At 36.1% G+C, this 57,671-nt stretch carries 58 protein-coding genes and 2 pseudogenes (2 of these 60 cut by a window edge); 17 read left to right on the forward strand and 43 right to left on the reverse strand.

Annotation, left to right across the window (positions count from 1 at the left end):
• From ACIQLB_RS13820 to ACIQLB_RS13855, 8 genes are all read left to right on the forward strand, one after another.
• Positions 1-373 carry the 3' end of a M14 family metallopeptidase gene (locus ACIQLB_RS13820; RefSeq protein ID WP_400726564.1) on the forward strand. The gene continues 818 nt to the left of window position 1, outside the view, so the window shows 373 of its 1,191 coding nt (coding positions 819-1,191); its start codon lies off the left edge, out of view; the stop codon is at positions 371-373.
• A gap of 220 nt (positions 374-593) precedes the next feature.
• Positions 594-923, forward strand: a complete 330-nt coding sequence (locus tag ACIQLB_RS13825) for a PadR family transcriptional regulator (protein WP_049662700.1) — start codon at positions 594-596, stop codon at positions 921-923.
• Positions 920-1,327 carry a permease prefix domain 1-containing protein gene (locus ACIQLB_RS13830; RefSeq protein WP_400726567.1) on the forward strand — a complete coding sequence of 136 codons (408 nt, stop codon included), beginning with the start codon at positions 920-922 and terminating at the stop codon, positions 1,325-1,327. Before ACIQLB_RS13825 ends, ACIQLB_RS13830 begins: the two co-directional genes overlap by 4 nt.
• Before the next feature lie 2 nt (positions 1,328-1,329).
• Entirely contained in the window at positions 1,330-1,989 is a 660-nt protein-coding gene (locus ACIQLB_RS13835; protein ID WP_400726570.1) for a hypothetical protein, read from the forward strand.
• A 38-nt stretch (positions 1,990-2,027) separates the two neighbouring features.
• Positions 2,028-3,059 carry an alpha/beta hydrolase gene (locus ACIQLB_RS13840; RefSeq protein ID WP_400726572.1) on the forward strand — a complete coding sequence of 344 codons (1,032 nt, stop codon included), beginning with the start codon at positions 2,028-2,030 and terminating at the stop codon, positions 3,057-3,059.
• A 186-nt stretch (positions 3,060-3,245) separates the two neighbouring features.
• The gene (locus ACIQLB_RS13845; protein ID WP_400726575.1) at positions 3,246-3,659 is read left to right on the forward strand and encodes a MarR family transcriptional regulator; all 414 of its coding nucleotides are present in this window, start codon (positions 3,246-3,248) and stop codon (positions 3,657-3,659) included.
• Between the two features lie 226 nt (positions 3,660-3,885).
• Positions 3,886-4,554: a hypothetical protein gene (locus ACIQLB_RS13850; protein WP_400726578.1), complete on the forward strand. Its 669-nt coding sequence runs from the start codon at positions 3,886-3,888 to the stop codon at positions 4,552-4,554.
• 436 nt (positions 4,555-4,990) lie between these two features.
• Complete coding sequence (locus tag ACIQLB_RS13855) at positions 4,991-5,704, forward strand: DUF4386 domain-containing protein (RefSeq protein WP_400726580.1); 714 nt, start codon at positions 4,991-4,993, stop codon at positions 5,702-5,704.
• Positions 5,705-5,721: 17 nt separating this feature from the next.
• On the opposite strand, the gene ACIQLB_RS13860 is transcribed toward ACIQLB_RS13855, so the two are convergent.
• The 5 genes from ACIQLB_RS13860 to ACIQLB_RS13880 all read right to left on the reverse strand — a co-directional run bounded on the left by ACIQLB_RS13860 (position 5,722) and on the right by ACIQLB_RS13880 (position 10,488).
• Positions 5,722-6,297 carry a Crp/Fnr family transcriptional regulator gene (locus tag ACIQLB_RS13860; protein WP_400726583.1) on the reverse strand — a complete coding sequence of 192 codons (576 nt, stop codon included), beginning with the start codon at positions 6,295-6,297 and terminating at the stop codon, positions 5,722-5,724.
• A 509-nt stretch (positions 6,298-6,806) separates the two neighbouring features.
• The gene (locus ACIQLB_RS13865) at positions 6,807-8,288 is read right to left on the reverse strand and encodes a malate:quinone oxidoreductase (RefSeq protein WP_400726586.1); all 1,482 of its coding nucleotides are present in this window, start codon (positions 8,286-8,288) and stop codon (positions 6,807-6,809) included.
• Between the two features lie 466 nt (positions 8,289-8,754).
• The gene (locus tag ACIQLB_RS13870) at positions 8,755-9,522 is read right to left on the reverse strand and encodes a nucleotidyltransferase domain-containing protein (RefSeq protein ID WP_400726589.1); all 768 of its coding nucleotides are present in this window, start codon (positions 9,520-9,522) and stop codon (positions 8,755-8,757) included.
• A gap of 246 nt (positions 9,523-9,768) precedes the next feature.
• Positions 9,769-10,164: a MerR family transcriptional regulator gene (locus tag ACIQLB_RS13875; protein WP_400726592.1), complete on the reverse strand. Its 396-nt coding sequence runs from the start codon at positions 10,162-10,164 to the stop codon at positions 9,769-9,771.
• A 6-nt stretch (positions 10,165-10,170) separates the two neighbouring features.
• A complete protein-coding gene (locus tag ACIQLB_RS13880) occupies positions 10,171-10,488 on the reverse strand; it encodes a hypothetical protein (RefSeq protein WP_400726595.1) in 318 nt (105 codons plus the stop codon).
• Between the two features lie 53 nt (positions 10,489-10,541).
• On the opposite strand from ACIQLB_RS13880, the gene ACIQLB_RS13885 reads away from it, so the two are divergent.
• Complete coding sequence (locus ACIQLB_RS13885) at positions 10,542-10,676, forward strand: hypothetical protein (RefSeq protein WP_400726597.1); 135 nt, start codon at positions 10,542-10,544, stop codon at positions 10,674-10,676.
• A gap of 33 nt (positions 10,677-10,709) precedes the next feature.
• Here ACIQLB_RS13885 and ACIQLB_RS13890 read toward each other — a convergent pair whose 3' ends face one another.
• Positions 10,710-10,862 carry a hypothetical protein gene (locus tag ACIQLB_RS13890; RefSeq protein WP_400726600.1) on the reverse strand — a complete coding sequence of 51 codons (153 nt, stop codon included), beginning with the start codon at positions 10,860-10,862 and terminating at the stop codon, positions 10,710-10,712.
• Positions 10,863-11,132: 270 nt separating this feature from the next.
• Between ACIQLB_RS13890 and ACIQLB_RS13895 the strand changes: the two genes are divergently transcribed.
• A complete protein-coding gene (locus tag ACIQLB_RS13895) occupies positions 11,133-11,624 on the forward strand; it encodes a hypothetical protein (RefSeq protein ID WP_400726603.1) in 492 nt (163 codons plus the stop codon).
• A 259-nt stretch (positions 11,625-11,883) separates the two neighbouring features.
• Here the strand turns inward: ACIQLB_RS13895 and ACIQLB_RS13900 are convergent, their stop codons facing one another.
• A complete protein-coding gene (locus ACIQLB_RS13900; protein ID WP_142510053.1) occupies positions 11,884-12,153 on the reverse strand; it encodes a hypothetical protein in 270 nt (89 codons plus the stop codon).
• Positions 12,154-12,536: 383 nt separating this feature from the next.
• Positions 12,537-13,334, reverse strand: coding sequence for an MBL fold metallo-hydrolase (locus ACIQLB_RS13905; protein WP_400726607.1), 798 nt, complete (start codon positions 13,332-13,334; stop codon positions 12,537-12,539).
• Positions 13,335-13,665: 331 nt separating this feature from the next.
• On the opposite strand from ACIQLB_RS13905, the gene ACIQLB_RS13910 reads away from it, so the two are divergent.
• On the forward strand, positions 13,666-14,007 hold the full coding sequence (locus ACIQLB_RS13910; RefSeq protein ID WP_400726610.1) for a BRCT domain-containing protein: 342 nt from the start codon (positions 13,666-13,668) through the stop codon (positions 14,005-14,007).
• A gap of 253 nt (positions 14,008-14,260) precedes the next feature.
• Positions 14,261-14,683, forward strand: coding sequence for an exosporium protein C (locus tag ACIQLB_RS13915; RefSeq protein WP_400726613.1), 423 nt, complete (start codon positions 14,261-14,263; stop codon positions 14,681-14,683).
• Positions 14,684-14,885: 202 nt separating this feature from the next.
• Here ACIQLB_RS13915 and ACIQLB_RS13920 read toward each other — a convergent pair.
• From ACIQLB_RS13920 to ACIQLB_RS13975, 12 genes and pseudogenes are all read right to left on the reverse strand, one after another.
• A pseudogene (locus ACIQLB_RS13920) lies at positions 14,886-15,026 on the reverse strand (LysR family transcriptional regulator); the annotation flags it as partial.
• Between the two features lie 704 nt (positions 15,027-15,730).
• Positions 15,731-16,123, reverse strand: a pseudogene (locus tag ACIQLB_RS13925) (LURP-one-related/scramblase family protein); the annotation flags it as partial.
• A gap of 63 nt (positions 16,124-16,186) precedes the next feature.
• Positions 16,187-18,238 carry a GAF domain-containing sensor histidine kinase gene (locus tag ACIQLB_RS13930; RefSeq protein ID WP_400726616.1) on the reverse strand — a complete coding sequence of 684 codons (2,052 nt, stop codon included), beginning with the start codon at positions 18,236-18,238 and terminating at the stop codon, positions 16,187-16,189.
• A gap of 791 nt (positions 18,239-19,029) precedes the next feature.
• A complete protein-coding gene (rlmH, locus tag ACIQLB_RS13935; protein WP_400726619.1) occupies positions 19,030-19,509 on the reverse strand; it encodes a 23S rRNA (pseudouridine(1915)-N(3))-methyltransferase RlmH in 480 nt (159 codons plus the stop codon).
• 90 nt (positions 19,510-19,599) lie between these two features.
• Positions 19,600-19,764: a CxxH/CxxC protein gene (locus ACIQLB_RS13940; protein ID WP_049662644.1), complete on the reverse strand. Its 165-nt coding sequence runs from the start codon at positions 19,762-19,764 to the stop codon at positions 19,600-19,602.
• Between the two features lie 491 nt (positions 19,765-20,255).
• Positions 20,256-21,551, reverse strand: a complete 1,296-nt coding sequence (locus tag ACIQLB_RS13945; RefSeq protein WP_400726624.1) for a S1C family serine protease — start codon at positions 21,549-21,551, stop codon at positions 20,256-20,258.
• Positions 21,552-21,730: 179 nt separating this feature from the next.
• Positions 21,731-22,519, reverse strand: a complete 789-nt coding sequence (locus ACIQLB_RS13950; RefSeq protein ID WP_400726627.1) for an MBL fold metallo-hydrolase — start codon at positions 22,517-22,519, stop codon at positions 21,731-21,733.
• Complete coding sequence (locus ACIQLB_RS13955; RefSeq protein WP_400726630.1) at positions 22,519-23,337, reverse strand: two-component system regulatory protein YycI; 819 nt, start codon at positions 23,335-23,337, stop codon at positions 22,519-22,521. The genes ACIQLB_RS13950 and ACIQLB_RS13955 overlap by 1 nt, the downstream gene beginning before the upstream one ends.
• The gene (locus ACIQLB_RS13960; RefSeq protein ID WP_400726632.1) at positions 23,324-24,649 is read right to left on the reverse strand and encodes a YycH family regulatory protein; all 1,326 of its coding nucleotides are present in this window, start codon (positions 24,647-24,649) and stop codon (positions 23,324-23,326) included. The genes ACIQLB_RS13955 and ACIQLB_RS13960 overlap by 14 nt, the downstream gene beginning before the upstream one ends.
• On the reverse strand, positions 24,646-26,511 hold the full coding sequence (gene walK / locus ACIQLB_RS13965) for a cell wall metabolism sensor histidine kinase WalK (RefSeq protein ID WP_400726636.1): 1,866 nt from the start codon (positions 26,509-26,511) through the stop codon (positions 24,646-24,648). The genes ACIQLB_RS13960 and walK overlap by 4 nt, the downstream gene beginning before the upstream one ends.
• Positions 26,512-26,517: 6 nt before the next feature.
• A complete protein-coding gene (yycF, locus tag ACIQLB_RS13970) occupies positions 26,518-27,231 on the reverse strand; it encodes a response regulator YycF (protein ID WP_053482923.1) in 714 nt (237 codons plus the stop codon).
• Between the two features lie 220 nt (positions 27,232-27,451).
• Entirely contained in the window at positions 27,452-28,912 is a 1,461-nt protein-coding gene (locus ACIQLB_RS13975; RefSeq protein WP_400726639.1) for a peptidoglycan DD-metalloendopeptidase family protein, read from the reverse strand.
• A 350-nt stretch (positions 28,913-29,262) separates the two neighbouring features.
• Between ACIQLB_RS13975 and ACIQLB_RS13980 the strand changes: the two genes are divergently transcribed.
• Positions 29,263-30,075: a YitT family protein gene (locus ACIQLB_RS13980; protein WP_400726732.1), complete on the forward strand. Its 813-nt coding sequence runs from the start codon at positions 29,263-29,265 to the stop codon at positions 30,073-30,075.
• A 48-nt stretch (positions 30,076-30,123) separates the two neighbouring features.
• Here ACIQLB_RS13980 and ACIQLB_RS13985 read toward each other — a convergent pair whose 3' ends face one another.
• From ACIQLB_RS13985 to rpsF, 8 genes are all read right to left on the reverse strand, one after another.
• Positions 30,124-31,416, reverse strand: a complete 1,293-nt coding sequence (locus ACIQLB_RS13985; protein WP_400726642.1) for an adenylosuccinate synthase — start codon at positions 31,414-31,416, stop codon at positions 30,124-30,126.
• A 257-nt stretch (positions 31,417-31,673) separates the two neighbouring features.
• Complete coding sequence (gene dnaB, locus ACIQLB_RS13990; RefSeq protein ID WP_370077916.1) at positions 31,674-33,035, reverse strand: replicative DNA helicase; 1,362 nt, start codon at positions 33,033-33,035, stop codon at positions 31,674-31,676.
• A gap of 13 nt (positions 33,036-33,048) precedes the next feature.
• Positions 33,049-33,495 (reverse strand): 50S ribosomal protein L9, encoded by a 447-nt coding sequence (gene rplI, locus ACIQLB_RS13995; protein WP_400726646.1) that lies wholly within the window; start codon positions 33,493-33,495, stop codon positions 33,049-33,051.
• Positions 33,492-35,465 (reverse strand): DHH family phosphoesterase, encoded by a 1,974-nt coding sequence (locus tag ACIQLB_RS14000; protein WP_400726648.1) that lies wholly within the window; start codon positions 35,463-35,465, stop codon positions 33,492-33,494. The genes rplI and ACIQLB_RS14000 overlap by 4 nt, the downstream gene beginning before the upstream one ends.
• 12 nt (positions 35,466-35,477) lie before the next feature.
• Positions 35,478-36,419 carry a YybS family protein gene (locus ACIQLB_RS14005; RefSeq protein ID WP_400726651.1) on the reverse strand — a complete coding sequence of 314 codons (942 nt, stop codon included), beginning with the start codon at positions 36,417-36,419 and terminating at the stop codon, positions 35,478-35,480.
• A 616-nt stretch (positions 36,420-37,035) separates the two neighbouring features.
• Complete coding sequence (gene rpsR, locus ACIQLB_RS14010; protein ID WP_049662616.1) at positions 37,036-37,272, reverse strand: 30S ribosomal protein S18; 237 nt, start codon at positions 37,270-37,272, stop codon at positions 37,036-37,038.
• 38 nt (positions 37,273-37,310) lie between these two features.
• Positions 37,311-37,880 (reverse strand): single-stranded DNA-binding protein, encoded by a 570-nt coding sequence (ssb, locus tag ACIQLB_RS14015; RefSeq protein WP_400726655.1) that lies wholly within the window; start codon positions 37,878-37,880, stop codon positions 37,311-37,313.
• 44 nt (positions 37,881-37,924) lie between these two features.
• Positions 37,925-38,212 carry a 30S ribosomal protein S6 gene (gene rpsF / locus ACIQLB_RS14020; protein WP_068985806.1) on the reverse strand — a complete coding sequence of 96 codons (288 nt, stop codon included), beginning with the start codon at positions 38,210-38,212 and terminating at the stop codon, positions 37,925-37,927.
• Between the two features lie 173 nt (positions 38,213-38,385).
• On the opposite strand from rpsF, the gene ACIQLB_RS14025 reads away from it, so the two are divergent.
• Positions 38,386-38,946, forward strand: coding sequence for a DUF3267 domain-containing protein (locus tag ACIQLB_RS14025; protein WP_400726657.1), 561 nt, complete (start codon positions 38,386-38,388; stop codon positions 38,944-38,946).
• 68 nt (positions 38,947-39,014) lie between these two features.
• Here the strand turns inward: ACIQLB_RS14025 and ACIQLB_RS14030 are convergent, their stop codons facing one another.
• The 4 genes from ACIQLB_RS14030 to ACIQLB_RS14045 form a co-directional block, all read right to left on the reverse strand.
• Positions 39,015-40,055: an acyl-CoA dehydrogenase family protein gene (locus ACIQLB_RS14030; protein ID WP_400726659.1), complete on the reverse strand. Its 1,041-nt coding sequence runs from the start codon at positions 40,053-40,055 to the stop codon at positions 39,015-39,017.
• Between the two features lie 84 nt (positions 40,056-40,139).
• Positions 40,140-41,240 carry a redox-regulated ATPase YchF gene (gene ychF / locus ACIQLB_RS14035; RefSeq protein ID WP_400726661.1) on the reverse strand — a complete coding sequence of 367 codons (1,101 nt, stop codon included), beginning with the start codon at positions 41,238-41,240 and terminating at the stop codon, positions 40,140-40,142.
• Positions 41,241-41,473: 233 nt separating this feature from the next.
• Complete coding sequence (locus ACIQLB_RS14040) at positions 41,474-41,674, reverse strand: DUF951 domain-containing protein (protein WP_400726735.1); 201 nt, start codon at positions 41,672-41,674, stop codon at positions 41,474-41,476.
• 1 nt (position 41,675) lies between these two features.
• Positions 41,676-42,560 carry a mechanosensitive ion channel family protein gene (locus ACIQLB_RS14045; protein ID WP_400726664.1) on the reverse strand — a complete coding sequence of 295 codons (885 nt, stop codon included), beginning with the start codon at positions 42,558-42,560 and terminating at the stop codon, positions 41,676-41,678.
• 93 nt (positions 42,561-42,653) lie between these two features.
• Here ACIQLB_RS14045 and yyaC point away from each other — a divergent pair, with 93 nt between their 5' ends.
• Positions 42,654-43,286 (forward strand): spore protease YyaC, encoded by a 633-nt coding sequence (gene yyaC / locus ACIQLB_RS14050; RefSeq protein WP_400726666.1) that lies wholly within the window; start codon positions 42,654-42,656, stop codon positions 43,284-43,286.
• On the opposite strand, the gene ACIQLB_RS14055 is transcribed toward yyaC, so the two are convergent.
• From ACIQLB_RS14055 to rpmH, 11 genes are all read right to left on the reverse strand, one after another.
• Positions 43,203-43,919, reverse strand: a complete 717-nt coding sequence (locus ACIQLB_RS14055) for a DUF554 domain-containing protein (protein WP_400726669.1) — start codon at positions 43,917-43,919, stop codon at positions 43,203-43,205. The two genes, yyaC and ACIQLB_RS14055, sit on opposite strands and share 84 nt — an antisense overlap.
• Before the next feature lie 79 nt (positions 43,920-43,998).
• Positions 43,999-44,847: a ParB/RepB/Spo0J family partition protein gene (locus ACIQLB_RS14060; protein WP_400726671.1), complete on the reverse strand. Its 849-nt coding sequence runs from the start codon at positions 44,845-44,847 to the stop codon at positions 43,999-44,001.
• Positions 44,840-45,601, reverse strand: coding sequence for a ParA family protein (locus ACIQLB_RS14065; protein WP_053595902.1), 762 nt, complete (start codon positions 45,599-45,601; stop codon positions 44,840-44,842). Before ACIQLB_RS14065 ends, ACIQLB_RS14060 begins: the two co-directional genes overlap by 8 nt.
• Positions 45,602-46,243: 642 nt before the next feature.
• Positions 46,244-47,143, reverse strand: a complete 900-nt coding sequence (gene noc, locus ACIQLB_RS14070) for a nucleoid occlusion protein (protein WP_400726674.1) — start codon at positions 47,141-47,143, stop codon at positions 46,244-46,246.
• Positions 47,144-47,322: 179 nt separating this feature from the next.
• Positions 47,323-48,039, reverse strand: a complete 717-nt coding sequence (rsmG, locus tag ACIQLB_RS14075) for a 16S rRNA (guanine(527)-N(7))-methyltransferase RsmG (protein WP_400726677.1) — start codon at positions 48,037-48,039, stop codon at positions 47,323-47,325.
• A gap of 145 nt (positions 48,040-48,184) precedes the next feature.
• Positions 48,185-50,080 carry a tRNA uridine-5-carboxymethylaminomethyl(34) synthesis enzyme MnmG gene (gene mnmG, locus ACIQLB_RS14080; protein WP_400726680.1) on the reverse strand — a complete coding sequence of 632 codons (1,896 nt, stop codon included), beginning with the start codon at positions 50,078-50,080 and terminating at the stop codon, positions 48,185-48,187.
• A 28-nt stretch (positions 50,081-50,108) separates the two neighbouring features.
• A complete protein-coding gene (gene mnmE / locus ACIQLB_RS14085) occupies positions 50,109-51,494 on the reverse strand; it encodes a tRNA uridine-5-carboxymethylaminomethyl(34) synthesis GTPase MnmE (protein ID WP_400726682.1) in 1,386 nt (461 codons plus the stop codon).
• Positions 51,495-52,481: 987 nt separating this feature from the next.
• Entirely contained in the window at positions 52,482-53,291 is an 810-nt protein-coding gene (jag, locus tag ACIQLB_RS14090; RefSeq protein ID WP_400726685.1) for an RNA-binding cell elongation regulator Jag/EloR, read from the reverse strand.
• Positions 53,288-54,058 (reverse strand): membrane protein insertase YidC, encoded by a 771-nt coding sequence (gene yidC, locus ACIQLB_RS14095; RefSeq protein ID WP_400726690.1) that lies wholly within the window; start codon positions 54,056-54,058, stop codon positions 53,288-53,290. The genes jag and yidC overlap by 4 nt, the downstream gene beginning before the upstream one ends.
• A 289-nt stretch (positions 54,059-54,347) precedes the next feature.
• On the reverse strand, positions 54,348-54,692 hold the full coding sequence (gene rnpA / locus ACIQLB_RS14100) for a ribonuclease P protein component (protein WP_400726693.1): 345 nt from the start codon (positions 54,690-54,692) through the stop codon (positions 54,348-54,350).
• Between the two features lie 100 nt (positions 54,693-54,792).
• Positions 54,793-54,927, reverse strand: a complete 135-nt coding sequence (rpmH, locus tag ACIQLB_RS14105; RefSeq protein ID WP_004233310.1) for a 50S ribosomal protein L34 — start codon at positions 54,925-54,927, stop codon at positions 54,793-54,795.
• 564 nt (positions 54,928-55,491) lie between these two features.
• Between rpmH and dnaA the strand changes: the two genes are divergently transcribed.
• Both dnaA and dnaN read left to right on the forward strand, forming a co-directional pair.
• Complete coding sequence (gene dnaA, locus ACIQLB_RS14110) at positions 55,492-56,841, forward strand: chromosomal replication initiator protein DnaA (RefSeq protein WP_400726698.1); 1,350 nt, start codon at positions 55,492-55,494, stop codon at positions 56,839-56,841.
• Between the two features lie 169 nt (positions 56,842-57,010).
• On the forward strand, positions 57,011-57,671 hold the 5' portion of the coding sequence (dnaN, locus tag ACIQLB_RS14115) for a DNA polymerase III subunit beta (protein ID WP_400726701.1). Its footprint extends 476 nt past the window's final position; the window shows 661 of its 1,137 coding nt (coding positions 1-661); its start codon is at positions 57,011-57,013; its stop codon lies off the right edge, out of view.

The raw sequence follows: 57,671 nt of genomic DNA on the forward strand, positions 1-57,671 counted from the left end.
ACCAAGAGATTTTGGAGGACAACGACCTTTGTCCGAGCCAGAGGCTATTGCTATGGCTGACTTGACAAAGAAGCGCGATTTTGCCAGAGTTCTTGCGTTTCATACACAAGGTAAAGTTATTTATTGGGGTTTTGAGAATCTCGAACCACCAGAGTCAGAAATCCTAGTTAATGAGTTTAGCCGGGTTAGTGGCTACGAGCCTATCAATTCAGCAGGCAGTTATGCAGGTTATAAGGATTGGTTTATCCAGGATTGGCGTAGACCTGGCTTTACCGTTGAGTTGGGTAGTGGTACAAATCCTCTTCCACTTAGCCAATTCGAGGACATCTACGAAGAGACATTAGGTATATTCCTTGCAGCATTGTATATGTAATAGAGTAGTTCAACCAAAGTAAATATCACAATTCAATTCTAAATAAATATCTTCAATCCCCTTTTACTTCTGATGTGAAGTGAATGGGGATTTTTTAACCCTACTAATTACACCTCGGCGAAAATCTGGACGTATTTGGAAAAATTACTTTGACAGGCAGAGTAATGTTTGCTAATATTACTCTAACAGATAGAGCAATAAAAAAGTAAGTAGGTGACTTATGGTTCGAAGTGACATCATCCGCGGACACTTGGACTCCATTATTCTAAGGTTAATTTTAGAGAAAGATCGTTATGGTTATGAAATTTCTCAGGAAATAAGTATCCGCACAAATAATCGTTTTCAAATTAAAGAAGCAACTTTATACGCAGTTTTTCAACGTCTTGAGAAAAAGGAAATTATTGAAGCCTATTTTGGTGATGTTTCACACGGAGGCAAAAGAAAGTATTACCGTATTACCCCATTAGGTAAAGCATATTTAAATGAGCTAGTAAAAGAGTGGTCGGAAGTAAAAGAAATTATCGACTTATTTATGGAGGGCTTAGAATGAAAAAAATAAAAAATCATATTGATGAGCTTTTTAAAGACATTCCTCGTAATAAAGAAACAGAGATGGTTAAACAAGAAATCATTCAAAATCTTGAGGAAAAAGTATTTTATTTGATGGATCAAGGGAAAGAACAAGAGGATGCCATCAACAAAGCCATCGTGGAATTTGGAGATATTGAGGATTTAAAAAAGGAATTAGGTGTGAAGGAGCCCGGAAAGAAAAGCATGTCTAAATTAAATTTAGAATTCTCTATATGGGGTAGTGGCTTAATCATTGCATTTTTTATTTTTATTAATCTTTACTATACACCAGATACAATTTGGGCAATCTATCCGATCTTCGCAATATTATGGTGGCCATTATCTATGTACTTCGTTTGGTCACGTAAGAAATGGAGTGAATGAACATGAAAAACTTGATTAACTTTTCGATTGTAGGTTGTTTGATGACAATGATTTTTTTAGGGATCGTCAATTATACGACGTCACCTCAGGAGCTTTGGTTTATTTATCCGTGCTTACTTGTTTTGCTATGGCCAATAACGTTATTCTTTATGTCTAAAAGAATGTATAAACAATATTCTCTTGTTTGTAGCACACTGATTATTGCTTTTCTTATCATTGAGAATTATTTATACTCGCCCGATTATATATGGTTCATTTATGCGATTTATCCAATCATCTGGTGGCCAATTCTTATGTATTTAGAGGAAAAAGCAAAATCATTAAAAATTGCACTGATAGGCTGTGCAAGTACCATTATTTATTACTCCTTATTAAATATTATTTTATCCCATCCATACCCTTGGGCGATCTATCCATCTTTTTTAGTAATTTGGTGGCCCTTAGCTTTATACCACGCACAAAAAAAAACGTTTGTAGCATTCTCTGTTACCGCTACAGTTCTTATTAGCATCTTTTTTATTACAGTAAATATTGTCTCTTCACCAGGAGTAATATGGGCGTTTTATCCAATCTTTGTAGTTCTCTGGTGGCCCCTTAGCATGTATTTTTATGTTTATAAAAGAAAAATGTACAGATCAACAACTCTTCCTAAAAAAGTCTAAAAATTGCGATTATAATTCACATTCACAGAGGTGATTAGATGAAGCAGATAATGAAATTTATAAAATATACTGGAATAATTACCTTCGTATTACTCATAACAGCGCTTTTATTCCCTACATGGACTTCCCATATAAAAGGTAATAACAGTGTTAGTGCATTAGAGCAAGTAAAGATAAATGGAAGTAATCATGAAGTTATGATACGTGGCAAAGATAAGGATAATCCCGTTATTATTTTTGTCCATGGAGGGCCTGGCTGTTCGGAAATACCGTATGCTAGTAAGTATCAAGACTTATTGGAAAACAATTTTACAGTTGTGAATTACGACCAAAGAGCAAGCGGAAAATCATATCATTTTTTTGAGGATTATTCTAATCTTTCATCAGACTTACTCGTAGATGACTTATTGGCCTTGACGGATTATATATCAGATCGTCTTGGCAAAGAAAAAGTAATATTAATTGGCCATTCTTATGGTACGTATATTGCAACTCAAGCCGCCTCTAAAGCTCCTGAAAAATATACAGCATATGTTGGAATTGGACAGATGAGTGATCAAGTAGGTAGCGAGATTGACGCTTTGAATTACGTTATTCAGCAAGCCGAAAATGCTGGCAATAAAGATGATGTTTTATATTTACAAGGGTTAACTGAACAAGTTGAAAATGACGAGATGTTTATTCCACGGAGCTATATTGCAAAATATGGTGGAGCTTCAAGACTTATTGATAACCCTGATGGGAATAGCATAGGTATGTTATTCAGTCGTGAGTATAACTTATTAGATGTGATTCGTTACAACTATGGGCTATCCTATTCTCTAAAAACTCTATTAGAGGAAGTAATGAAAAAACCATTACCTACTAAAGTAAAAAAACTTGAATTACCATGCTATTTTGTTATGGGTAAATATGATTATCAAACTTCATCTAACCAAGCGAGAAAATACTTTGATATGATTGAAGCCGATAAAAAAGAATTTATTGCCTTTGAACAATCAGCTCATTATCCACAATTTGAAGAGAAGGAAAAATTTTATGAATGGATGTGCGATACGTTTGTGAAATAATTGGCTCTTCACCAAAACATGGGGTTGATTTCCTTCCAATTGAGTGCTTTCATGGGGGCGTCCGATGAGTCGCTTCTGTGTTTTACAATGACAAGAAATCAATTCCCTTAAGGATATCGATAGTAGCTCACATTATTTATTTACTATATAATTTAGTTATTAAATATTTTAATGGGCTGTGATACTATGTCAAAAAATGATCAATTGCACAATGTGGAAATCATTATGAAAGAGATGCTTGAAATACAGCATACATCGAAAATGTTTGTAAATCTTTTATCTGAGGGAGAATCATTATCTCAAAACCAACTAATCCTCCTACTTCAGCTAAAGATTAATGGTGGTATGAAAGCAACAGAAATTGCTGAGTCCTTTAGTGTAACACCTGGAGCCGTTACATCAATGTGCGATAAACTAGAAAAGTTGGAATTAGTAGAGCGGATTAGAGAGCAAGAAGACCGTCGTGTTGTAAAAATGATTTTAACAAATAACGGTGAATTGAAGGTTCAAGATTTATTTTTAAAGTTTCCACAGGAAAAACTGATAGACATGGCAAAAATATTGCGTGAGGTTAATCAGTTAATGAAAAAAATTTTTTAGGATTTCATAAAATTGAAGTCCTTTTTTTATTGCCCAGAAAATATGCGAGAACTCTTTTGACGCATTCTTGAGCAAATCATCCCGCTGCGAAAGTAAAGAAGTTATGCAGGAGATGAACTGCACGTGAAAGCCTTCACTTTATTAGTTCTTGACAAAATGAAGCTGCATATACTTTAATTAATATATGTTTTAATAATTAAAATATATATTAATTAAAGTATATGAGGTGATTATTTTGATTCAAAAACTACGCACGGTAACTCTTACAAATGGCAATATTAAAGATTTAGCATCAGATTGTGATCAATTAAATATCCGTGGATTCGTTACTTTACATCAAGAGGTACGCGTAAAAAAAATCTCTACTCATGGGCATAGTTCTTTTCATTCCCGCGTTGAAGCACAGATTTTAAATAGTACAGGATCATGTACTATAAAAGGTTTTTGTGAAATTAATGAGATTAAAAGTGGCGGGAGCTTAAATATGCGTAATGGGCAAGTAACTCAATTGAATAGTTCTGGGAAGTTGACCATTGAACAAAATTTAGAGGTTGAAACCGTAGATGCAACCGGTATTGTGAAAGCAACAGAAATACTAGCCAAGCATTTTCATTTAAAAATGTCTGGTGAAAGTAAAATTGGGGAGCTTATAGCAGATGAAATATGCATAGAAAAAGATAAGATTTCTGTTCTTCCTTTATTAAAGAAAAAATTAATTTGTCATTGTATAAAAGGGAGAAATGTACGTCTTTCCTATACAAATGCGGAAATTGTTGAAGGAGATGTTGTCGTTGTGGGAAGTAATTGTAGCGTAAAAGCACTTTATTATACGGATAGCTATTCAATTGCCCCCAATGCTAAAGTGCAACAAGTTGTAAGGAGAGAGAAGGAATGATATTAAAAAAAATCGTTCAGATCTTTTTTTGCTCGCTGGCACTCCTTGTGTTATCTGTCCTCTATATTGGTTTGATCTTAAGTGCATTATTGTCAATACTAGCAGGTATTTTACGAACATTAGGTCTTGAGCAATTGAAGATGGGCATTTGGTATGGCGTTGAGCTTCCAGTCATCTTCAGCATTCCCCTAGCCCTCCTTGTATCCCTACTCCTTTTCTTTTGCTCAATATATGTTAAACGTCCTATCCTATTTTGCCTTTCGAAACTTAAGTATTAACGTGGAAAAGCACATCTTTTAGTTAATCAAAAGATGTGCCCCACTCTCGAGGATGTCGTCGTAATTAGAAGAATCGTTATTTTTTTCCTTGATTTAAGTCAATGCTCCATCATGATCCTCCCTTTACAATAAGAACAACTTTAAAAGGAGGATATGATATGGATACAATACAACACGAGCATTCAAAGCGACGTAAATCAGCTTTAATTGGAGGAACGGCTCTCATCATCATGGCACTTGCCGCATTTTTTTCCTATGGATTTGTCCATGAAAACCTTGTACTGCAAGGAGATGCTACTGCTACTTTTAATAACTTAAAGTCTTCAAATACACTTTTCAAAGCTGGAATTTTCGGCTGGATTATCATCCTAATTACTGACATTGTAGTTACCTGGGCGTTTTATATTTTTTTAGAGCCCATTAATAGAAGCCTTGCATTGCTAGCAGCATGGCTCCGTCTTACCTATACGACTATTTTAGGCGTTGCCATTCTAAATTTAGTCTTTGTATTACTTCTTTCTAATAGTACAGATAATTTTTCATTTAATATTAATCAACTTCAGGCACATGTCATGTTCTTTCTTAAAGCATTTGAAACAGTTTGGGCTATTGATTTGATTATTTTTGGAGGGCATCTTATGGTTATAGGCTATATTGCTTTCAAATCATCCGAAATCCCTAAAGTCATTAGCATCTTATTGTTGCTTGCCGCAACAGGCTATATCATTATTAATGTATTTATCTCGTTTTTTTCACAATATGATGAAGTTATTTCAATTCTTAAATTTATATTTAATGTACCTATGATTTTAGGAGAGTTAGGCTTTGGTATATGGTTGCTAATTAAAGGAGGAAAAGTCTCTAAAGCTTGATAACACCTTCCTAACATTTATTTATTAATTCGCTTCTTAATTCTACTTAAGGATTCTGGCGTAATACCAAGGTAACTTGCCAATTGATGTTGGGGTACACGATCAATTAAATAAGGTCGTTTCTGTAATAATGATTTATAGCGTTCCTCTGGTGTAGATGCAATAAATGAAGCTAATTCATCTTGCATCTCACCAAAGCTATGCTCAATCATCATGCGAGTCATTGCTTCCAATTGTGTATATTTATGATACATATCTTTTTCAGTAACAAGATCACCTACTACCAATATACAGTCCTCTAAACAAGAAAAAGTGTACGAGGATGACTTATCCTGTTTATGATGATTCATATTCGAAATGGCTTGTTCTTCTGTATAGAAATTGGATGTGACTTCCTTTCCTGCTTCATCTACAGCATACTGCCTAATACATCCCTTTAATACAAAATAACATCTAGTTGGAATATCTCCTTGTCTAAGGAGGATTGTTCCTTTTTTAAATTCCTCAATTTGTATCTCTTCAACAATCGCTTGTTGTTGTTCTTCATTAAGAGCCGAATACTTGGTCATGTACTTCATCAGTATTTTTCTCATCTTGCTCTCCATTCAACTTTTTTCAATCAATGATGCCTCGGCATAATTGCGTCCGGAATCGGCTTTATGCTTAGGCCTGCACGAGGGCCGACACGATGTCGGTCATTTCGGTAATGCCACAGGACGTGGCGTTTTTAGACTGAGTTCCTCTATTTCAGCAGGTGTTTGGACACCCGTTGAAAAGTATCTTAAACCCCCATTCATCTCAACGCCTATAGAAATAGGAGACTTCTGTAGCTGACGCTTCACTTTCGCTACAAAAGGCATTTGCTGAAAGAAATTAAATCATTGTGATTTTGTCATTAATTAATGCCTATTTAAATATATTAGTTAATATGTTCGAAAATTCCTACTACAATTTATTTTGACTAATCACCAAATTTTTTTGCAAAACTCTTCCTTAACGATTTATGAAATAAAAAAATAGAACCTCCAATCCAAAATTAGAATGAAGGTTCTATATTATATTTTGTAGAAACAAACGCTTAAATTTGTTTCTACATCAGATTTTATTTTAAACGCAGCGCTTCGTCTGTTGATGCATTAATTTCCTTAAGAAGCTCTGGATTTTCTGCTAATGACTTGCCATAAGATGGGATCATTTCATTAATTTTCGCTTCCCATTCGTTAACATGTTGAGGGAAGCATTTATTGATTACCTCAAGCATAACGTGTACAGCAGTAGAAGCACCCGGAGAAGCTCCAAGTAATGCAGCGATTGAGCCATCAGAAGCACTTACAACTTCCGTACCAAATTGAAGTGTTCCTTTACCACCAGCTTCAGTATCTTTAATAACTTGTACACGTTGACCAGCTACGATAATATCCCAATCATCGCTCTTAGCATTCGGGATGAAGTCACGTAGCTCTTCCATACGTTGTTCTTTAGATAGCATAAGTTGTTGGATTAAATATTTTGTTAAGCCCATTTCTTTAACCCCTGCCGCTAATAACGTTGTAATATTATGCGGTTTTACAGAAGCAATTAAATCCATATTTGAACCTGTTTTTAAGAACTTAGGTGAGAAACCTGCGAACGGTCCAAATAGTAATGATTTTTTGTTATCAATATAGCGTGTATCAAGATGCGGAACAGACATTGGTGGAGCACCAACTTTAGCTTTTCCGTATACTTTTGCATGATGTTGTTCAGCAACTTCTTGGTTTTTACATACTAAGAATAATCCACTGATTGGGAATCCACCAATATGTTTTCCTTCAGGAATACCTGATTTCTGTAGTAACTCTAGGCTTCCTCCACCAGCTCCAAGGAAGACAAATTTTGCTGTATGGTATTCCATTTTACAGCCATTTTTGTCGTGCACTCGTACTTCCCATGAACCATCGCTTGTACGTTTCATGCTTTCAACACTATGATTGTAGTTGATGTCAACGTCTTTATTTTTTAAGTGGTCGAATAACATACGTGTTAATGAACCAAAGTTAACGTCTGTACCAGTGTCAATTTTTGTCGCAGCGATAGCTTCATCTGCTGGACGATCCTGCATAATAAGAGGAATCCATTCCTTTAGTTTTTCTGGGTTATCAGAAAATTCCATACCTTGGAATAAAGGATTTTTTGTCATTGTTTCATGACGTTTTTTTAGAAACTCTACATTGTCTTTCCCTTGTACCAAACTCATATGAGGTAAAGGCATAATGAAGTCTTGTGGATTACTGATCAGTTCGTTGTTCACAAGATAAGACCAAAATTGTCTTGAAAGGTGGAACTGCTCATTAACTTTAATCGCTTTGCTGATATCGATTGTTCCGTCTTTTTTCTCTGAAGTGTAGTTAAGCTCACAAAGTGCCGCATGCCCAGTTCCCGCATTATTTAATTCGTGAGAACTTTCTTCACCAGCTTTATCGAGCTGCTCAAACACTGTAATTTTCCAATCTGGCGCTAATTCTTTGAGCATTGTCCCCAAAGTCGCACTCATGATTCCGGCACCAATTAAGATAACATCTGATTTAATTTGTCTGTTACTCATTTTTACCTTCCTTATATATTAAGATTTGCAGAAAGGATGTAAGCTCTCCTGCTTAGATGTCACCGTAAGCCATGGAGTAACCTAGGAGTACACCTTTTCTGTATCAATTATTACCTTATTGCAGTGTATCATAATTACATAAAGATTAAAATATCAACTATCTATATGAGAGTTATGTGCATTTTTCGAGCCTTTCCCTTAATAAATCAAGAGAAAAACCTCCTATTTCACCACTAATAAACCCAACCTTTATTTAAGTTTTATGGAATAATTGACCTAAAATTGGCTAGCATTTTCATATAATAATGAGGATTTTTTAAATATTATATCTATATAATAACATAAAAATATGGAACCAGTCTTGTTTTTGCACCAGCTCCACTACATATAAAAATATATCGAATTTTCTTAATATTTTCTAGTGTTAAAATTATTTCTTTTTTATTTTAACCAATCAAATCTCATCCTATTCTTCGACAGGACTTTTTAATTTCCAACCATCTATCTTAAAACCACCTATCTGATTAAATACATGGTTTACTAACTCTTCATATGCCTCCATCATCTTTTGTTTGTCCACTTCTAGTAATGCTTTTAGAAACATTTCTTTAAATATCGAATCAGGAAAAACACTTTTTAGATATTTTTTAATATATGCTGGATCTACAAGATAAGAATGTACTTGATCGTACGGAATGCTTTCTAACTTTAAAAACTGACAGTACTCAGAAAATAAAATAGCTAATGCGTTAAAATACACAAAAGGAAAATCCACTCTTTTTTGTTCAAAACAATCCTTTAAATTGTCTAATGAATCCCATAGTGAATATTTTTTTATTTCTAATACTGTGTTATTTAATTCATCATATTCATTGTTTAGCCAATGTTCAGCTTCGATTTTTAATTCATTAAGTATTCCCGTGTTATTAAATAGAATCTTTCCTGTAATAATTTGAACCATGGACATTGTTCTTTGGGTTTGATAATCTCCTTGAAAGTATTTACGAATTTGTTTTGGTGGATTAGCGAAATATTCTATAAGAAAACCATTTATAATGCTATTCCCTCTCTCTCGCCAACCAACATCATCAGATAAAATAATATGTACATCTATATCAGAGCGCCTAGAAGGATTTCCTGTAATATAGCTCCCACATACAAGCGCTCCAACGACATCATTTCGGTTCTTCCAATCTTTTAAAAACTCTTCAAGTGCTTTCTCCCATTCTTCCATAAAATTATTATCACCTTTCATAAAAATTGAATTTTGGAATACCACAATATATTCAATATTTATTAAAAAAAACCTTTAACTTTGTAAATAAAAAAACACAGCTTTATCAGCTGCGTTAAATTATAAAATATTATCTTTTTTATTGATATTCCCTTTGGTTATAAGGAAATATATTTGTCGTTTTCAGGATTTTTTGTTCAATTAGATGATTATCACAATTGTCTTTAAAATGATGCAGTAACCCATCTAGCCTCTATTTTTTTCTAGTAGCTGCTCCATTTTATAATCAGCACGTAGCAATACTTGCTTTATTTGTTTAATCTCATTTTCTCTTTGAAGCATCTGCTTATACTTATTTTGAAATAATATTTTCAGCTGTTGAACGTTTTGAATTTCCGCTTCTGTCAATTCATCATTTTCATCAGTATTTTGCGACCATTCAAACAGCATTTTAATCTCTTGAAGTGAAAAACCACATTGTTTTAGTTTAATAATTGTACTAATGATTTCAATATGACCCTTATTATACTCACGATGTTTGTTTTGAATTTCCGGATGTAATAGACCCATTTTTTCGTAATAACGGATGGTATCTTTACTAAGATCAGTACATGCTGCAAATTCACCGATTTTTATGATCATCACCTACTAATTTATAAATTTATAAACGATTAATAGCAGTATACAATGGAATATAAAGCGAACGATATGGTGACTGTATCTAAGCTGTTTATTTGTTACTAGCCCTTCCGCAATTGCTAAAACATGTAATAGAACAAATTCAAGGATTAATAACATTAGTACCAGAGTTTTGTTTGGTAAAAATATCGTTATAAGCATACTGATAGATAAGACCACAAATAAGAATGTTCGTAATTGATATCCATTCTCTTTCCATTGATGCAAACCGGCAATCCCTGTTAATAATGCGTATACCACTATCAATACATATGCAATAGTATCCATTTACATCACCCCATTCTTTTAATACATTTACTTTAAAAGATGGAGTTAACTCCATGTCAACAGATTTTAATCAAAAGAGCCAAAATCAGTCTTCTGGAACTACTACCTATCGTCAGTACAAGAAATATACTGTTGTTGCTAATGAAGTTATAAAGCCAATTCCAACTATAAATAAAAGTGTTTTATAGCCAGCCTCTGTGTCCTAGAAAATACAATTTTGCTTATTTGAAAAAATCAGCTAAACGGTTTTGAATAGACTCTGGCAATAGTTGAAAGAACAATCCTTCATATTTGATATCGAGTATCCCAGCAATGACAATAATAATAATGATGAATAGTAAAAGGGGTTTCTTATTTTTAGAAATCCACTTCAATAGGCTCCCCTCCTCTGAAAAATGAACATTTATAGTTTGCAAGTTAAGTATATATTGATTCATGTCATATAGAAACCTAACCTTTGATAATAAAATCATTCTCTGTCACCCAAATTGGAGATGTTACATAAATTAAAATAACGCTGTATTATATTATAAAATTGGTTTTCTTTTAGTAATTGAATTCAAATCAGTTCCTTTGGGTAAACAATAATCCAAGCTTTTGTCTCACCAATGATCGATTTAGATTTTATAAAGAAAGGAATGGCTATGGTAAATTTTAAATCATTTCGAGGGGTCGTTACTCAGATTGATGATTTTCCAATCGTGCACAATGGAGAAAAAGAAGGTTGTTATAAACTTATGACGGTAGAAGATAGTTCTCGTGGTATCGTCAATTTTGTCGTCTCACCTTCTACTTATTTTGTCAACCAAGAAATTGTAACAATCGGTGATCAGATTACTGGATATTATGATGGGGATGCACCTGTACCTTTGATATATCCGCCTCAATATCGAGCACTCGTCGTCGTAAAGGAAAATAACTATCAAAATGTCAAAGTCGACTTTTTTAATAACCAATTAGTGAGTAGTGATGGCCAATTACAACTAAATCTTTCTGCTTATACACTTATCTTGCTTAAAAATGGGCAACCTTTTTCAAAAAGCCCAACAAATCGAAACCTAATTGTTATCTATGGCCCTACTACAAGGAGTATTCCTGCACAAACTACACCGTATACAATAATTGTTTGGTGTTGACTAAAAACAATAGAAAATATTTCCCAGGAAAGGGTTCAATCTTCCGCGTTACGCTCTTTACTAACTATACTTTTTCAAATCAACGGATTACATTCTGTTATTCAAAACATTATGTTTCCTCATCTGTACAACATTTCACATAAAAAATTGACCAACAGTGCATTATATGCAAGCAAACAAATGGAATAAAATTAAGCGGCTTAAGTCCTTTAGATTATAGGGCTTAAACCGCTTAAAGCATTATTTTTATTTCTTCTATCTACTGTTTGCCTTGCATTTCGTGTAATTGCTGCTTGATCTGCTCTAAGTATTCTTTATTTTGTTGAACTGTATCCAAATGCTCACCAAATTGCTTTGCATTCATGAATGCATTTTCCGCATGTTCGATTTGATTGAAAGCATGCTCAATCGCTATCTCCTCCGGATGTGACTTTGCATGCTTCAACAAACGCTCTGCCTTTTGGACAGAGTTCCCAAACAAAGTGCTTGGATGATCCTGTTTCCAGCTCATATCTGAGTGCTTAGCCAATTTGCCTCTTCCCTTCTTGCCAATTTGATAAATGATCTAGATATAGTATTGGAAAATGAGCAGAAAATATGTACGGATGAAGTAACGAATATCTAATGGAAATGTATTTTGTATATAACTTTGACCATAAATACATAATCAAAAGAATTATGAAATCTACTTATTAGCAAAAATGGGGCAAACAGAAACATGTATATTATTTTTTAAAGATACAGAAGATAATACTCATGCATTAATGAGTGAAGAACAAGTTTAAGAAAAAAGGAGACCGTCTAAAATGATCGGTCTCCTTTATATCGGCCTCTTTATACTTCACTTTCTAGAGTTAATTGCACTATTTACGTTACAGTTTCCTCAAGTACATTTCCTCTAAAGCTTATCAACTACAAATTTTCTTTAGCCATTTTCTTATTGTCAGTATGGATGCTTTTCATCCCTTCAAAAAATGGATACTCTAGACTTAAATATCTTTCTAACTCTCCATTATCATGAAGAAGCTGCTCTAAGTAATACTTCGAATCGTTTATTCTTTTTTGAATTTCCTGTTGATTTTGTGTTGTCGAACCGTGTCCAGGTATATGGGCCGTTATTTGATGATTCAGCAAAATATTTTCAGCTTTATTGATCGTAGTTACATAATCTTTATAGTTGCTAAAAATGAACGGGAACTCAATATCTGACAAATAATCGCCAGAAAGAAACAGACCATACGGCTCAATAACTGTAAATAAACCATCATTCGTATGACCAGGTGCTTGATAAAATGTCATGGTTAGGGAATCTAATTCTAATTTATGTCCATCCTCTGATACAACAATATCTACAGTTGGATATACAGGTGAATAGCTTCTATTCAAATAATAGCCTTGGTCAAATTGTTTAATTTTTTGAATGCTGTCTTCTTTGTTAGGATTTTCATCAAATTGTTTAGATGCAATTACCTTAGCTTCTGGGAATGCCCCAGATCCAATAATATGATCAAAATCGCTATGTGTGTAAATAATATATAGTTGTTTATCATCTTTAATCTTGTCTATATAGCTCTTAATTTCTTCAATTTCAGTAGGTAACCAATTAGGGTCTGTCATAATTACTGCTTCATTAGTTTGAATGATTGCCGAGGTAGTCATATATAATGCACTTTGAAAAACTGTAATATTATTTTTTTGGAATTGAATCACTTATGAACCATCCTTTTCCCCTTATTTTTCGTTTGCTAATGAACTAGTTTGTTGAACAAGAAATTCATCCTTTTGTCCTCTCTATTCCATAGTTCGGGCAACATTAATAAAATCCTCCTTTTTGGAAAAAAGTATGCGAAATCAATTTATATCTCACATACTCTTTTTATCTATTGGTACAAGTATTCATGAAGAACGGATCTATATGATACTATTCTCCATGAATAGTTTAAATATAGAGAGACATTCCTTTGTTACCTACATCCTCGAATCAATCAATCTCACCTATAATTTAGGTAGAAATCTTTCATTTCAATCAAGGAGAGTCAACATGAATAACAATAAGGACAACACAGAAATTATCATACTTTCTGACCCATCCGAGTGCTTGATGCATCCGTTTTATAATAAACAAATCGTCTTTACAGGGGCTCTTTCCGCTATGACACGTTCAGAAGCTGCGAAGAGAGTACGAGCTTGTGGAGGGATTATGCAAGGGACTGTGACACAAGATACAGATTTCGTTATTCTTGGGGACAAACGTCGCGGTATAAGTACGAAACAATTAAAAGCGGAGAAATTGATTAGCCTCGGCCAAAACATTCAAATTATTATTGAGGATGATTTTATTTGGCTCATTTCAATGCAAAAAGAAGAGCTGCCTCCAATTTAAACACCATTCTTTAATCTATCTCATCTAAAAAGGTATGCAAAACAACTATGTTCACATACCTTTTCACCTATTTTATTACTTCAAACTTATGATAATAAATTCTAAATGATTTTAATTAGAAAGCTCATAATTCCATAAGAACTAGAACAGTTAACTAGACGAAGTTTAAAAAATAACACGGCTTAGTTTACTACACAATCAATCTCTAATATAGAACATATCTTATAGTATCCTAGCAAAAGGAGGTGATAAAATGGCGCAAGTTCTTGATTACCAAGCAACTGAACCTCTAAGTACGTTTAACCCAGAAACTGCTTTTCCAATTCCACAGGCTCCATTTAGAGTTCTTTTAGCTTCGATTCAAATAAACATCCCAGGCACCGCTTCAAGAAATAATAACGTTGAGCTACTTGCAAGCGTCGGTGTGATGGGGGTTACAAATATTGCCCAACTTGTATTTAGAATCTTCCGTAACGGGAAAGAAATTTATAATACTCAAAATGGAGCAGAATCAGCTGGATCAGAACAAAACTATGTCTTTACATTCCAAGCCATTGATTCCAACTTAACAGCTGGCGCTAACTTCTATCAGGTTTTTGTTGAGAACATTACACCTAACACACAAGCAAACATTGTTGGACCAATTAATTTTAGTGGCCTAGCAATAAAAAGTTAACGATAATAGCTCTTACTATGCATCTTGATTATGTTTTGCCCAGTACAAGTTTGTGGCATATATGATCGTTTTTTTAGAGTGTTGATCGATGAACTGAAATGCATGTTTTATATAAAGATTTTAAAAATAAGCTGTATAGAAGTTATTAAAAATCAAACTTTCTATATAGCTTATTTTTTCTTTTATATTTGAGGTCATTTAATCAATTTTGAGAAATTGTTAAAAAGTATTCTAAAACAAATTGGCGAAACTGCTTAGCAATTGGTGTAAAGTAGCGCCTTTCGGACCAGGATAACCCAATAGTTCGTTGACAAGCTGGTTCGACTATTCGAAGTTTATGATTAACTCTACTGTATATAAAATCCCCTTTTCAGGATTCTCTATTGTGTAAAACTCATCCGCAGTTACTTGATATCTAATCTCTGCTATTTGCTCCTTATCAACCGTTCTTCAAAGAAAAAAGCAAAATGATGGAATTCTCATGTTCCTAAAACCGCACTTACTTATGATACGGTTCACCGTAATAGGCTTAAGTGCGATTTTTATACAACGCTTAAATATAAATCGAATGTGTCCTCAGTTTTACGTATTCTGTGTAACGTATACACAGAATACATAATTAATTAATATATCACAGGTTGCTATGCTATATTATATTAAGTAGTAAACAACAATTATTGACACCGAATAATGGTAATTTTAGATTGAACAAATTAGCGTTATTGGGTGCCAAACCCATTAGAGTTCTTCAGGAACAAAGAATTCTACCGCAGCATCTCCTTGTGAGATGTTGCCTTTTTTGTTTCCATGAAATTTTTTGGGGCTATCAATTAAAATCATAAACAAAAGCGCTTTGCCATAAACGTAAATAATAGCATTTTCAATGTTACCTTCTGCGGAAATTTATATTTTCTTACTCAATAAATTAAAACCACCTAAGACGTTGCAATTTCAACGTCCTAAATGGTCTTTTTTAAAACCGCACCTACTTATGATACGGTTCACCGTTGCACCTTTAATGGAGGTTATTTTCAAAATGTTAATTTTCTAAGTCGCTGCTGAGGAAGCGGCTGCATGGTCATCCTTCACACAATCAATTGCGACAACGAACGCAATAATGATGGCCTCCATCTCCTCATCCAATATTTGAACCTTATAGCTATCTCCCCAAGTGAACCACTCCTTGTTCACTTTACCGATGACTACACCATGCTGTAGGATCTGAAAATCCATATCCCACCAGTTACCATGTATCTCAATGTCTGCTGCATCAATCGTATAGCGTGCTTTAAAGAAAGAAAGCTCCTTCTTAATCGTTAACACCTCTCGACCATTTACCTCAACAAAAAACTTCGGTAAAAAGCTGAACACCTTTTTCGTAATAAGCGCGACTTCATCTCTTGTTGTATTCATAATGGAGAAAGTCTTTGGAATTTGCATATCTTGCTAATCTTTTCAACACTACGGTTCTTCTTAACAACACTAAAGCAGAGTTTCACTTTTTCATATATAAGTAAATTTCACAAAAAAAGTAGTTCCTTCAGATCCTGTTTGAAATTCAACTTTTGCGTTATGACGGGCAGCAATTGCATAACATATGCCTAGTCCTAAGCCAGTGCCATTATCTTTGGTCGTGTAAAATGGAGTACCCAATTTCTCTACTATCGCAGGACTGATACCTTCTCCTTGATCCCGTACTGCAAGAATTACACAATTTTCATCTCCTTTGTAGGTACTGATGGATAGAACCTTACCTGTGCTCATTGATTCTAAGCCATTACGGTATAGATTTATTATCAATTGTCGTATTTCGTTACGATTTAAAAGTAAATCTGGAATGTCTTTCAGATTAAATTGAATAATTTTATTTTGATTAAATGCATCTATCTTTATTAAAGGAGTAATATCTCGAATAATAGAATTTAAATCTAACATCTGTAAATCGGATGTCTTTGTATTACCTATAGAAAGGAATTCAGTAATAATAGAATTTGCACGGTCAAGCTCTTCAATCATTACATTAAAGTAATCATTATGTTTTTCGAATTCGCTCTCTTTTTTTAATAGCTGCAAAAATCCTCGTACTGTTGTCATAGGATTTCTAATCTCATGGCTAATACCTGCTGCCATCTGACCTATTAAGTCTAGGTTTGATAATCTTTTCAATTCCTTCTCATATTTCTTTTTTTCGGTTATGTTTTTTAAAAGGCAGCAGATTCCCTCATCATATGGATAAGCAACTGCTTCGTACCAATAATCACCATATGCTGAGGTCATTTCGAAATGTACTGCTATTCGCTCTGACATCGCACGATGAAATTCCTTATACATGACCGTATCTACACTTTTCGGGAAAATTCCCCATATATTCTGGCCTAATACATCTTTTGCCGTTTTCCTTTGCGGCAAATATTGATGTTTATTCATGTAAAGAAATTCCCACTCTTTGTTCAATGCAAAGAATCCATCCGTTATACTTTCAATAACACTTGTAACCTTTTCATTAGCAGCAGCTAGTTCCCTTGTTCGCTCTTCTACCATATTTTCAAGTTGGTCCATATATAACAAGTTTGAAATTGTAGGGGCTGTGGCATCGACTATCGATTTTGCTAATTGAATTTGAGATTTATGGTAATTACATGTTTCCCCTCCTAAATTGACAACTGTTATAACCCCTAATACTTCCCCCATTGAAACCAGTGGCATCATAAGTAAACTCGTACTATCTATATTTGGAGTGAGAATTATACTTTTTGTTTCAATAATCTGTTGAATCATAGCTTCGTAGCTTTGGTTCATTCTTATGCTTTTAAGATTCTCCATCCAATTGGCTTCTGTCCAATCACAGTCTTTATTTAACTTCATGAATGTGATTGTGTTTTTTCCCAACGGATCCAGGATGTGGGCTGCACTTTTTTTGCTACCTAAAACCTTTCCTAAGTAGTAAAAACATTTATCAAGACTTTTCTGCACGGAGGAACACATCGACAAATCACGTGTAACATTGAGTAACAACTGCTTTTCTGCAATAAGGTTTTCCTTTTGCTTTAAATTATTTGCGTTTTGAATTGCAACTGCAGCCATATTCACATATGCTTCAACACTCTGAATTTCTGATTCTGTTAAATTCATCGGCGTTCCATAATCAAATAAAAAAACTAAACCAAATATCTCTTGCTCATATGAGATAGGCAGTACTAATAAGGATTTAATTTTGAAGGCTTCTACCGATCTCGGGTCCGGCCGATTATCCTTTGAGGTATCAGAGATATAGATGGTTTTTTTAGTTTCAATAACCTCTTTGACCAGTAAGTCTGTTTCAATATCAATTACCTGTGTATCGAGCGTTATGCCATTCATATCTTCTGGTTTCCCTACAAATCCTCTAAATGCGCCATCTTTTTCAGGTAAATAAATACCAACCGAGTTACATTGCACGATTTCCTCGGATATTGCCTGCGTTACACGCTGTAAAACTTCACGTAGTTCTAACTTTGCATTAATTACTTTGGTTATACTCGCGAGCCTAGAATATCTCGTCTGTTCACTTAACATTCACAATGTCTCCAATCAAAACCTACTAAAAGTAAAAGTATAATTTCTAGCTAACAGTCTAGTTCTAGATCAGTTTACTATTTTTAATTTTATATCTGTATCCTATTATACATGGAAAACCTCTATTACTTATGATACGGTTTACCGTGATAGAGCTAGCCTGTTTCGACCCGATGATAGGAACGACCATAAGGACTTCTAATAACTTCATTTCGCTTTTGTTAGTTCCTGATATCCTTCCATTGCCAGTCACCTTCAATGGCTCTATCCACTTAACAGACCATTCATATGATATCAATGAATAAGAACTGATTGTTGATTCTGTTTGCAGGAGCTACATTTTCCGCACGATTTTTGTTGTCATTTGTTCTCTTTCAGCGGTAATATTTAACACTTACACCAATACGCGTTCACTCTGCAAAAATCTCATCTGTCGATAATGATTTCATATATAAATACACATTTAAAAATGAAAGTAACATTTGATTCATAAATCCACTCTATTCCCATTTTATGCTTATATTCAGTTTGGAGAAAAAGGACTATCCAACAAATTCTTAAATGGAAACAGGTATAGAAAAAGTTCTCTTTTTCTATACCTGTTTTTTGTATACTTTTTAGTAAATCACTATTTTTAGTTGGTGATGGATTGTAGTGGAAGGCGGCGACTCCAGCGGGAATAGCATGAGCTGAAGGCACCACAGGAGCGAAGCGACGAGGGACTGAAGCCATGCCCGCGTAACGCATCCATCACTAAATGACTTAGGAGAAATCCCCTTCTAAAACCGCACTTACTTATGATACGGTTCACCCTTCATAATCCTAAAACTTCTATAAACCTGCTCTACTAAAACAAGCTTCATTAGCTGATGCGGTAATGTCATCTTTCCAAAGGATTGTTGCTCATCAGCTCGTTTCAATACATCATCGTGTAAACCAAGAGAGCCGCCGATGACGAACGCGATTTTACTTTTGCCGTAGGTCATGAGGGATTCAATATCTGCCGCCATTTGTTCAGAGGTTTTCATTTTGCCGTTAATGGCTAGGGCGATAACGTATGTATCTGGGCTGATTTTAGATAGAATACGTTCACCCTCTTTTTTCTTTACGATTTCCATTTCTGCTTCGCTTAGCTGCTCGGGTGCTTTTTCATCTGGTACTTCGATTAGATCCATTTTTGCATAGCCGCCGAGACGTTTTACGTATTCATCTATTCCCAATTTTAAATACTTTTCTTTTAGTTTTCCGACTGATACAATCGTTATATTCACACGTTATCCACCTTTACAATTCATTTACAAACAAATTATCCACAAAAGTTATCAACATATCCACAAGTGATTCCTATATCTTGTGTAAAGTTATTTACTTGATACAAGATATTCCGCAGGTCGTTCACAGTAGCTACATTTTGTGGATAACTTTTTATCCTCTTCGATTTTATCCATAATTGGGAACTCTTTTTGCTCAGCCACAAACATGTCTAAAGCGTGTTCTATATGGTTTTCACAGCTGTATTTTTCCATTTTTACACCTCTTCTTATTTTCCGAAATTTCCACAAACTTATTCACAATTCGGTCTATGTTATCCACAATCTATTGTAACAAAGGTCAGGCGAGTATGGAAGAATAGGCTTTCTACCGCCACTAGCCGTGTATATGTTATTATTCACAATTTTCTAGTTATCCACAATATTTTCTAAATCATTCTTAATAATTCAGTCGATGTCTCCGAATATTTTTAGACTCATCACTATAATGTCCGACTGGAGGCGTCCGATGAGCCGCTTGGGCCAACACGATGTTGATCACGAAGGCGTTATCACAGGATGTGATAGTTTTAGCCTTCGTTCCTCTATTGCTGATCCTCAAGGAGTCACCCAGCCTCCACTACAATCAACTTATAAAAATGGCATACATTCTAACAAATATTAGCTCTAACTTTTGATGATAAATAATATTATTTGATTCCACAAAAAAATCAGTGGAGATCTTATAATCCCCACTGATTTCTAATTTACAACGAATCGCTATTTGTTAATGTTAGTGATAGATCCACTAATTTACCTTGGCGGTATACTTTCATCGTTAATTTATCACCAATTTTTTTGTCGTTATATAAATGTTTGCGTAAATCGATTGCAGTTTCGATTTTTTTGCCATCCATTTCAACAATTACATCGTATTGTTGAACGCCTGCTTTTGAAGCCGGAGAGTTCGCCACAACATCTGTAACAACAACACCTGTTGTTAAGTCTTTTGGCATTTTTAAAGTTTGTTGTTGGTAGAATGCCGGAACATCCGTTAAGTCCATTAATGAAATACCCATTGTTGGACGTTTCATTTCACCATTTTTCTCTAATTCCTCGATAATAGGAATTGCTGAGTTAATCGGAATTGAAAAGCCTAGACCCTCAACAGAGGATTCCGCAATTTTCATAGAGTTAATGCCGACTAATTCACCAGCAATATTTACAAGAGCACCACCGCTATTACCAGGGTTGATGGCTGCGTCTGTTTGTAATACTTCTTGCTGCCAATCTATTGTGCCATCATTATTTATGTCAACTGGTACAGAACGATCCTTACCAGAAACAACACCTGTAGTAACAGAGCCATAGAATTCTAAGCCCAGTGGATTACCGATTGCGATGACTGTTTCACCTTGTTTTAATACATCTGAGTTACCAAATGTCGCTACTGTCTTAACATCTTTAGAGCTGATTGAAATAACAGCTAGGTCTGTCCAAACATCGTGGCCAACTAATTTTGCTACTTCTTTCGAACCATCTGGCATTGTTACTTCTAACTGTTTTGCACCTTCAATAACATGGTTATTTGTCACGATAAAGGCTTTATCACCTTGAACTTTGTAAATAACACCTGAGCCGCTACCAGCAGGCTTGTCTGATGTAGATGGTGCATTCCAGAATCCGCCGCTTGTCACTTCTTGAATATTCGTAATCCCTACAACAGCCCCTGAAGCCTTATCTACAGCTTTCGTAACATCCGTCGTCACTTCTGTTGCAACTTGATTTATGGTTGTTTCATTTTTACCTGTGCTACCCGTTGAGCCTGGCATTTGATTGACAAGTCCAGGCATCATGAGCCAAACGAGTAAAGCGCCTATGATGACACCGATAAGACCCGTGAAAAAATAACCACCCTTACCTCCGCCACCGCCTTTCTTTTTATAACGCTTCTCCTGCATTTCTCGCTCCTCTTGTTCGAGTCGCTCCTGAAGAGGTGACTTCTGTATTTCATCATTTTTTAATAAATCATTATTCTTATCATCATCTTGAAAATAGCTCATTCTCCTCATCCTTTCCTTTATTAGTATTGGTTAGTTGTTACCCTAATATTACGACTCAAACATTAAAATCAGATGAAAAATAAATAAAATGGATATAAAAATAGCTGTTCAAAGCATTTTTTATAAAATGTCATTGAACAGCCTTATTAAAGCTTTATTTTTTTATTGTTTACTAATCATTAAACGGTAACTAATTTCGTCGGCTCTTCTGCATCTGTATCAAATAAATTTAAATACTCTCCAACAATAATGTCGCAGGATTGCAAAGTTTGTGTGACACTCATGCGCGCAAGCTCTTTCATGTTATTATCCATACTTAAATGTGATAAATAAATATTTGTTGGTTTTTCAAATACTACATCACTCATTGCTATAGCTGCATCCTCATTGGAAACGTGCCCTACATCACTTAAAATACGACGTTTTATAGACCATGGGTAACGCCCCATTTGTAGCATATTCACATCGTGGTTACTTTCAAATACAAAGGAATCAGCGCCTCGAATGATACCCTTCATACGGTCGCTAACATAGCCTGTATCCGTAATAACAACAAGCTTGCGTCCATTTTCATGGAAGCTATAGAACATTGGATCGGCTGCATCATGTGATACGGCAAAGGATTCAACAGCTAATGAACCAAAATGCTTTACAGTATCCATTTCAAATTCAAAACGTTGCTCTAAAGGTATTTCACCGACTAGCCCGTCCATCGCCTGCCACGTTTTGGCGTTGGCATAAATAGGTACACTATATTTTCGTGCCAATACACCAATTCCTTTAATATGATCACTATGCTCATGTGTAACGAAAATGCCACTTAGCTGTTTCATATTGCGGTCGATTTTTGTAAATAGTTGCTCCATCTTTTTGCCACTGAGACCCGCATCGACAATAAATGCGTGATCTTCATTCTCTACATAAATCGAATTTCCTGTACTGCCACTTGCTAAAACACTAAATCGCATTATTCAACTCCCCAGTCTTCCTCATCAGCCTTTTGCTTGTCTCCTTGGATTTCAATTACATTTCCTTCACTAGCATTGACAAAATATTCTTCTGTTTCTCCATCTAATTTCACTTGTACTTCCCATGTTGGTACTAATACTTGCGTTTGTGTTAAATAACCTTTTGTCGAGTAACCCAACTTCATTTGCGTAATACTCGATTCTGGCTTTAATTGCCCTTTATTATAAAGTGTCTGGATAATTTGAAGTGGTGGTATGACAGTTTCCTGTTTCTCCATTTCTTCGATATCATCAAGCATCGTTTGTTCATACATTGTAACTTCGTTGTCTGTATTCCACTGTACTTTTAATAAGGCACTCTCATTATAATAGAACATTCGATTGCCTTTCTTTTGGAAGAAGGTTGCGACACGTTCCTCACGATCCACCTTCCATAGTGCATAGGAATCGCCTTCTTTAACGTTTGCATGAACAAACTCTGTAATGCTTGTATCATCAATATTCCGTAATTTCACAGGGTTTATAAAAACAACACTTGGATGTGTCTCATCATTAATATTTCCTCGCTGATTGTCATCGTTAAAATCAGTACTTTTGAATGTATGCACTTTGCCCGTAATATACACAACAAATTCATTACTATTTGGCAGTGTTCCATACGTAATATTATCATCCTTTAAACGGGCTTCTATTGTTTTTTCGCCAGGTATCTCTATGCTCTTCGCTTCATTATAGGATTTAAAATATAACGAATACAAGAAGATATTTAAGATTAAAAAAACGAATATGAAAATAGATTTTGTTCTATTCCAATCCATTTTTGACACCTCCTAATGTTTCAGGTGTCAGTTTCGTCCATACACCGTTACGAATAACAAACCAGCATGGTTCTAATGTCATATTTAGTTCACTTTGATCTTGTGTTAAATAGTAGCCCACAACAATTTCATCTATATCTGATAAGACAATGTTATTAAGCTTTTGAATCTTTTCAACGATTTCCGATCCTGATGGCAATTCTTTAATCTCCTTTTCGGATGGAACGTCTGTATCTAAAGTAAAGTACGGGCGCTTGTAACGGAAAATACGATTATCTCCCCAAACGGTTGTAATTCGACTTACAGCCTGGTCACTATAAACTGGTAATCCTTGTAAATATAGCTGATAATCTAATTGATTATTACTAGTACTTGTGGATACATAGCGATAATCAGCTGTAAAGCCTCCGTGTTCATTGATAAATTCGTAACTATCTGTCAGGAGCTTGGAAGGCTCTATTCTTACACTGCTTTCTGCAGTTGGATAGACAAAAATCAATGATTTTAAATTCTTATCCACTGTCATTAGTGACATACCATCTTGATATTTTTCAGTGGTTGCACTTTCGTCAGTGCGTAGGACATTGTTTGGTTCTGTAAATAACACATTCTTAAAAATATCAGGTGATTGCATATCGATAAAATACGTATATTTCGCAGATTCAATTTTTTCGTTAGCCACATAAAGAGAGGTAAAGCCATCACGCTCTACTTCTTTAAAATTGCCATATGTTTTCGCTGGTTCAATAATATTTCGTACAAATTGATTAGCATTTTCTAGACTTACACGTGAACGCATCAATGATTCATTATTGCTACTAATGAAGAATACCTGTAATTCTTTGTTATTATAATTACTCCAATCTATAATCATACGATTAAAGGTTGTTTCAGGTAGCTCCTTATCAGCAAACTGAAAAATTGAACTAAAGGCAGAGTAAGGAATCTCACCCGTAAAAAAGACAGTCATACAATTATTAGTACGAATCATCTCGTTTACAGAATTGGCCGTAAGATTATTATTAACGGGCATTAAATCTAGGACATTCCATCCCTCAAATGCCTCCATAATATCTTGCATTACGCCATTAGATACGGTACCGGTAAATTCCTTATCAAAACGGTAAATAGCTTTATATGGACGAATTACATCCTCCATTTTTTTGGGTGTTCCAATGAGGATTTCTTTTCCTTCAGTCTGTTCAATAAATTTGTAATCTGGCGTGTATGTCCAAATCATAAAGGTTAAAACCACACTTAGCATAACGAGTAGGAATAAAACAACTGATTTAACTGGTTCTATATATTTCATTCCCACTCACCTGCCTCGTCAAAATCATCTAAATTAAGTGGTAATGTGAAGAAAACTGTTGTTCCATGTCCTTCTTCACTTTCGGCCCATATTTTACCACCATGAGCCTCAATCATTTCTCTGGCAATAGCTAGCCCTAGACCAGTTCCTCCCATAGATCGAGCTCGAGCCCGATCTACTCGATAGAAACGCTCAAAAATACGGCCTACATTTTCCTTAGGAATTCCCATTCCATCATCAGAAATCATAACCTTCAGCATATCTCCTTGCGCTGTAAAGCCAAAGCGAATATTACCTCCATCTGGTGAATACTTTATAGCATTGGAAATGATATTATCGATAACTTGTGTCACCTTGTCCGTATCAATTTCTACATAATAAGATGCCTCTGGGAATACACGTTCAAACATCACTTTGTCGGACTTAGACATTTCAAAACGATCAATAATACGGTTAAAGAAAGAATTGAATAAAACAATGTCTTGATTCAACTCATAATCGGAACTATCCATTCGTGATAACTGCAATAAGTCATTCACTAAACGAATCATACGCTCTGTCTCTGTTTGTGTAACATTCAAAAATGTTGGAGCAATATTTTCATCTTTCCATGCACCATCTGCTAACGCCTCTAAATAACTGCGCATCGTCGTTAATGGTGTCCGTAATTCATGTGATACATTTGATACAAATTCTCGACGATCCATTTCTATCTTTTCCTGCTCCGTAATATCGTGGAGGACGGTAATTAGACCATTAATAAAACCCGTTTCTTTTTGAATAACAGAGAAATTCGCACGTAAAATATACGGTGCGTCTGCCGTACTGAAATCTAAATTCACCGCATCATTCATGTGAATTAAATCCTCAAAACTATACTCTTGGTCAATACCTAAAACCGATGCAATCGGACGACCTAATGTAATATCTCTTGAAATATGCAGCAAATCTAATGCCGGATCATTAATAAGAATGATGCGCCCCTTTCGATCTGTCGCAATAACACCATCCGTCATATTACTTAGGACCGAATCAAGCTTTCGCCGCTCTGCCTCTGTAGTAGATTGCGCCTCCTGCAAGCGATTCGTTAAATGATTAAAGGTTATAGCAAGTTGCCCTATCTCATCTGTACCATAAACCCGCACTTTTCGAGAATAGTTACCCTTAGCCATCGCCTGTGCCTGCTTACGCATATCTGAAATTGGCTGTGTAATTGTTCGTGCCACTAATATCCCTAAAAAGATAGTGATTACCAAAGACACTGCCGTACCACCGAGGAAAATACGGTTAATGTCATTTACTTGTTTGAAAACCGATTCAATATTAGCTTCAATATAGAGTACCCCTATGATTTCATCATCAGGACCTGCACCATCTCGAATTGGTGAAGCTAACACCCACACTCGATTTCTTGTTTTATTATCCAGTTTGATGTTTTCAAATAATGTTTCTGCAGAGATTGCACGACGTACAAGATCATTATTCGAGCGCTGCCCAATCAAATTTTGATTGTCTATCTCTGATGTGGCGCGAATACGTTGTCTATTATCAATGACGCGGATTCCTAAAATATCTCCAGTAGAAACATCCTTCAATCCCGCAGAAAACTCCATTACAATCGTTTTCAGGCTTTCTTCAAGAGATGGCATACTATCATCGCGTTCTTTTAACATTTCTTCACGAATGCTATATTGCATCAAATCGACACGTTGAAAAATGGAGTCTCGAAAGTTGGTTTTTAAATTTGACTCTAATTCACGCGCAAAATAGATTCCTATTATTTGCAAAGCAAGAAGTATCAGTAAAATATAAATTAATACTAGTTTGACATGAATTGATTTAAAGAAGCTTACTTTCTGCATTCCTTTTTACTCCTGTTCAGGATTCCGTAAATAATAACCTACACCACGGCGTGTTACAATCCAAGCTGGATGACTAGGATTGTCCTCTATTTTTTCCCGTAAACGACGAATTGTTACATCTACTGTCCGTACGTCGCCGAAATAGTCATAGCCCCATACAGTTTGCAATAAATGTTCACGCGTCATTACTTGACCGATATGCTTACCTAAGTAATGTAATAATTCAAACTCTCTATGCGTTAGTTCAATTGCCTCGTCACGCTTCAATACTAAGTAAGCATCTGGTTGAATAACAAGAGAGCCTACTACAATTTCATTGGATTCTTCTTCAACCTCTTCGGCAGTAGGAGCTACTACCTGTAAGCGACGCATATTTGCCTTTACACGCGCAATAAGTTCACGTGTACTAAATGGCTTTGTCACATAATCATCTGCGCCCATTTCTAGTCCTAAAACTTTATCAATCTCAGAGCCTTTTGCGGTTAACATAATGATAGGGAAATCATATTTTTTTCGTATTTCTCTACACACTTCCATCCCATCACGCTTAGGTAACATTATATCTAAAAGCATTAAATCTGGTTGTTCTTCCTCAACCTTCTCTAGTGCCTCATCTCCATCATAAGCACAAATAACTTTATAGCCTTCTTTTATTAAATTAAACTGTAAAATATCTGCGATTGGTTTTTCATCGTCAACAACTAAAATGGTTTTGTCCATATATTTTTCTCCCTTTCGCTATTTATCTATTTTTAAATGTTGTGTATTTTTAAAGTCACTACTCTAACTCTACCATGCTTTTAACTTCTATGCATTATTCTAAATCTTGATATTGTATCCAACTATATTTCGACAAATATTTCTCGGGAAATAACATAGATTTATATACGAAGTATACAAAAAGACAGCCCTATTTCGGACTGCCTTCTATTCGAACTGATTAACGCCCTACATATGATAATGGATTTTCTAACGAACCATTTTTCTTAACCTCAAAGTGTAGATGTGTACCTGTTGAATTTCCAGTAGAGCCCATAATGCCTATAACAGAACCTTGTTCTACTACTTGTCCTACTTCCACTTTAATTGAAGATAGGTGTCCGTAAAGCGTTGTATAACCATTATTATGATTAATTACAATACGATTACCGTAGCTACCAGAGACACCAGCTGCAACAATAACACCATTATCTGAAGCTAAAATATTATAATTACTAGGACGGGCAATATCAATACCACGATGGAGTTCTCCCCAACGTTGGCCCATCCCACTTGAAATATAGCCACCCACTGTTGGCCAAGTAAATTCACCCGTACCACGAGAAGAAATCACCTTCGTACCAACTACTTCAATTTCGTCAATTGGTTGTTGTATGATTTCTTCTTCTAACGCAACTTTGGCTATACGAGTTCCATTTTCAGACGTTAATAAATATGATGTTTCTTTTCTTCCATTAACGCCTTGTCGTTTAATTACTTTCTCACCTTTATACATCGTCGGATCTTCTTCAACTATTTTCTTAAATGGAATTTCATCAGTAACTTTCTTCTCCTGTTTTACTTCAAGTGTTACTAATGGTTTAGCGACTGTTACGTTTAATGTTTGTCCGATCTGTAAAACTGTATCAGCAGTGATATCGGGATTTAATGCTAATAGCTCAGCTGTTGTTAATCCATATTTTTGAGCAACCGAGCCTAAAACATCACCTGATTGAATTTTATATGTTTCTCGCTCAAGAGAACCTGTCATTAAATACTTCACGGCTTCCTCAGGCGCTACAATAGCATTTGGTGCTACTTTTTGTGTTGTACCTGAAATCTCCTGTTTAAAAGAAATATCTAAAAGGCGCGTTTCACCAGTCTGTAATGGTGGCATATTCGTAGATTGCTGGTTAACATATATACTATTTAGCTCTTGCTGTGAAACATATTGTAGCTTTAGCATTCGAATAGTATCTTCATAAGCTTTTGTATCTTTTAAAGAAACTACAGGCTTATTAGCTACAAATAATGTAAAAGCTGGAGATTTAGCCACTAAAGATTGCTCTAATTTCTCCAAAATATTCGCATCTTTAGTTTGATTACTAAATACTATCTCTGGGATTATTTTAACAGAAGAACTAGCATCGATAGATAATTCTTTGTATTGTTGATTTGCTTCTTTTCTCTTTGATGCAATGATTTCTTTGATCGCTTGCTCATTAGAGACCGCATCTATATATTTATTCCCCACGTAAACGTGATTAACTTTATTTAAATCTTCTTTATGATTTTCTTTTGCAAAACCTACATTAAACGTTAAACTTGTCATTACAACTGTAATAATGGATACCTTTTTAATTGAAGAAAAATTGTAAGTGAATCTATTGTTTTTTTCTTTTCTTGACCAAGACAAACTCATTAATAAAGCCCCTTCCAACTTTAACCTATCATAGGATTAATTACCCACAAAGATTTTTTGCACCACTACACTGTACCATAAAGAAAATATGGTTTGACTGTTTTCATCTTTTTGTAATGTAAATGTATTAATTCTCTACTAATTGTTACATAATTCCTATTTTTGTAGCTATTAATATAATTTTAGACTTATTGCTTTTTGCTTCTTTAATATTCAGATAAAATAGAGATAGGATATACTAGTTGATTGGAGCGATTAATTTGAATGATTCACAAACCTCTGGAATAACCCCTAAAGTAAGAAAGCCCCAACGTAAGAATACCGTTCGTAAACTTATAATTAGGACCATTATGGTGGCATTGGGTGCAGTTATTATGGCATTGGGGTTGGAGCTATTTTTAGTACCAAACCACATTATGGATGGTGGAATCGTAGGTGTTTCCATTATCACTTCTCATTTATTAAATTTACCTCTTGGTATTTTCATCTTCATTTTAAACTTACCCTTTATCTTTTTAGGCTATAAACAAATCGGTAAGACTTTTGCACTTTCCACAGGACTCGGAATTACAGTACTCTCATTAACAACACTTTTCTTACATAATCTAAACCCGTTTACTCAAGATACGCTTTTGGCCACAGTTTTTGGAGGCATGATTTTAGGTATTGGTGTCGGCATTGTCATTCGTTATGGTGGTTCATTAGATGGGACAGAAATTTTAGCTATTTTATTTAATAGAAAAACACCGTTCTCCGTTGGTGAAATTATTATGTTCTTCAATTTACTCATCTTTACGGTAGCAGGATTTGTGTTTACATGGGAACAAGCAATGTACTCTATCCTAGCGTACTATATTGCCTATAAAATGATTGATATCGTCATTCAAGGGATGGAGGAATCAAAATCTGTTTATATCATTAGTGACGACATTGATGAAATTGGACAGACCATTATGGACCGACTTGGTCGAGGAGTAACCTTCCTTCATGGTGAGGGAGCTTATACGGGGAACGATAAAAAGGTTATTTTTACCGTCATTACTCGATTAGAGGAATCGAAGCTTAAATCCATCGTCGCTGAAATTGATGATCATGCATTCCTAGCAATTGGTAATATTGCAGAGGTTAAAGGTGGTCGCTTCAAGAAGAGAGATATTCACTAATGATAAAAAGGACGTACCGCATATGGTACGCCCTTTTGTGATTTATAATTATTTTGCTTCCCAAACGTCCACTAAAACGTTCGTTTGTTCACGTGCAGGACCAACAGAGAAAGTAGCAATTTCAATACCAGTTAATTCACTCACGCGTTCTACATAGCGTCGTGCATTCTCAGGTAGCTCTTCTAATGTTTTGCAGCCTGTAACATCTTCTGACCAGCCTGGAAGCTCTTCATAAATTGGTTCACATTGTTCAATAATATGAAGGTTTGCTGGATACTCAGTAATTGTTTCATCTTTATATTTATACGCAGTACAAATTTTCACTGTTTCTAAGCCAGATAAAACATCAATTGAATTAAGCGCAAGATGCGTAATACCACTTACTCGACGTGAATGGCGTACAACTACCGTATCAAACCAGCCTACACGACGTGGACGGCCAGTTGTTGTACCGTATTCACGACCAACTTCACGAATTTGTTGACCCACTTCATCAAATAATTCAGTTGGGAACGGACCATCACCAACACGAGATGTATAGGCTTTAGATACACCAATAACACTTGTAACTCGTGATGGACCAACGCCAGCACCGATTGCTACTCCACCGGCAACAGGATTTGAAGATGTTACAAATGGGTACGTACCTTGATCGACATCAAGTAAAATACCTTGTGCTCCTTCAAATAACACTTTGCCGCCTTCATCTAGTACATCATTTAAGATTTTCGATGTGTCTGCTACATATTTTGCGATTTCTTGTCCATAGTTGTAATATTCCTCGAAAATTTCTTCGAATGTTACACCTTCAACTTCGTAAAATTTCTCAAATAACTTATTCTTAATTGCTAAATTTTGACGTAGTTTTTCTTCAAATACATCTTTGTCTAGTAAATCAGCCATACGGATACCGATACGTGCTACTTTATCCTGATAACATGGTCCAATCCCTTTACAAGTCGTACCAATTTTATTATCGCCACGGCTTTCCTCATCAGCGATATCTTGCTTAATATGATATGGCAAAATAACATGTGCACGATTAGAAATTCGTAAATTATCTGTATCAACGCCACGCTCTTGTAAGCCTCTAAGCTCAGTAACTAATGACTTTGGATTAACAACCAAACCATTTCCGATTACTGAAGTTTTTTCTTTATAGAAAATACCTGATGGAATTAAATGCAACTTGTAAGTTTCACCATCAAATTTAATAGTATGTCCTGCATTATCACCGCCTGCAAAACGAGCGATTGCATCGGCTTTTTGTGAAAGGAAATCCGTAATTTTACCTTTTCCTTCGTCTCCCCACTGTGTTCCTACAACTACAACTGATGTCATAGTCAGCACCTCCGTTAGATACGATTTGTATCTCAATTTTTAAGCCGTTAATTATTGTATCAATGATAGAAACGCCTAGTCAACAAAAATACTTAAAAACACGAACATAAAATCAAAAAATATGATTCAACGTTCGTGTTTAATAACAGAATGGTATGAATATTATCTAACATTCAGATTAATTCCGTCTTGGTGAAATCTCCAACGTTGAGTTCCTCTAAAAGAAGGAAGTTTTTCTTATGAATGAAGATTAATATTTAATCACGTGGAGGTGGTGGCGGCATTTGCGACCAATCCACATTAATGAATTTATTGAATTCTTTTTTAAAAGCAAGTGTAACTGTACCCGTTGGACCGTTACGCTGTTTAGCAATAATAATTTCAATCATATTTTTACTCTCGGATTCTTTATCGTAATAATCATCACGATATAAGAAGGCAACAATATCAGCATCTTGCTCAATACTTCCCGATTCACGTAAGTCACTCATCATAGGTCGCTTATCCTGACGTTGCTCAACGCCACGAGATAGCTGTGATAGTGCAATGACTGGAACCTTTAATTCACGTGCTAAACCTTTTAAAGAACGTGAAATCTCAGATACTTCTTGCTGACGGTTCTCCCCCGGCTTACCACTACCTTGAATAAGCTGTAAATAATCAATCAAAATCATACCGAGGCCATGCTCCTGTGCTAAACGTCGACATTTTGCTCGAATTTCATTGATACGTACACCTGGTGTATCATCAATAAAAATTCCAGAATTCGATAAACTCCCCATTGCCATAGTTAGTTTACCCCAATCTTCCGTTGTTAAAGCACCTGTACGTAAAACTTGTGCATCTATATTTCCCTCCGCACAAAGCATACGCATAACTAGCTGCTCAGCACCCATCTCTAAGGAGAAGATTGCAACATTTTCACGTGCTTGAACGGCAACACTTTGCGCAACATTCAATGCAAAGGCTGTTTTCCCTACAGAAGGACGTGCCGCTACAATAATTAAATCGTTGCGCTGGAAACCAGCTGTTATATGGTCTAAATCACGGAAGCCTGTCGGGATACCTGTAACATCACCTTTTTGTGATTGCATCTTTTCGATGTTATCAAAGGTTTCCACCAATACGTCTTTGACATGCTTAAAGTCACCCGCATTTTTACGATTGGCTACCTCCATCATTTTCTTCTCTGCTTCGCCTAGTAATGCCTCTACCTCATCCTCACGAGTATAGCCATCTTCTACTATTTTAGTAGCTACACGTATTAAACGACGCAATAAGGCCTTTTCTTCGACAATTTTCGCATAGTGTGCGACGTTAGCAGCGGTAGGGACAGCATTGGCGAGCTCTAGTAAATACGATAGCCCGCCAACATCCTCAATTTCTTTTTTAGCTGATAATTCTTCAGTAACTGTTACAACATCTATCGCTTTTCCTTGATCACTTAAACGTAGCATCGTTTCAAAAATTGTCTTATGTGCATTATGATAAAAATCATCTGCTAGTAAAATTTCAGATGCAGTGATTAACGATTGAGGATCGAGGAAAATTGCACCGATAACCGATTGCTCCGCTTCCCGGTTATGCGGTGGAACGCGATCCATCATCGGTTCGTTCATGGATCGTCGCCCCTTATTCTTCCGTTACATGAACTTTTAATGCTGCTGATACTTCGTGATGTAGTTTTACAGGTACATTTGTAAAGCCTAGCGCACGAATTCCATCACTTAAAGTCATTTTACGTTTATCAATTTTTATGCCATGCGTTTTTTGAAGTGCATCAGCAATTTGCTTTGTAGATACTGAGCCAAATAGGCGACCACCTTCACCTGATTTTGCTTTTAATTCTACTGTTAAAGTTTCTAATTTTTCTTTTAATGCTTTCGCTTCAGCTAATTCTGCAGCAGCATTTTTAGCTTCTAAATTCTTTTGACCTTCTAATTGACTTAATGCTTGTGCATTTGCTTCAGCAGCATAGCCATTTTTAATTAAGAAGTTTTGTGCATAGCCGTCTGCTACATTTTTAACTTCTCCTTTTTTCCCTTTTCCTTTAACATCTTTTAAAAATACTACTTTCATGATTCCGAACTCCCTTCGAGTACCTCATTTATGGCCTCTTCTAAATGTTTTTCTACTCCAGCAATGGAATTTGCTTCGACTTGGCAAGCTGCATTTGTTAAATGTCCGCCGCCGCCTAGCTTTTCCATAACAAGCTGTACGTTTATCTCGCCAAGTGATCTTGCACTTATGCCGATTTTGCCATCTGAACGATGCGCAATGACAAAGGAAGCACCAACATCCTTCATTGTTAGTAAAATGTCAGCTGTTTGCGCAATTAGTACAGAATCATACACTTTCGCTTCCTCACCTACAGCAATAGCAATACCCGGCTTCACAAACTTAACAGTTTGCACTATTTTAGAACGCTCGATATACGTATCGACGTCTTCTTTTAATAATCGCTGTACTAGCACTGTATCGGCACCATTTGTCCGTAAATAAGAAGCCGCTTCAAACGTACGGGCTCCTGTACGCAATGTAAAACTCTTCGTATCGACAATAATTCCCGCCAGCAATGCCGTAGCCTCTAACATATTAATCTTCGCACGTTTTGGTTGATACTCGAGTAACTCTGTTACAAGCTCAGCTGTAGACGATGCATATGGCTCCATATAAACAAGCGTTGGATTTTCTATAAAATCTTCACTTCGACGATGGTGATCAATCACCACAACCTTTTCAGCCAATTTTAATAGATGCGAATCGATGACTAAATCCGGTTTATGCGTATCGACAATAACAAGCAATGATTTTTCTGTCATTCTTGCCGCAGCTTCATCTGGTGTCAGGAAATTTTCATAGAAATCCGATTTACTCTCAATTTCATTCATTAAACGTGTTACACTTCCGTTTAATTCCTCAAAATTTATGATCACATAGCCCTTCACATCATTCATTTGTGCCATTTTACGTACACCAACAGAGGCACCAATAGAGTCCATATCAGGGTTTTTATGTCCCATAACAAACACTTGGTCACTATCCTGAATTAAATCACGTAGTGCATGGGAAATAACACGTGCTCTAACGCGTGTACGTTTCTCAACTGGGTTCGTTTTCCCGCCATAGAACTTTAGCTTCCCTGAAGGTTGCTTGATGGCAACCTGATCACCACCACGACCTAAAACAAGATCTAAACTTGATTGTGCTAGTTCACCAAGCTCTACTAATGAAGATGACCCTGCGCCAACACCAATACTTAATGTTAATGACATATTTTTTTGCGCTGTTTTTTCTCGAATGGTATCTAAAATGGCAAATTTTTTCTTTTCAAGCTCCATTAAAATGGATTCGTTTAATACAGCTAAAAAACGATCGGATGATATTCGTTTTACAAATATTCCTTGCTCAGCTGCCCAATCATTAACAATTGATGTCACCATCGTATTCGTTAAACTACGTGGTTGGTCATCCATTGCTTGCGTAATCTCGTCATAGTTATCAACAAATAAAATTGCAATAACTGTACGATCTGCATAGTATTGTTTTTCAATAGCTATCTGCTCAGTGATATCAAAGAAATATAGTAAATTCTCTTCTTTTTTATAATAAACTCGATATTTACGATCACGGAGCGTAATCGTATCTTCGTTTGTCTCTTCGCTCTTCATTAGCACGTAAATGTCGTCAGATATATTAACGATTCCTTCACCTACTAAATTCTCCATATTTAAAACGCCTTGCATATATGGATTCGACCATTCTATTTCATATTGATCATTGACAAGTAAAATCCCGATTGGCATTTCAAGCAATGCCTCTTCCCCAACCTTTTTCATGCGGAAAGAGATGGATTCAATATGCTTTTCTGTTTCATCAAAGGTAATCTTTTCTACCTTCCACGTATAGGCCATTAATAGAACAAAACCTACTCCATAACCGAAACCTATCCCGATATTCCAAATACATAAAAGCACGAACGTCACAATGCCAAAAATGGAAAGAACAAAAAGCGGATAGCGGATTGGTCGTTTTCTAAAAGTCCCCATTACATCAGCCCCTTATTCTTTAGTTTTTCCCTTCACAAGTGAACGTACGTCGAAACCTAAATCTACGATGCCTAGCAATATCATAAAGGATGATAGTGGTAAGGCTAACAAAGTAGCTATCCATTTTACACCATTTGGCATTCCCTTTTTAGAAATAATGTAATGTATAAAGGAAATCCCCTGCAGGATTAATAACATCCATAAAATATAAGAAACATTTAAAACAATAATATCTAATGTAGATCCAGATTCTGGACGCATAAATAAATTAATACATAAAATAATCATGTAATACCATAAAATAGATCGTGGTAGACGCATATTTTGGAACGGTGCAAATTTTGGAACGTCTAAACCAAGACGTTTTAATACAGGTAAATTTAACGTTATGATAATAAATGCTGTCATAAATGCAAAGATTGTTACTGTTGCAGGTATTGTCAGCTCAATTATTTTTAACATAGCCTCTATTTGCTCTGACTGAAACACTACTTGACCTGTCACAGTTTTTGCAAGTTCATTTGATTGCTCATAATTTTCGCGTAAAAGCTCCGTGCTCATGTTAATGATATTGATACCAGCAAATTGAACATAGGCTACATAGACAATTGCCATTGATAGAAGAACAGCAACCCCAGACGACATGAATAGGTAAAGTTTGCTCTTCTTTAGATTAATTGCACTTCCTATAACGGCACCAAGTAATGCCAAAATAAAGGCAAATGGTAACATAGTTATGCCACTCGTTAAAGTGGTTAAGATACACCCTACTATTGCTACAAATATTGATGAGGAACGCTTGTAATTTGCGCTATACCAAGCAATCGGTAGTGGAGCAAATAGTAGACTTACTATAAAAATGAATGGTACATATGCAGAAATTAGCATTAGAATCGTAAAGATTGCGGCCATCATTGAGCCTTGTACAAGCGCCTTTGTTTGATTATTCGGCATTGAAAACCTTCCTTTTTTCAGTCAAACTTACTGACCTTTATTGTACCATTTTTTCAGGTTATTGAACAAAAAACGCTAAGAACAACTGGATGCTTTGTCATTAATTTTGTAGAACCAATGACTAAAGCGTAAAATACATAGCTATATAGGAGATTTTTTACCGAAAAAGCATAACAAATTCATTAATTAAGTTCTTCTTTATATATATTGAAATTTTTTACCGAAAAAAATTGATCTGCTTTAAGACAGTTACTACTACATGAAAAAAGGCTTTTAATCGAAATGATTATAAGCCGTTTTGTTTTTTAAAAATGTTACTTAGTCGATTGGTCATCTCATTCATACGTTCAGAAATACGATAGCGTTTTGTTTCTCAATCTCTAATATTTCATTTTTTCTTTATTCATGTCACTTAAAAGTGTAATAAATTCTTATACTAATAGCAAATGGTAATATATAGAGCAATTACTGAGATAAAATCAACCATATTACCGAAATAAGGATATCCATTTTCATCTTCCAGGTTACAAGATTAGCCTTCTTTAGCACTAACTCCATTTTTATAAATAAAAAAAGCACACCAAAGTTTAAACCTTGTTGTGCCTTTATTTATATCTTATTTATCTTCTGCTACGAATGGAAGTAATCCCATAATACGAGAAACTTTGATAGCTGAAGTTAATTTACGTTGGTACTTAGCGCTAGTGCCAGTTACGCGACGTGGTAAAATTTTACCGCGCTCAGAGATGAATTTTTTAAGTAAATCTACATCTTTATAGTCGATATTCGTAATGTTATTAGCAGTGAAGTAGCAAACTTTACGGCGTTTGCGGCCTCCGCGACGTGGTGCCATAGTATGTCTCCTCCTTATCATTTTTTATTTTAGAAGCATTAGAATGGTAAGTCATCCTCAGATACTTCTATCGGTCCTTTGCTATTAGCAAATGGATCCTCATCTACACGTGTATAATTCGGCTGATTCATAGGTGGTTGATTTTGCTGATAAGCATCGCCGCCAAATGAACCCTGCCCTGGCATAGCACCACCAAACTGTTGCTGTGGTTGTCCACCGCCATATGACGGTTGATTATTACCGTAAGTATTCTGCCCACCATATTGAGGAGCAGGAGCACCGCTAGTATTACGAGGCTCTAAAAACTGTACGCTATCTGCCACTACATCTGTTGTGTATACTCGTTTACCATCTTGTCCTTCATAGCTGCCTGTTTGAATGCGACCTTCCACTCCAATTAAACTTCCTTTTTTCATGAAGTTCGCTAAGTTTTCAGCCTGTTTGCGCCATGCAACACAGCTAATGAAATCAGCTTCGCGATCACCTTGTTGGTTTGAGAATGTTCGATTCACAGCAACTGTAAATCTTGTAGACGCAACACCATTAGGCGTATAGCGTAACTCAGGATCTTTTGTTAGTCTTCCAACTAATACGACACGGTTTATCATCAGAAATGCAACCTCCTTTTCAGCATTTTGTTAAAAATAAATGATTATGCTTCTTGGCGAACCGCAATGTGACGAATGATATCTTCGCTAATGTTAGCAAGACGTGTGTATTCGTTAATTGCATCTGAAGTAGCGTTTACTTTCACGATTTGGTAGAAACCTTCACGGAAGTCTTGAATTTCATAAGCTAAGCGGCGTTTGCCCCACTCTTTTGATTCGATGACTTCTGCACCGTTAGAAGTTAAGATTTCGTTGAAACGTTCAACTAAAGCTTTCTTCGCTTCGTCTTCAATGTTCGGACGTACGATGTACATTAATTCGTATTTTCTCATCTGTTTACACCTCCTTATGGACTTAGGCTCTCCTGTACACAGGGAGCAAGGAGCAAGTAATAATTATTACTCACATCAATGAATTGTAACATATAGACGCATGTCTTTCAAGTCGCAAACAAACAATTCATTCTATATAATGAACTTAATTCATGAATGAACGGAGGATCTTCATGCAACCAGATAAAGAACCTATCGTAATAGAGTTGGATATCAAAAAACTAATGATGGACAATATTGTTGTCACAAGTGGTCTCGTCATATTATTTGTAGCTATTCAATATATTTGCTTTAAAGATTTTGATTTTTCATTTTGGAATATGATTATTGGATCTATCCTTTTCGTTATTCTGTATATTGTTCTCATTGTCTTACATGAAGCCTTTCATTTAATTGGCTTTATGGTATTTGGAGGTGTACCCTTTAAATCATTAAAATATGGCCTGAATTTAGAGCTTGGCATAGCGTACGCAACAACTGAACAACCGTTACCGAATCATGCAATGAAGAAAGCTTTATTACTTCCATTTTGGACAACTGGTGTTCTCCCGACAATTGCTGGTTTCTACTTTAACAGTACTGTTTTAGTATTAGTTGGTGCTTTTTTAATCGCTGGAGCAGTCGGTGATTTTTCCATGTACAAAGAATTACGTAAATACCCCAAAAATGCATTAATACAGGATGATCCTCATTTACCTAAGCTTTATGTATATTTGCCCGAGGAAAAGAAATAACTTTGCTGAGAGTCACGTTAAAAATAGAATCTGCTTGTCTCCAAGCAGATTCTATTTTTAACACAAATTCACAAAGTTAAAAAACCATGCTGTGCAGCTGTATATAAATTTCTCCAAATACGATTAATTGAAGATGTCTCCGTAATTGCATCCATACCAAGCCTACGTATTAAGCTATTGGCAATGTCTATACAAGCCGTTGCAGTATCTTTACTTATTCGTGATAATTGTTGTAGTTCTTCCTCAGTCAATTCATGACCTTCTTTATGTTTTTGCCAGTGTTCATTCAACTTTGAGTAAAATTTCTCTTCAAGCTGTCCAAAGTTCTTCTGTTGCTGCATCAACAGAAATTGTATAGCGCCCATACGTTCAGTACGGCTTGGATCATGCTTTCTTTGCTTTACTAATATAGACGCCTCTTCTAAGAAATTTTCTGTTATCCCGAGACAGACGCTTATAAAAGAGGCTTCTGCAAATGCTCCAAACGGAAAACTATGTACCGCACTTCCATACTTGTTTTTAATTGTGCCTAATTGGAATGTTTCCTCTTGTGGTACCCAAACATTTTGCACACGAATCGTATGACTAGCTGTCGCCTTTAAGCCCATTGCTCGCCAATCATTAAGAACCTCTACTTGATCACGATTTATTGAGCAACTAATTATTTCATCTGTTCTAGCTCCTTCATCCTCGACAAAGCAATTCATCGTAAAAGTTGTAGCATAATCTGCTCCACTACAATACTTCCATTGGCCTGTTACTCTATACCCCTCACCTTTTTTTACTGCTATGCCCGTAGGATAGCCACTACCTGCTATGACTGCATTTCTTGGTGAAAATATTTTTTCACAAACTTCTTTGTTCAATGTTGGAATAAACGCGTTACCCCCTGTCCCTATTGTGACAAGCCAGCCAAAGTTGCCATCAAGTGCAGACATTTGCTGGAATACTTTAATGCCCTCTAGTAGATCTAAATCTTTACCGCCTAATTCCTTTATAGTGAATAGCTTAAACAATTGATGCTCATAAATAAGCTCTACTATATCTTCTGGTAATCTCCCTAGCTGTTCAATCTCTAAACCACGTTCTTTAATTTGTAATATATTCATACTAACCTACCCTCCGGATTGAAAATTCAGATAAGTATATAAACAAAAAAGGCAATCCTTTGAAAGATTGCCCCTGTTCGTATTTTACACATTGAAACGGAATAACATAATATCGCCGTCTTGCACTACATATTCTTTACCTTCAAGACGTACTTTACCAGCTTCCTTAGCAGCAGCTTGAGAACCAGCCTCTACTAAATCATCGAAAGCAACTGTTTCGGCACGAATAAATCCACGTTCAAAGTCTGTATGAATGACTCCTGCACATTGTGGTGCCTTCATACCTTTACGGAACGTCCATGCACGTACCTCTTGTACCCCAGCAGTGAAGTAAGTTGCTAGTCCTAGTAAATCATATGAAGTACGGATTAATTGGTCTAAACCCGATTCTTTAATGCCTAGCTCTTCTAAGAACATTGCTTTTTCTTCATCATCAAGCTCAGAAATTTCTTCCTCGATTTTTGCACAAATTGTGATAACTTGAGCTCCTTCAGCAGCTGCATACTCACGTACCTTTTGCACATATTCGTTATTATCTGCGTCAGCTACTTCATCTTCTGAAACGTTTGCCACATAAAGCATAGGCTTAATTGTTAAAAGATGAAGTCCTTTAATAACCTTTAGCTCGTCTTCTGAAAGCTCTGCAGCACGTGCCGGTCGACCGTTTTCTAATTGTTCTTTAACTTTCACAAGAATTGGTTCTTCAATCATGGCTTCTTTGTCTTTTTGCTTTGCCATTTTGCCAACACGTTGTAATCGCTTATCAACAGATTCTAAATCAGCAAGTGCAAGCTCTAAATTAATGACCTCAATATCGTCAATCGGATCAACTGCACCTGATACGTGTGTAATATTTTCATCTACAAAGCAACGTACTACCTGGCAAATTGCATCTACTTCACGAATATGAGCAAGGAATTTGTTCCCTAAACCTTCACCCTTTGAAGCGCCCTTTACGATCCCAGCAATATCAGTAAACTCAAATGCTGTTGGTACTGTTTTTTTAGGTATTACTAATTCTGTTAATTTATCTAAACGTGCGTCTGGTACTTCAACAATACCGACGTTAGGATCGATTGTTGCGAATGGATAGTTTGCAGCCAATGCGCCCGCTTTTGTAATTGCGTTAAATAATGTTGATTTTCCTACGTTAGGTAAACCAACGATTCCAGCTGTTAATGCCATGAATGGACACAACCTTTCTATGATCTGTTCAAATTTGCTCTTATTTCCCGTACTAACGGATACTGTGAGGTTACAGAAGTCCTCACTGATGAATCACTGTATAACCCTATCTATTATATTGATTCACTCATAAAAAGTCTAATACACATCAATTTCGCCTTGGCGTAATTGCGTCCGGAGGCTTTATCTTGAATCAGTGGGTGTCACTAACGCCTACTGATTCAAGATACAAACTAGTCTTCACTAACGGAAATTAAAACCTTTTTCATTTTTTTCTCAAATTCGCGGCGTGGAATCATGACACTATGCTGACAGCCTTCACATTTAATGCGTACATCCGCCCCCATCCGAATAATTTTCCACTTATTTGTACCGCATGGATGCTGCTTTTTCATTTCAACAATATCGTTTAAACCAAATTTCTTCGCTTCCATATTACCCATTTCTCCCCTCTTCATTTCCATTAACACCATAGAACATCATTTTCGGATGAGCCATTGGTATATTATTTTCTTCAAAGAGTTTTGTAACATCACGACGAATAGTACGAGCCACCCCGTATTGTTGTTGTGGTAATGTCTCTGCAGCTATACGAATCGTTACCTCTGTACCCTTAACATTTTGTACACCTAAAAAGACAGGTACCGCTACAAGTTCCTTATGAATTTCAGGTAAAGTATTTAAATACTTTTTAATAATAGATTCAGCTCTTTCAAAATCAGCATCGGTCGTCATTTGTAAATCTATATAAATTTTAGAGTTGTTGACAGAGTAATTGACAACATCACCAATTGAACCATTCGGAATAATAAACTGCTCTCCTGTAGAACCATTAATCTTTGTTGTACGTAAGCCGATTTCTATAACAGTTCCTTCAGCTGCATTTATTTTTATATAATCACCAACACCAAATTGATCTTCAAAAATAATAAAGAATCCAGTAATGACATCCTTCACTAAGCTCTGCGCACCGAAACCAATGGCTAAACCGAGAATCCCCGCTCCCGCCAATAAACCTGCTATCTGAATGTGTACGATAGGAAGAATAGCAATGATTGCTGAAAAATAAACGACATAGGAGATGACACTTTGTAATAATCTTGAAATTGTTTTTTGTCGGCGTTCTGAGTGGTTTAAAGGTGAACTCATTCGCATTAAAAACACTTTCTTAATAAACTTTTTACCTAATCGTACAGCTAGCCAAGATGCAATCAAAATAACAGTAATCTTAATTGAAGCTTTTGTTATATTTATCCAAAGATCCTCTGATATCAACTTGTCCCAAATGTTCCTTATTACATTTTCGTTAAACCAATCCATTATTACCACCTCTTGAATAACTTGCTAAAAATTTGCGTATACTGCATAAAAATCGAGCACTTCTTACAAATAAAAAGGAAAGTGAGTTTTTTTATGAATACTATACCAAAATTGTTACTCCCTTATTCTCTTCATCATGAAAGTAAAAATATCGTTTGGCAGTTAAGTACATTATTTTTAGAACACCTACCCTTTCATCATGAACGCCTTATTTTCTGTTGTATTGGAAGTGACCGTTGTACGGGTGATACACTTGGGCCATTAACAGGTAGCTTCCTCAAAAAGTCTGTTAGTTTTCCATATGAAATTGTAGGCTCTTTAGACAATCCTTTGCATGCTCTTAATTTAGACACTACTATGCAACAGCTACACAATCATACTATAAAACCTTTCATTATTGCGATTGATGCATGTCTTGGAAGTGAACAAAGCGTTGGGCATATTTCTGTACAGAATGGACCTATTTTTCCAGGAAAAGCTGTAAAAAAAGAATTACCTCCCATCGGCGATATTTCCATTAAAGGAATAGTCAATGTTGGAGGCTTTATGGAAATGCTTGTTTTACAAAATACAAGACTTCATATTTCCTATGCAATGGCTGAAAAGCTTTCAAGAGCTCTATTGCTCGCTGCACACCGTTTTTCACTGAAAAATATAGAAGATAGCAACCACAATACCGACAACGATGAGACTTGGCAACAAGTTGGCAGCCTTGATTTTAGTTAAACCTGCTATATTTAAACCAATGGCAAAAATCATAACACCGCCTACAGCAGTCATTTCATGAATAAACATTTGTAGTGCAGCATCTGGTATAAAAGAGCTGATAACACCTGCAAAAAGTGCAATTATTCCTTGATAGACGAATACAGGGAATGCAGATAATAGCACTCCAATACCTAATGTAGATGCTAATATTATCGATATAAATCCATCGATTAATCCTTTCGTAATAAGTATATTATGATCATTACGCAGACCACTATCGAGTGCACCAATGACGCCCATAGAGCCAACTACAAATATTAAAGAGGCCGTTACAAAACCTTCTGCTATGCCAATTTGATTATTATCAGTACGATTTTTACTGAATAAAGATTCTACCCATTGTCCAAGTCTATTCATTTGCTTATCTAAATCTAGCCATTCACCAATTACTGTACCTACTACTAAACTTATCATTAAAATAATAAAATTATCACTTTCAAATCCCATTTTAATCCCTAAAAGCGCAACTGCTAAACCGATAATAGATAATACAGTGGACTTCATCGATTCAGGTATATTTTTAAAAATGCGTCCTACCAATGCACCTGCCATAATAAGCAGAGCGTTAATTAATGCCCCTAGTAATACCACATCCCAACCCTTCCTTCTCTCTAGAAAAATAGAGAGCGCCTTGTAGTTCGGCGCTCTGATTACGTTATCGATATTTATCTTACTCTTCCTGCAAATTTAATATTTCTAAAATGCGTTCTAAATCATCTTCAGAGTAAAATTCAATTTCAATTTTACCCTTATTATTCGCTTTCCTAATTTGTACATTCGTTCCAAAATAATCACGTAACTGTGATTCCTTAGCTGCAACGAATATATCCTTTTTCTTTGGTTGAGTTGTTTCACGTGAAACTTCTTCATTTAAATTGTGTACTAACATTTCAACTTGCCGTACATTTAACCCTTGTTTAATGACCTTATTTGCCACTTCTGATATTCTTTTTTTATTTTTTAATCCTAATAATGCTCGTCCTTGTCCCATCGATAGTGTTCCATCATTCATAAACTCACGAACATCCTCTGGTAATGCAAGTAAACGAACATGATTAGCAATATGCGGTCTACTCTTCCCTAATCTTTTGGATAACTCTTCCTGTGTTAAATGTAAGTTTTCCATTAAGCTTTGATATGCCTCAGCCTCTTCAATAACTGTCAAATCTTCACGCTGCAGATTTTCTAAAATAGCTAGTTCCATCATTTGCGCATCTGATAGCTCTTTTATAATAGCCGGAATAACCTCTAAGCCTGCTAATTGGGTCGCTCTATAGCGGCGTTCTCCAGCAACGATTTCATATTTACGGCCTTTTTTACGGACAGCAATTGGCTGTAAAATACCATGTTCTTGTATAGAGTCAGCTAATTCTTGTAAAGCTTCTTCATCGAAAATTTTACGAGGCTGAAATGGGTTTGCGACGATAAGCTCTAATTGTATTTCTTCCACTTGCCCACTTTGTTCTAAAGACTCTCCAGGAAATAACGCACCTATGCCTCTTCCTAAACCTTTAGCCATTTTTAATCACTTCCCTCGCCATCTCTAAATACACTTCTGCACCTCTTGATTTTGCGTCATAAATGATAATAGGCTGCCCATGACTTGGAGCCTCACTTAATCGCACATTACGAGGAATAATTGTTTTGTATACTTTATCTTGGAAATATTTTTTTACTTCATCAATAACTTGTAAGCCTAGGTTTGTTCTTGCATCAAGCATCGTCAATAATACACCGTCAATGTATAATTGCTGATTTAAATGTTTTTGTACTAAACGGACAGTTGATAACAATTGACTTAACCCCTCTAATGCGTAATATTCGCACTGTACAGGAATAATAAGCGCATCCGAAGCAGTTAAAGCATTAATTGTTAGTAGCCCTAACGAAGGCGGGCAATCAATAATAATATAATCATAGTCTTCTTTTACATCTTGAAGTGCATGCTTTAAACGTACTTCTCTGGAAATTGTCGAAACTAACTCAATTTCTGCTCCTGCTAGTGAAATGGTTGCTGGAACGATTGCTAAGTTTTCGACATTTGTTTGTTGAATGACATTTTCAACGTTTTCATCATCAATCAATACATCATAAATACAGCCTTGAAGATCTCCTTTATTAACACCAAGTCCACTTGTTGTATTTCCTTGTGGATCAGTATCGATTAAGAGCACTTTTTTCCCTAAATATGCTAGACAAGCGCTCAAATTGACCGACGTCGTTGTTTTTCCTACGCCACCCTTTTGATTGGCGATTGCTATAATTCTACCCATTTAAAAGCACCTGCTTTCATCTATCAAAGTTCACTTTGACAAATCATTTGTAAAATCACTGATCAATTATGCCTCGGCATAATTGTGTCCGGATTCGGCTTTGTGCTTAGGCCTGCGTGAGGGCCGACACGATGTCGGTCATTTCGGTAATGCCACAAGACGTGGCGTTTTTACCGATGCAGGTCAGTTAGCCGTTATCGCATGGATGCGATGATTTTAGGCTAACGTCCTCTAAGCACTCCTTTCCGAATCCGTGACGTCCGCCGGAGGCTTTAGGCCAACACGAAGTTGGTCACTCAGTCATTGCCACAGGACGTGGCGTTCTTAGACTGAGTTCCTCTATTTCAGCGGATGGTTGGACACCCGCTGAAAAGTAACTTAAACCCGCATTCATCTTACCACTTATAGAGGCGAGAGACTTCTGTACCTGTCGCTACGCTTTCGGTACAAAAAACAATTGCAGAAAGAAGTTAAATACCTCTATCTTACTTTCATTCTATCAAAAAAACAGAAAATAGTTGTATAAAATATTAAGAATATATGAAAAAAAGGAGACATCTCAGAAATATTACTGAAATGCCTCCTTTGTACAGAGATATAAAAGTCATTTTTTTGTTTTTCTAATATAACTTCAATCACGACTTAAGACTTTTTCTTTTTAGGTATTTTCACTGTAATTTGATAATATTCCTCTGTATCTTCTTCTTCAGTCTTAACTGTTATACCGCTCTTTGTTACCATAGATAACGATTGTTTAATCGTATTTAAAGCAATGCGTACGTCTTTACTAATGGCCTTACGTTTCGGCTTTACTTTCTTCGGTTCCGCTTCTTCTTGAACTTCTGCCTCTGGATGTAATAAAGAATAAATCTGCTCTTCTAACTGACGAACGTTCCAATCATTTTCAATCGCTTGTTGTAAAACTTCTAGCTGTAATGGCTGATCTTTAATTGCAATTAATGCTCGTGCATGTCGTTCAGAGATTTCACGCTTCAAAATAGCTTGCTGCACTTCTTCAGGCAGCTTTAATAAACGTAATTTATTGGCTACCGTGGATTGTCCTTTTCCAAGTCGTTGGGCTAAAGCTTCTTGTGTCAGCTCATGAAGCTCTAATAATTTTTGATAGGCAACAGCTTCTTCAATTGCTGTTAATTCCTCACGCTGTAGGTTCTCAATTAACGCGATAGAGGCTGTTTCCTTATCAGTTAAATTTCTTATAATTGCCGGAACTTCTGTCCATTGTAGCTTTTTCATTGCTCGATAACGACGTTCACCAGCAATGATTTCATATTGATTTTCTGCTGTTTTACGTACAACGATTGGCTGAATCACACCATGCGTATGAATGGTTCTTGATAATTCTTCAATTTTTTCATCATCAAAAATAGTACGTGGCTGAAAACGGTTAGGCACAATTTGATCAATAGGCAACTTTATAACCTCTTCTGTTGCATGAACCGTCTCTGCTTGTTCTACTTCATTTTTCACAATAGGCTCAGTTTTATTCCCGCCTCCAAAAAAACGTGAAAAAGGACTTTTCATCCAAGTGGCACCACCTTTAAGTAACTATCTTGCTCTGTTTTATTCTATTATTATTTATTATATTTCTTAAAATGTATATAGTTCATAGATGTCATTTGCGTGAACCATCCATAACTAGTATGTATGCTCAAAATAGAAAAAATATTTTCTACTTTGAGAAGTTTCACATGAAACACTAATTATTGAATCGGTGTTTTATTTGGTACACCTGGTTTACGCGGATATTTTTTGGGTGTTCCTTTTATTTTATCAAAGATATATAAAATACGGTCACTTTCTTCAACAGGTAGCTGGAAAGAAAATTCTTCGTTTAGTGCAACCCCTAATGTAGCCAATGCTTTTTTTGCATCTTTTAACTCTTCCGCACCAGCTGCTGCTTTTAAAGCAACAAAATAGCCACCTTGCTTTGCTAGTGGTACACATAACTCCGATAAGACCGATAATCGGGCTACCGCACGAGCTGTTACAACATCAAACTGTTCACGATATTTCGCATTTTGAGCAAATTCCTCTGCACGTGCATGTACAAAATGCATATTCTCTAATTGTAACTCATCACTTAAATGATTTAAAAATGTAATTCTTTTATTTAAAGAATCGACAATTGTTACATGTAAATGTGGGAAGCAGATTTTAATTGGAATACTCGGGAATCCAGCACCTGCTCCAACATCACAAACTGTCGTCACTTTTGTAAAATCAAAATAGAAAGAGGCACTAATCGAATCATAAAAGTGCTTTAAATAAACACCTTCTAAATCAGTAATAGCAGTTAAGTTCATCTTTTCATTCCACTCAACAAGTAGCTCAAAATATTTTTTGAATTGAGCCATCTGCTTTTCAGAAAGTTCAATGCCCTTCTCTTTCAGAGCCTCGATAAATTGTTGTTCGTTCATGTAAAGTCTCCTTTTTCTAACTGGCTTGACTATCCCTATTATTGATTTGTAAGCATGTACTCATCAACTATGTAAAAATAGTATAGCCTTAAAAATAGGAAGCGGGCACAAAGGTATGCCCGCCTCTTATTCACTTTACTGTTAATTATTCACCGCTGACGCGTGCAATTTTACCTTGCTCAATATAAACAAGTAATATCGAAATATCTGCTGGGTTTACACCAGAGATTCGCGATGCTTGAGCAATGGAAAGTGGTGTAACTTGTTTTAATTTTTGTCGAGCTTCTGTGGCTAGACCTGAAATAGCGTCATAATCAATATTTTCAGGGATTTTTTTATTTTCCATTTTATGAAGCTTTTCAACTTGTTGCAATGCTTTTTCAATATAACCTTCATACTTAAGCTGAATTTCAATTTGTTCCTTCACTTCATCCGAAAGCTCTATGTCTGCTGGAATTAACGAAGAAATTAAATCATAATGCATTTCTGTACGTTTTAATAAATCCGCTCCACGAATACCATCTTTTAACTCACTGCCGCCTACAGAGCGAATAGCAGCTTGTGTTGCTTCATTTGGTTTAATAATTACTTCACGAAGACGTGCAATTTCGTTATCAATCAGCTCTTTTTTCTCATTGAATTTTGCATATCTTTCCGCAGTAAGCATTCCCATATTATAACCTAGCTCTACTAAACGTAAATCAGCGTTATCATGACGAAGTAGTAAACGATATTCTGCACGAGATGTTAGTAAGCGATACGGTTCATTTGTTCCTTTTGTTACTAGATCATCAATTAATACGCCAATATAAGCATCTGAACGATTTAAGATTAATTCTTCTTTACCCAGCACGTTAGCAGCAGCGTTCATCCCAGCCATAAAGCCTTGAGCAGCCGCTTCCTCGTAACCTGATGTTCCGTTGATTTGACCAGCAGTATACAAACCTTTAATACGCTTTGTTTCTAAAGTTGGCCACAATTGTGTTGGCACGATTGCATCGTACTCAATAGCATAGCCAGCACGCATCATTTCTGCTTTTTCTAAGCCAGGAATTGATTTTAATAAACGTGTTTGTACATGCTCTGGTAAGCTAGTTGATAAACCTTGTACATATACTTCACGTGTATTGCGACCTTCTGGCTCTAAGAAAATTTGGTGGCGCGGTTTATCGTTAAATCGCACAACCTTGTCTTCAATAGAAGGGCAATAACGTGGTCCCGTACCTTTAATCATCCCTGAGTACATCGGTGAAAGATGTAGGTTTGCCTCGATAATTTCATGTGTTTCTAGGCTTGTATAAGTTAACCAGCAAGGTAGCTGATCCATGATGAATTCAGTCGTTTCAAAGCTGAATGCACGTGGAACATCATCTCCTGGTTGAATCTCTGTTTTATCATAATCAATTGTACGGTTATTCACTCGTGGTGGAGTACCTGTTTTAAAACGCACAAGGTCAAAACCAAGCTCTTTTAAGTTATCAGCTAAACGAATGGACGGTTGTTGGTTATTAGGACCACTTGAATATTTTACGTCACCAATAATGATTTCACCGCGAAGGAAGGTACCTGTTGTGATAACAACTGTTTTAGCGCGATAAATAGCACCAATTTGTGTAATAACACCTTTTACTTCCCCGTCTTCAATTATTAGCTCTTCCACCATTCCTTGGTGCATTGTTAAGTTTTCAGTTTCCTCCAACATGCGTTTCACTTCTTGTTGGTATAAAACTTTGTCCGCTTGCGCACGTAATGCACGCACAGCAGGACCTTTCCCTGTATTTAACATCCGCATTTGAATATGCGTTTTATCAATAACTTTCCCCATGACGCCACCTAATGCGTCAATTTCTCGTACTACGATTCCTTTGGCAGGACCACCAATGGAAGGATTGCATGGCATAAATGCAATCATATCTAAATTGATTGTTAACATCAGTGTGTTAGCACCCATTTTGGCAGCAGCGTGTGCAGCTTCAGATCCTGCGTGACCTGCGCCAATTACGATAACATCAAACGTGCCTGCCTCATAATTTGTTGGCATAGCTCGTATCTTCCTTTCTTTAGTAAAATTATTTTCCTAAGCAGAACTGTGAAAATAACTGATTGATTAGGCTTTCTTGTACTGTGTCGCCAATAATTTCACCAAGTATTTCCCAAGTTCTAGTGACATCTATTTGCACCATATCAACAGGTACACCAGCTTGTGCTCCAGCTAATGCATCCTCGACCGTTGCTTGTGCTTGATGAAGTAATGCAATATGTCTTGCATTTGAAACATATGTTAAATCGCCCGCTTCAATTTGCCCTTCAAAGAACAACGCGGCAATCGCTTCCTCTAGCTCTGCGATGCCTTCTTCCTGTAAAAGAGAAGTTGTCACAACGCGATGATTGCCTGCTAGCTCTTTGACGCGTGCTACATCAATTTTTTGCGGTAGATCTGTTTTATTGACAATAACGATGTAATCCATCGCTTTAATTGTTTCGAATAGGCGCTCATCCTCGGCAGTCAATTCCTCTGCGTAGTTTAAAACAAATAAAATTAAATCTGCGCCACGCAACGCCTCACGTGAACGTTCAACACCAATTCGTTCAACGATATCCTCTGTCTCTCGAATACCAGCTGTATCGACTAAACGAAGCGGAACACCACGTACATTCACGTACTCTTCTATAATATCACGAGTTGTACCTGCTATATCTGTCACAATAGCCTTATTCTCCTGTACTAAACTATTTAAAAGAGAAGATTTCCCAACGTTTGGGCGGCCTAAAATAACAGTTGATAGACCCTCTCGTAATATTTTCCCCTGAGAAGATGTTTGCAAAAGTTTAATAATTTCATTTCGTACCCATGTACATTTTTCTACTAATACTGGTACCGTCATCTCTTCTACATCATCATACTCCGGATAATCTATATTAACCTCTACTTGCGCTAATGTCTCTAGTAATGCTTGGCGTAAGTCACCAATTAAACGTGATAATTTACCGTCCATTTGTCCCAACGCTACATTCATCGCTCTATCAGTTTTTGCTCTTATTAAATCCATGACTGCTTCAGCCTGTGATAAATCGATACGTCCATTTAAGAATGCGCGTTTTGTAAATTCACCTGGCTCTGCGAGTCTTGCTCCATTTGTTAATGCTAACTTTAATACACGGTTCACCGAAACTAGTCCCCCGTGACAGTTAATTTCTATTACATCCTCACGAGTGAATGTTTTAGGTCCGCACATTAATGACAGCATTACTTCCTCTACAACCTCATTTGTTTTTGGATCGACCAAATGTCCATAATGAATTGTATGTGAAGCCTTCGTTGTTAAACTTTTACCACCAGGCGATCTGAATATTTTATCTGCAATCGCAACTGCTTCGTCCCCACTTAAACGAACAATAGCAATAGCTCCTTCACCCATAGGTGTGGATATCGCAGCAATTGTATCGAACTCCATTTAATGACCTCCTTAACGTTATCCACATGTGGATAAATAAAACCGACCAATACTTACTAACACCTTAGACTAACATATTTTCTGCAAAATCTAAAGTAAGTATCATTTCCAATTGTGGATAATAAGAAAGCTCTACATTATAGCACGTATTTCGACAAGAATTGCGAATGCTAGAACATTAAATCTTTAACCTAAACGAAAACTATACCCTCTGTTGTCCACAATTAAAAATCTTATAATTAGTTGATTTAACAGATAAAAAATCAAAATGGTCGATGGAATCTTTGTAAATGTTGTGGCGCTTTAAATGAGGGTGATTTCCGTTCTAGGCTACTCGCTTTCCTGTGGGCGAGCGGCGAGCCGCTTCCTCCGCTTTCGCTCCGTGCAGGGTCTCGCCTGTCTCGCTTTCCCACGGGAGTCGAGTAGCCTTCCACTCCAATCAACGATAGCATAGAACTTTTATAAATTTTATTCAATTCATGAGTGAACACTATGGCTATTCACCATAATCGAACAAAATAGACTTATTGCAGTGAAGTGATTGTATATCTGTTATTACTGTCGCTTTGCTTTCGCATAGATAAAACATTGCTGAAGTTTCATTTTAATATATTAGTGTCATGCCAGAAGATATATGCAAATGTAAGGTGGTTGATTGGAGTGGAGGCTGGGCGACTCCTTGGGGATTAGCAATAGAGGAACGAAGGCTAAAACCATCACGTCCTGTGATAACGCCTTCGTGACCAACATCATGCTGGCCCGAGACCCTGGAGCGAGCAACGCGAGTGAAGCGGCTCATCGGACGCCCCCAGGAAAGCGCCCAGTCGGAACGGAAATCAACCCCTCGTTTTGCCGAAGAGCCATACTTTCTTTAATAGAACACCTTAATTTCACTGACATAATAGTTTTTCAACAACATAAAAAAGTCATTTTATCATGACGATAAAATGACTTTAGATTTTTTTGTCTGTATGTTTTTTACGAAGTTTAACCGTTCTTTACAGGTTCAATGACTAAATAACGATTAGGCTCCGTTCCTTCTGAATATGTTTCAATATCAAAGCGGTTTGCCAATTGATTATGGATAATTTTTCTTTCGTACGACTGCATTGGCTCGAATGTCACACGCTGATTTAAGCGAAGTGCTTTATCCGCCATACGATCTGCTAGTAACTCCAAAGCTACTTGACGACGTTCACGATAGTTTTCTACGTCTAATTTCACCATTAAGAACTGCTTGGCACTTTTATTTAACACAAGTTGTGTTAATTGCTGCAAGGAATTTAATGTTTGACCACGTTTCCCTATTAGCAGTGCAGCTTTCTCGCTCTTCAATTGAAATAATACATATTTCCCTTCACGTGTCGTTTCAATTTCAAGATCATGAATATCTAATTGTTCAGCAATATTTACTACGTAAGCCTTTGCTTCTTCAATTGGATTTACCGAGGTTTCTTCTTCCTCTTTTTGTTCCTCTACGACTTGTTGAACAGCTTCGATATCACTTGGTTGTTCAGAAACTTGTGAACTTATTGCTTCAACATCATCTATTACTGTTGGTTCGACAAATTGAGTCGTATTTTGCTGTTCAGCTTTTTCTTCTTCAATTGTTGGTCGAACCTGTACTTCCTTTACTGTTACACGAACTTCTGCAGATCGTGCCCCAAAACCTAAAAATCCTTTTTTACCTTCTTGTAAAACTTCAACATCTACTTGTTCACGGGTTTTGCCAAGTTTCTGTAACGCCAATGAGATCGCTTCTTGTGTTGTTGCGCCTATTTGCGTAAGTTGTTTCACTTTTTAGCCCCTCCATTTTGAGCAGGTTGTGTTTTATCTTTTTTCCAAGGTTTATAAATATACAGGTTTTGCATAATCGAAATAATGTTACCGATTACCCAGTATAATGATAGTGCTGCTGGCAATGCCATACCGAAAGAAATAATCATAAACGGCATAATGTACATCATTATTTTCATTTGAGGGTTATCCATCGCTGGGCCCGTACGTAAAACGATAAATTGCATTAAACCAGCCGTAATTGCTAATGCCGGCGCAGGATGTGCTAACGGGAAAATAAAGAAATTCCCTAAATCAAAAGCAGGTGTAGCATTCATACGACTAATCGCATGGTAGAAACCAATCAAAATTGGCATTTGAATGAAGACAGGTAAACATCCAGCAAGTGGATTGACACCAGACTCACCCATAAGCTTCATCATTTCTTGCTGATACTGTTGCTGTGTCTGTGCATCCTTAGAAGCATACTTCTTTTGCAATTCCTTCAATTTCGGCTGAATTTCTTGCATTTTTTTAGAGCTCTTTGTTTGTTTAATCATCAATGGAAGAATGGCTAAACGAATAATAATCGTTACAACAATGATCCCCCATGCATATGAACCAAGCAAATCAGCAAAGTATTTAATCACTGACACTAATGGCCAAACAATGAATTCATTCCAGAAGCCTGTGCTTTCTTTGGAGATTGGTTCTTTGAATTCTGTACAACCAGATAGTAGTAATGCTACAGATGCTAGCGACAGAATTACCCAAAGTTGTTTCTTCAACCTTTTTCCCCCTACAAATACTATTCACTTTTTCTAAAACTATATGCGTTCTCTTCTTTAGACATTTACAGTTTCCTGCTACTGAATAAAGTTATCAGTTATTTTATCATGCATATAACGTTTCACTCTACTAAATATTCTAACAATGTGCACATATTTACTAAGTAATGTTACTAATAATTCATATATTGCAGTGAAAATCCATTTATAAAATACCCCGGTGAGTATTTTCAGCGATTTCACTTTCGCGCAGAAACGCTTCTATTCACCACTTTGGTTGCCATCCATATTACGTCTTCTTTAATACTTTTGCGATTCGTAGTACATGCTGCAAACCCTGTTTTACTTCATGAAAATCCATAGTGGCCGCCGGTTGTCTGGCGATAATAACATAGTCCATATTCGACTTTAACTCATCCTTTAATTCATGAATACTTTGTCGAATATAGCGTTTGATCTGGTTGCGTGTTACTGCATTCCCAAGCTTTTTACTAACCGATAATCCTACACGAAATTCTGTTTGTCCCTCTTTTTCTAAAAGATATACGACAAACTGACGATTAGCGAAAGATTTACCTTTTTTAAACACCTTTTGAAAATCATCGTTTTTTTTCACTCTTTGGCGTTTTTTCATTACTTTCACCTGCTACTCGATAATATCCTTTGATCCTCATTTCTAGGTTTACCAAAAATAAAGAAAAAAAAGACCACTGATGTGTCTCAGTGGACTTATTTTATGCTGATAATACTTTTCTTCCTTTACGACGGCGAGCAGCAAGAACTTTGCGACCGTTTTTCGTGCTCATACGTGCGCGGAAACCGTGAACTTTGCTGTGCTTACGTTTTTTTGGTTGGTAAGTACGTTTCATTTATATAGACACCTCCTGATTGAGTTGAATTTTTCAACATACAGACCTGAATATTATATAAAGTAACTAGTGATTTTGTCAATGAATTTTATAAATTTCTATATTTAAGCGAATCTATGTCTATCTTTTACTACGATCATCTTCTACTGAAACAAATATAAATTATCCACAGAATACTTGTTTTTTTTACACAGAGTTGTGTATAGTATTTTTTGCATATTTTTTTATCCACAACGTTTATCTACACCTTTTTCACATAAGCAGACCTTGTGGACAACTCAGAAGTGCATAAATAAAAGGTATGTGGATAAGTTTCACAAACTATTGAAATAGCTTTGTTTTTCTGATACGATATCTGTGCTTCACTTTGTTGAAAACTGAAATGAACTTTTATTTTATCCACAACTGTTGATATGCTGTGGATAATTTTTATCACAGCCTTTGGTTAACTTTTATCCACAACTTGTGAGTTTGTGGATTAGTTGTAAAATGAACGTATTTACCGTTTCTATAAATGCGCTTTTATTATTGTAATTGTATTGAACTGTAAAGGAGATTAGCAGCTTGGAACATTTAGAAGAACTATGGAATAATGTCCTGGCTCAAGTTGAACAAAAAATTTCTAAACCAAGCTTCGAAACGTGGCTAAAGTCTACTAAACTACTTTCCTACAATGGTAGTGGTTCTACTGTGACAATCGCTGCGCCCAATTCGTTTGCTCGAGACTGGCTTGAAAATCATTATATTCATTTGATTACAGGTATATTAACGGAGCTTACAGGCGAAGACTTGCTTATTAAGTTTGTTGTTCAAAAAAACCAGGATTCGGACGATTTCGATTTACCAGCGCCGATTATCCAAGCAAAAAATAACGATCACCATGATATTTCACCAGGTATGTTAAACCCGAAGTATACTTTTGATACGTTTGTTATTGGCTCTGGTAACCGCTTTGCACATGCTGCCTCTCTAGCTGTCGCAGAAGCGCCTGCGAAGGCTTATAACCCATTTTTTATCTATGGGGGAGTAGGGCTTGGCAAAACACACTTAATGCATGCGATTGGTCATTATGTACTGGAACATAATCCAAATGCAAAGGTGGTATATTTATCATCTGAAAAATTTACAAATGAATTTATTAACTCAATTCGAGATAATAAGGCACTTGATTTTCGCAATAAATATCGCAATGTAGATGTACTGCTAATTGATGATATTCAATTTCTAGCTGGAAAAGAATCAACTCAGGAAGAATTTTTCCACACTTTTAATACATTGCATGAAGAATCGAAACAAATTGTTATTTCCAGTGACCGTCCTCCTAAGGAAATACCGACATTGGAAGATCGTTTACGTTCTCGATTCGAATGGGGACTAATTACCGATATTGCACCTCCTGATTTGGAAACTCGTATCGCCATTCTTCGAAAAAAAGCAAAGGCTGATGGTCTAGAAGTGCCAAATGAAGTCATGCTCTATATTGCGAACCAGATTGACTCCAATATTCGGGAGCTTGAAGGTGCGCTTATTCGCGTCGTAGCCTATTCATCACTTGTTAACAAGGATATTAATGCGACTTTGGCTGCTGAAGCATTAAAGGATATTATTCCTAATTCAAAGCCACGAACTGTCACGATATTAGACATTCAAAATGCAGTAGGAGAGCATTTTAACATTCGTTTAGAGGATTTTTCCGCGAAAAAACGTACAAAGTTAATTGCCTTCCCGCGTCAAGTCGCCATGTTTTTATCTCGCGAATTAACAGATTTTTCGCTGCCGAAAATTGGTGAAGAATTTGGTGGACGTGACCATACTACTGTTATCCATGCTCACGAAAAAATATCTTCTATGTTGAAAAATGACGTTCAGCTCCAGCAAGATATTAAACAAATTCGAAGCATGCTAGGAAAATAATGCTGTGGACAACACCAACGTTTAAACACAAACTTATACACAGTCTATCTACATGTGGATAGACTGATTTTATTCACTTGAAAAGACTTATCCACAAATCCACAGGGCCTATTACTATATCTTTTTTATTTTATATAAATAAATAATATAAATATGTGAGGGAAAACGAATGAAATTTGATATTTTACGTGACCGTTTATTAGAGGGTTTAAATGATGTCATGAAAGCCGTAAGTTCTAAAACTACTATTCCGATTTTAACGGGGATTAAAATTGATGTAACAGATGAGGGTATTCGTTTAACAGGTAGTGACGCTGATATTACGATCCAAACATTTATTCCAGTTGAAGAAGATGGTCAACAAATAATTCATATTACAGAAACAGGATCAATTGTTGTACAAGCTCGTATGTTTAATGAAATTGTACGTAAGTTACCAACAAATGAGGTTGAAATTCAAGTAACAACTGGTTTCCAGACTCATATCCGTTCAGGTAAATCTGAATTCCACTTAATTGGCTCTGATGCTACTGAATATCCTTTATTACCCGAATTAACAGAGGATCAAAAATTTACTATTCCTGCAGATCTATTAAAGTCGATTATCCGTGAAACAGTATTCGCTGTTGCCACTTCAGAAAGTAGACCGGTGTTGACAGGTGTAAACTGGCAGATAAAAAATGAAACATTAATCTGTGTTGCAACAGATAGCCACCGTTTGGCAAGACGTAAAGTTCAACTGGACAATTTACCTGAGGTTGAACATAGCGTTGTAATTCCTGGTAAAAGCTTAAATGAGTTAAATAAAGTTTTAGAGGATTCTACAAATC

This window comes from Lysinibacillus sp. NPDC092081 (genome assembly GCF_044755845.1).
Lineage (GTDB): Bacteria > Bacillota > Bacilli > Bacillales_A > Planococcaceae > Lysinibacillus.

Bases quoted from the DNA above. Each gene is read 5' to 3' on its own strand.
- dnaB (WP_370077916.1), bottom strand. From the start codon at position 33,035: ATGAACGAACCGATGATGGATCGCGTTCCACCGCATAACCGGGAAGCG.
- rpmH (WP_004233310.1), bottom strand. From the start codon at position 54,927: ATGAAACGTACTTACCAACCAAAAAAACGTAAGCACAGCAAAGTTCAC.
- ACIQLB_RS13980 (WP_400726732.1), top strand. From the start codon at position 29,263: ATGGTGGCATTGGGTGCAGTTATTATGGCATTGGGGTTGGAGCTATTT.
- noc (WP_400726674.1), bottom strand. From the start codon at position 47,143: ATGAAAAGTCCTTTTTCACGTTTTTTTGGAGGCGGGAATAAAACTGAG.
- ACIQLB_RS13855 (WP_400726580.1), top strand. From the start codon at position 4,991: ATGGATACAATACAACACGAGCATTCAAAGCGACGTAAATCAGCTTTA.
- ACIQLB_RS13985 (WP_400726642.1), bottom strand. From the start codon at position 31,416: ATGACATCAGTTGTAGTTGTAGGAACACAGTGGGGAGACGAAGGAAAA.
- mnmG (WP_400726680.1), bottom strand. From the start codon at position 50,080: ATGCCAACAAATTATGAGGCAGGCACGTTTGATGTTATCGTAATTGGC.
- ACIQLB_RS13930 (WP_400726616.1), bottom strand. From the start codon at position 18,238: ATGTTAAGTGAACAGACGAGATATTCTAGGCTCGCGAGTATAACCAAA.
- ACIQLB_RS13940 (WP_049662644.1), bottom strand. From the start codon at position 19,764: ATGGAAAAATACAGCTGTGAAAACCATATAGAACACGCTTTAGACATG.
- yyaC (WP_400726666.1), top strand. From the start codon at position 42,654: ATGAATACTATACCAAAATTGTTACTCCCTTATTCTCTTCATCATGAA.
- ACIQLB_RS14000 (WP_400726648.1), bottom strand. From the start codon at position 35,465: ATGGGGACTTTTAGAAAACGACCAATCCGCTATCCGCTTTTTGTTCTT.
- ychF (WP_400726661.1), bottom strand. From the start codon at position 41,240: ATGGCATTAACAGCTGGAATCGTTGGTTTACCTAACGTAGGAAAATCA.
- ACIQLB_RS14005 (WP_400726651.1), bottom strand. From the start codon at position 36,419: ATGCCGAATAATCAAACAAAGGCGCTTGTACAAGGCTCAATGATGGCC.
- rpsR (WP_049662616.1), bottom strand. From the start codon at position 37,272: ATGGCACCACGTCGCGGAGGCCGCAAACGCCGTAAAGTTTGCTACTTC.
- ACIQLB_RS14025 (WP_400726657.1), top strand. From the start codon at position 38,386: ATGCAACCAGATAAAGAACCTATCGTAATAGAGTTGGATATCAAAAAA.
- ACIQLB_RS14065 (WP_053595902.1), bottom strand. From the start codon at position 45,601: ATGGGTAGAATTATAGCAATCGCCAATCAAAAGGGTGGCGTAGGAAAA.
- ACIQLB_RS13860 (WP_400726583.1), bottom strand. From the start codon at position 6,297: ATGAGAAAAATACTGATGAAGTACATGACCAAGTATTCGGCTCTTAAT.
- ACIQLB_RS13895 (WP_400726603.1), top strand. From the start codon at position 11,133: ATGGTAAATTTTAAATCATTTCGAGGGGTCGTTACTCAGATTGATGAT.
- ACIQLB_RS13945 (WP_400726624.1), bottom strand. From the start codon at position 21,551: ATGAGCTATTTTCAAGATGATGATAAGAATAATGATTTATTAAAAAAT.
- ACIQLB_RS13865 (WP_400726586.1), bottom strand. From the start codon at position 8,288: ATGAGTAACAGACAAATTAAATCAGATGTTATCTTAATTGGTGCCGGA.
- ACIQLB_RS13840 (WP_400726572.1), top strand. From the start codon at position 2,028: ATGAAGCAGATAATGAAATTTATAAAATATACTGGAATAATTACCTTC.
- ACIQLB_RS13950 (WP_400726627.1), bottom strand. From the start codon at position 22,519: ATGCGATTTAGTGTTTTAGCAAGTGGCAGTACAGGAAATTCGATTTAT.
- ACIQLB_RS13960 (WP_400726632.1), bottom strand. From the start codon at position 24,649: ATGAAATATATAGAACCAGTTAAATCAGTTGTTTTATTCCTACTCGTT.
- rpsF (WP_068985806.1), bottom strand. From the start codon at position 38,212: ATGAGAAAATACGAATTAATGTACATCGTACGTCCGAACATTGAAGAC.
- ACIQLB_RS13955 (WP_400726630.1), bottom strand. From the start codon at position 23,337: ATGGATTGGAATAGAACAAAATCTATTTTCATATTCGTTTTTTTAATC.
- ACIQLB_RS13835 (WP_400726570.1), top strand. From the start codon at position 1,330: ATGAAAAACTTGATTAACTTTTCGATTGTAGGTTGTTTGATGACAATG.
- ACIQLB_RS13975 (WP_400726639.1), bottom strand. From the start codon at position 28,912: ATGAGTTTGTCTTGGTCAAGAAAAGAAAAAAACAATAGATTCACTTAC.
- ACIQLB_RS13845 (WP_400726575.1), top strand. From the start codon at position 3,246: ATGTCAAAAAATGATCAATTGCACAATGTGGAAATCATTATGAAAGAG.
- ACIQLB_RS13830 (WP_400726567.1), top strand. From the start codon at position 920: ATGAAAAAAATAAAAAATCATATTGATGAGCTTTTTAAAGACATTCCT.
- ACIQLB_RS13885 (WP_400726597.1), top strand. From the start codon at position 10,542: ATGTCAACAGATTTTAATCAAAAGAGCCAAAATCAGTCTTCTGGAACT.
- ACIQLB_RS14040 (WP_400726735.1), bottom strand. From the start codon at position 41,674: ATGGAAGCGAAGAAATTTGGTTTAAACGATATTGTTGAAATGAAAAAG.
- ACIQLB_RS13870 (WP_400726589.1), bottom strand. From the start codon at position 9,522: ATGGAAGAATGGGAGAAAGCACTTGAAGAGTTTTTAAAAGATTGGAAG.
- ACIQLB_RS13875 (WP_400726592.1), bottom strand. From the start codon at position 10,164: ATGATCATAAAAATCGGTGAATTTGCAGCATGTACTGATCTTAGTAAA.
- rplI (WP_400726646.1), bottom strand. From the start codon at position 33,495: ATGAAAGTAGTATTTTTAAAAGATGTTAAAGGAAAAGGGAAAAAAGGA.
- mnmE (WP_400726682.1), bottom strand. From the start codon at position 51,494: ATGGAGTTCGATACAATTGCTGCGATATCCACACCTATGGGTGAAGGA.
- ssb (WP_400726655.1), bottom strand. From the start codon at position 37,880: ATGATAAACCGTGTCGTATTAGTTGGAAGACTAACAAAAGATCCTGAG.
- walK (WP_400726636.1), bottom strand. From the start codon at position 26,511: ATGCAGAAAGTAAGCTTCTTTAAATCAATTCATGTCAAACTAGTATTA.
- ACIQLB_RS14030 (WP_400726659.1), bottom strand. From the start codon at position 40,055: ATGAATATATTACAAATTAAAGAACGTGGTTTAGAGATTGAACAGCTA.
- ACIQLB_RS13915 (WP_400726613.1), top strand. From the start codon at position 14,261: ATGGCGCAAGTTCTTGATTACCAAGCAACTGAACCTCTAAGTACGTTT.
- rsmG (WP_400726677.1), bottom strand. From the start codon at position 48,039: ATGAACGAACAACAATTTATCGAGGCTCTGAAAGAGAAGGGCATTGAA.
- ACIQLB_RS14045 (WP_400726664.1), bottom strand. From the start codon at position 42,560: ATGGATTGGTTTAACGAAAATGTAATAAGGAACATTTGGGACAAGTTG.
- ACIQLB_RS13825 (WP_049662700.1), top strand. From the start codon at position 594: ATGGTTCGAAGTGACATCATCCGCGGACACTTGGACTCCATTATTCTA.
- yycF (WP_053482923.1), bottom strand. From the start codon at position 27,231: ATGGACAAAACCATTTTAGTTGTTGACGATGAAAAACCAATCGCAGAT.
- ACIQLB_RS13880 (WP_400726595.1), bottom strand. From the start codon at position 10,488: ATGGATACTATTGCATATGTATTGATAGTGGTATACGCATTATTAACA.
- ACIQLB_RS14060 (WP_400726671.1), bottom strand. From the start codon at position 44,847: ATGGCTAAAGGTTTAGGAAGAGGCATAGGTGCGTTATTTCCTGGAGAG.
- rnpA (WP_400726693.1), bottom strand. From the start codon at position 54,692: ATGAAAAAACGCCAAAGAGTGAAAAAAAACGATGATTTTCAAAAGGTG.
- ACIQLB_RS13910 (WP_400726610.1), top strand. From the start codon at position 13,666: ATGAATAACAATAAGGACAACACAGAAATTATCATACTTTCTGACCCA.